This window comes from Acinetobacter sp. YH01019 (assembly GCF_013420285.1).
In the GTDB taxonomy this organism is placed as follows: domain Bacteria; phylum Pseudomonadota; class Gammaproteobacteria; order Pseudomonadales; family Moraxellaceae; genus Acinetobacter; species Acinetobacter gandensis.
On the sequence record NZ_VOYM01000022.1, the window covers coordinates 1 to 43,927 of the forward strand.

Below are 43,927 nucleotides of genomic sequence, written 5' to 3' on the forward strand. Positions count from 1 at the left end.
TCGCACCATGAGGTGTAATATTTTGGTTTTGATACCTGAGTGACAGCCTTGATAACTGAGAGCATGATCACCAATAAATTGACGTCTGCATATTTTACATTGGTAATTTTGCTTACCATCTACTTTTGTGCCATTTTTCTTTATACTGTCACTTAGGCAGGCTGGACACTTGATTTCTAGAGTTATTCGCATTTCTCTATTTTATCAAAATCCAACCTGCTTTTTTTCAGCATACTTTTTGAAACACCACCAAATTTCCAAATCGGTCTAGATGCTCATAAATAGTTTCTCGGCTTGAGGCATACCTCCATTGTCTTAAATATTGTTTATGATGATGATACTCATGAACCTCCGTACCAAAATCAAAAGATCCATAAACATATTTCACCCTCAAAAGAAACTTTTCACCACTGAATACCAGAATAATGATCTCATTGTTTTGACCTATTTCGATCACTAAGTTGAAATCAACATGAAATCTTTTCCCATTAAATTCCCTAATAATAATTTCTTTGTTTCGAGCTATCTCAATCGTTAAATTCAAATCGATATATTGCTGAGCTAAAACATCAAATAGTTCTTTACTAAAATGATCCTCAGAATGCATAATTTTTTCTCTAAATCATTATCTGTATCTATAAAATTTGAGTGTAGGCTGTAATGAAAAAAAATTTATAGTTCAAATATCTTCCATTTGCATACTTCAAATACCATTACATCTTATAATACGAAATTAATATTCTCCCAAATTAATATATCCTTGTGTTTCAATGAAAAAACTCATGAACAACCCTGAAAATCTGGTTGTTGAAATGTGCAAAGGACTTGTACTGGCTCACCCTGAGCTTCAATTTAATGAAGCCTATAAAATCATTTCAAGAAAAGAAAAACATAACAATGTTGCTCTCATCAGTGGTGGTGGTAGCGGTCACGAACCTGCCCATGCAGGCTTTGTAGGCACAGGCATGTTAGACGCTGCTGTGTGCGGCGACGTATTTGCATCTCCGTCGCAAATTCAGGTTTATAAAGCCTTACAGCAAGTCGCAACTGACAAAGGCGTGCTAATGATCATCAAAAACTATTCTGGCGATATGATGAATTTCCAGAATGGCGCAGCCCTTGCGACTGAAGACGGCATTAAAGTTGACTATGTAAAAGTGGCAGATGACATTGCGGTTAAAGACAGCCTATATACAGTCGGTCGTCGTGGTGTTGCAGGCACAGTATTTGTACATAAGATTGCAGGCGCAGCAGCATCAAAAGGCTTAGAACTTGCAGACGTAAAAGCGATTGCTCAAAAAGCTGCGGACAACGTCATTAGCCTTGGTTTTGCTTATAGCTCATGTACTGTTCCAGCCAAAGGCACGCCAACGTTTACTTTGGCTGATGACGAAATGGAATATGGCGTCGGCATTCACGGTGAACCCGGCATCCGTCGTGAAAAAATCTTGCCATCCAAAAAAATGGCACAGCGCATCGTGGATGACCTGTTCCTTGACCGTCCAGACATGAAAGAAGTTGCAGTCTTGGTCAATGGCTTTGGTAGCACACCGCTGCAAGAGTTGTATGTCTTTAACCATGATGTATGCGAACACCTTGCACGTAAAGGCATCAAAATTTACCGCACATTTGTCGGCAACTATATGACCAGTATCGACATGAATGGTGCATCTGTGTCCTTGCTTGCTGTCGATGATGAATTGAAAACTTACCTCGATGCAGCAGCCAACACCCCTGCATTTAAAATGGATGGTTCAGCAGCACAGCCTTTAACTTTTGTGTCCAAAGATTCTTCAGCCGAAGCTGTAGTAAACACCCAAGTTGAAACACAGCCTGAACATGCGGTGATTAGCAATGAGCAATTCACCATCGAAAACATGCGTTATGTGGTGGATGTGATGTCTGCCTGTATCATTAGAAATGAAGTGCTATTCTGTGAGCTGGACGCGCATGCAGGTGATGGCGACTTCGGTATGAGCGTGGCGAAAGGCTTTAAGCAATTAAAACGTGAATGGCAAAGTCTGATTCAAGCGCAGCAGATGGATGAATTCATGCTGAACTGCTCAATGATCATTATGGAACATTGTGGTGGCGCGTCTGGCCCAATCTGGGGTTCAGCATTCCGTGCGGCAGCGAAATCAATTCAAGGCAAATCAGTTTTAACTGTCGCTGATTTTGCCGAGATGCTGCAAGCAGCGGTCAAAGGCATTCAAACTACAGGTGAGCGTTCATTTGGACGCGGCGCAGTGGTGGGTGATAAAACCCTGATTGATGCACTTGTGCCATGCGCAGATTCTTGGTCTGCCCATACAGATAAAACCTTTAAAGAAAACTTTGTACTTGGTGCAAAAGCGGCGGTTCAAGGCGCTGAAAATACCAAAGAGATTGTAGCGCGTATGGGTCGTGCAGGAACTGTGGGCGACCGCAGTCTGGGTTACCCTGATGCTGGCGCACATGGTTTGGGTGTTATCTTTAGCGAGATTGCAACCTTGATTAAATAATTTTGCATCCGATGAAGATGCAATCAAAAAGCACCGTTTATCGGTGCTTTTTTACTTTCAATTTTATCTAAAAACTTAACACAATTAAGCAGATACAAAGTAGAAGGATTTGCTAATTTAACTATATAACAATAAGAGGGATAAGAGATGGATATCACTCAAATTTTCATCCATGACACGACATGGAGCTTTGCTGCTGAAGTTATCTTACGCAGCATCATTATGTTCGTTTTAATTATCGTTTTTTTACGCCTTACAGGGAAACGTGGCGTTCGTCAGTTGTCTATTTTTGAGGTCGCGATCTTACTCGCTTTAGGCTCAATTGCTGGCGATCCGATGTTTGAAGAAGATTTACCCATACTTCAAGCCCTCATCGTGATGTCCGTTGTCATAGGCTTATATCGTGTCATTACGTGGCTCATGATGAAATATCAGCCCTTTGAAGATTTAATTGAGGGTAAGGCCTTATACATTGTTGAAGATGGTGAATTGGTCTTAGAGAAAATCAAACAAGGAAAAATGTCGCATGATGAATTTTTCTCTGAAATGCGTCAGCAAAATGTTGAACATTTAGGGCAAGTCCGCGTCGGTCTATTAGAAAGTGATGGCAAATTTAGCATCTTATTTTATCCACCTGAGCAAGTACGCTATGGACTACCGCTCTTCCCCAAACCTTACAAAGCCGTTGCTGACATAAAAATGCATCATCTCTATGCCTGTACACATTGCGGTAAAACTATGTATATCCATGGCGCACAAGATGTTTGCCCACGATGTGGATGCTGTGATTGGGCGGAGGCAATCAATACTCAACGACTCGCTTAAAACAGTCGTGCGCTCCATGAATCAGATCACATAAAATGGATCTGAGCTGTATTTCAATTATGGCACTCTAAATAAAGTCCTTCGAAATAATTTGTCATGTATTTGCACCACAGAATAACCGTCACTTTGAGCAAAATGACCCATTGATAGGCAAATTTTAAAGCTGTGTTCTTCTCAACATTCATCCCATTTGCACAATAACAACGTGCCAAAAAAAATTGACCGTTCACCGTAATATCAGCGAGTAAACTCAAATACATGCCCACATTTCTCGCATTCCGATGAAAATTCAAAAATATTCGATGCCCTGAATTAATCCCTTTTTGGCGCTATAAAGTTAAAAAGAGTTTCAAACATATTCACTTTTCAGCCTTTTCCATTTAAGAATCATTTAGTTAATTTTCTCTTGTAAATATTGATGCGCATCTTTTTGGTGCACTTTTAAGCTTTAAATGCAAGTCTTTGCTTTATATCGAGTCTTATGTATTTTTAAGTTTTTTTAATCAAAATTTCCCTAGCGCCAATCTCTTTTCCATTTTTTTTCGCTCGATATACTGAAGTTCTTTTCGTGAACTAGCGCACTAAACTGGAACACCTTATGCAAAATATAGATCTCCTCTTTCTCCTTCTTGGTGCAGTCTTGGTTCTTGCCATGCATGCAGGCTTTGCATTTTTAGAATTAGGTACCGTACGACATAAAAATCAGGTCAATGCGCTCAGTAAAATTCTGACTGACTTTTCTATTTCCGCAATTGCATACTTTTTTGTGGGTTATTACATCTCTTATGGGCACCATTTTTTCCATATTGGAGATACGCTTGCAGCCGATCATGGCTATAACTTAATGCGTTGTTTCTTTTTACTAACCTTTGCAGCCGCAATTCCTGCCATCATTTCTGGCGGCATTGCAGAACGTGCCAAAATGCGTTCTCAAGCAATCGCAACGTTATTGTTGGTTGCTTTGGTTTACCCATTTTTTGAAGGCATGGCTTGGAATGGTAATTTCGGACTGCAAGCTTGGTTAGAACATCAATTCGGTGCAGCTTTCCATGACTTTGCCGGCTCTGTAGTGGTTCATGCAATGGGCGGTTGGATCGCTCTTGCTGCAGTACTTTTACTCGGTGCGCGTCATGGTCGTTACAAAAAAGATGGCCGTATCAGTGCGCATCCACCATCAAGTATTCCTTTTTTGGCACTCGGTTCTTGGATTCTCATTGTCGGTTGGTTTGGCTTCAACGTAATGAGTGCTCAACGGCTTGATGCAATTTCAGGATTAGTCGCGATTAACTCTCTCATGGCGATGGTCGGTGGCACATTGGCGGCAAACTTCATGGGTAAAAATGACCCCGGTTTCCTACACAATGGTCCGTTAGCAGGTTTAGTCGCTATTTGTGCAGGTTCTGACGTGGTTCACCCTGTAGGTGCCTTAATCATTGGAGCAATTGCTGGAGTGATCTTTGTAAAATTATTCACTTACACGCATAACAAACTCAAAGTTGATGATGTACTCGGCGTTTGGCCACTACATGGTGTCTGTGGAGCTTTTGGTGGCCTAGCTGTAGGCTTATTTGGGCAAAAATGGTTAGGCGGCTTAGGTGGTATTTCAATGATGTCGCAAATCATTGGTACATTCTTAGCCATTGCGATCGCACTAATTGGTGGATTTATCGTTTACGGTACATTAAAAGCTGTAATGGGTATCCGCCTAGATCAAGAAGAAGAATTCCGTGGCGCTGATTTAAGTATTCACCGTATTTCAGCCAACTCGGATGAAAATATGTTTTAAAAATGACTAAAAACAGCGGCACTGGATGCCGCTTTTTTTATGCTGCCTTTATTTCAAATAGGGCCAAAGCTGATCGAGCTGTTGAATTTTATGCCGAATATTCGTCTGTTGATGATCATTTAAAGGATGAAAACCTTCCAATAAGACAGCCTGCATGCCCGCCTGCTGCGCACCATAAATATCATTTACTGGATGATCACCCACAAATAAACATGCCTCAGGATCTACATTAAGTTGCTGGCTAGTATGTTGAAAAATTTCAGGTTTGGGTTTACTGATCCCGACCAATTCCGAACTAATCACAGCATCAAAATATGGCGCAAAGCCCAGTCCATTTAAAATATTGAGTCGCGTTGCATGCCCCCCATTAGATACCACTGCTAATTTATACTGCTGTTGCTTCAACTGTTTTAACAGCTCTAAAGCCCCGTTCATCACGACAGCAAACTGCCCAAATTTTTGAAACCAAAATTGTGTCAATTCATCAAAATCTACGGGCTGCTGCCATTCCAATTCCTGCTGTAAAGCATCAGCCACAGAAGCACCGATACTTGGGTAAGTAAGTAATTCTTTTTTGGGATAGCCCCCATTATCAATACGATTAATAATGCTTTTAATATGCGCTACGTCAACTGTATTCAAATGCTGCTGATAATAGCTTGCTAAATGCTCTGCGTATGCTGCCACACTTTGGTCACGGTGCGTTAAGGTATTATCAAGGTCAAAAAGCACAGCTCGAATAGTCATAATTTTCAGCATTTAAACGTTTTCGAAACTTTAGCACAGCCCAATTTTCAACTCATGCAACATCTGAGATATGTATATCTCATAGATAGGATTACATTATTAAGACTGATTTAAGCTGAGTTTTATCTAATAGCGCTTATGTAACAATAACAAAGCGATTGCTATGCCCTCATCTCGCCATTTTTTGCTCTACCAAATTATTTTTTTGATTATCAGCTTTTTGTTTTTAAGCTATTTTTTTCCTGTCGCAGGGCAACTCGACCAAACCTTAATCCAACCGTGGATGGATGCTCAGGGTGGCTTTCCATACCGTAATGATTGGTCTCTTGCTGTACTGAATCATAAATACGTGAAAGAGATCCTAATCGCGGTCTATGTATTTTACGTAGCGGCATGGTTGATGAGTTTTAAACATAATGCTTTGAAAGCACGTCATCGTGAATTGGGCTATTTTTTTATCGTGGCCATACTTAGTACAGCACTCATCGGTTTAATCAAATCACATTCACCACATGCTTGCCCATGGAATATGACCAGTGCAACAGCGCAAGGTTTTATCTGGAAATTTAATACAACCAATGGACATTGTTTTCCAGGAGGCCATGCTGCTACGGGCTTTGCCTTAATGACTGGTTATTTTGTCTACCGGCTGTCGCGACCTGCACGAGCTTACTTCTTTTTAATTACAGGCATCATTTTAGGTTTTTGTTTTGGTTGGGCTCAGATGATGCGTGGTGCACATTTTCTCAGTCATAATCTATGGACAGCATGGTTTATTTGGGCCTTTAACACAGTCATTTATACATTTGGCTGTCGTTATCTACCCACAGAAAAAATCAAAACTGCCTATAAACACTTTGAATGGATATAGGCTTTATTAACAAATTGTAAATTAAAAAAATTAGGCGTTTAAAGGTTTTAGCGGAATCTGAATCGTTACTTTCAAGCCACCTAGCGTTTCACTTTTCGCAAAATCTAAATGTGCACCAATATGCGCAGCGGCCTTATCCACAATCGCCAAACCTAAACCACTACCTACTTCTTCATGATTATAAATACGATAAAACCGTTTACGGATTTGTTCATATAAAGCAGGGTCAATACCAGGCCCACTATCTTCAACCACGACTAATGCTAGTTCTGCTTGTTGCATTACCGACACATTAATTATCCCTTGTACAGGCGTGTATTTAATCGCATTATCTATCAAATTAAAAATAATCGAATGCACAGTCGGCTCTAGACTATATAAAGCAATACTCTGCTGCTGCTCCATGCCCAAATCGATATCTTTTTGCATTGCTAGATGAATCAATTGTTCAACACAGTTGGCCGCAACTTGTTTCAAGTCAAATGTCTGTTTACGCTCTAACTCAAACACCGAGGCATCTTGTTTGGCCAAACTTAAAAGTTGGCTAACCAAATGCTGAATCCGAATTAATCCTTTACTTAAATTATGCAAAGCTTCGTCTTGTGGGAACTTTTGCAGCAAAATTTGCATTTGTAAATTTAAAGCTGTAATTGGCGTACGGAGTTCATGTGCAGCATCGGCAATAAATTGACGCTGTTCCTGTTGCGACAACAAAATACGTTCAAATAAATGATTCATCTCGTGAATAGTTGGTGCAATTTCTTCAGGATACTGCTCATGTGAGATGGCAGAGAGTTCAAATGCATCACGCTTTGCCAACTCTTGTTTAAAGTCTTCTAAAGGTTTTAAACTGCGCTGGATTAACCATCCCAATGCCAACAAAGCAAACGGAATAAACACCAAATATGGAATGAACATATTCCCTGCTAATTCCACTGCCAAATGTTGACGAACAGATTCCTGTTGACTCACCTGAATCTGCATATCACCTAAGGGTAAAATATAAGTATGCCATTCGTCCTGTGGGGTGTTATGGGTATAAAAGCCCGCTTCTTCTACAGGCGGTACCAACAGTTTTAAATGATGCGTTTGATGTGCTTTCGACTCATAAGTCCATACATCAACGAATAAATCTTCCTCATGATAGCGCTTATGTTGATCAAACTGACTTTTGGTTGGCTTCGGATCATGTGCAGCGACGCGTTCAGCCAAATTCTGCATTTGCGCATCGAGGATTTCGTTAATCTCTTCAAGTGCCGTTTTATAAGCAGCAAAAACCAGAACACAGCCCAAAAGTAGACTGAAAATAGATACATAAACAATCAGCCTCTTTTTCAGTGAATACGATTGGTGCTGCTGCATGAAAGATTAATCCTGTTTTAACCGAGTCGGTAGCCAAGTCCACGAATGGTACGAATAAAGTCTTTATCCAATTTTGAACGAAGGTGATGTACATAAACTTCAATGGTATTACTACTGATATCACTGTCAAAATCATAAAGTTTATCTTCCAAATTTGCTTTGGAAAAAATTTTATTCGGATGCGTAACCAATGGAATTAAAATTGCCCATTCACGGTTAGACAAATCGACATATTCACCTTTATAACGTGCCAAATGCTGCTCTACATCTAACACTAACTCACCATGCTTTAAAATCTTTTGAGTCGCTTCAGGTGCATTGCCACCCGCGCGTCTTAATAAAGCAAAAATTCGTGCCAACAGCTCATCAAACTCATAAGGCTTAATCAAATAGTCATCTGCACCTTGATTTAAACCATCGACACGGTTTTGTAATTGATCACGTGCAGAAATAATCAGTACTGGCAAATTTGGCAACATTTGACAAATCTGTTTTAACACTTGCATGCCATCCATCATTGGTAAACCTAAATCCAGTAAAACCAGATCGATACCACCTTGTTGGATGCGCTTTAAGCCATCAATTCCATTATTCACCCATTCCACATCAAATTGTTGATATGCCAATAATGTTTTGGTCGATTCGGCAATCATGAAATCATCTTCAATGATTAATATTTTATGCATGGCTTAGATCCTGCTCTGTGCACTTTGCGCACATTGTTGCAACATATCGTTCTTTTCATTTTTCACTTGGGTTTGTACACCAAGCAAACTCAAAAGTGAGGGGAATAAATTATCCTGACTCAATTTTTGGCTTTTTTGTCCTATTAAACAAGCATATTGAGCAGAATTATTTTTCTGCCATTCGGGCGAAAACCACATCAACATCGGTACATGCGTTTGTTGCGAAGGTGCAATCGAATACGGTGAACCATGTAAATATAAACCATGTTCACCTGTTGATTCGCCATGATCAGACAAGTACCACAAACCAGTTTGGTAGTTGGCTGTCCCTTTCAAAGTATTCATCAGTTCACTTAATACATGATCTGTATAAACAATGCTATTGTCATAACTATTCACGAGTTCGGTTGAACTACAGCCTTGAATTGCATTGCTGTCACAGGTCGGCTTAAATTTTTGGAATGCTTTTGGGCTACGTTTGAAATATGCAGGTCCATGACTGCCCATTTGGTGTAGAACAATTAACCGTGGCGACACATCATCCTTTGGAATGCGGGCAATATAATCTTTTAAACCATCAACCAGAATTTCATCAAAACACTCACCATCTGCATCACACCATTTTTGCTTCAATGCCTCTGGAAATTCATATTTTTCCACACGGGTACACGTCCCTTTACAACCTGAATTATTATCCATCCACGTCACTTTATAACCCGCACGTTGTGCAATATCCAACAATCCTTCACGGTGATCAGCCAATTGTTCATCATAATCTGTACGTGGCATACCAGAAAACATACATGGAACCGATATAGCAGTCGCAGTACCACATGAGCTCACTTGATTAAAGTTAATAATTTTTTGTTGGCTCAATTCAGGGTTGGTATTTTTGCTGTAGCCATTTAAAGAAAAGCTTTCCGCACGTGCTGTTTCACCCACAACCAGCACCATTAATTTAGGTAGTTTCCCAGTACTGGTTCGTTCAATCAGATGTGCATCTTCCCCATACAACACCAAAGGTAAATTTTTCTTAGGCGCTTTTTTATGGTAGTACGAAAATGTCGATGCAATGGTATTTTGCGGTGACAACATGCCTTTCAAATCCCGATGCTCACGAAAGATCGCTGCATAATCTACAAAATAGATAAAGAGCAAAGCGCCCATCACTGTAAATGACAGCACGATATTCACAAGTTTTTTTAAAACTTCACGCTTAACAGTTTCTTGTCGAATTGGAATCAACACAATCGCCAAGATCGGTAACAAGACCAGTCCTGTTAACCAAATAAAGAAGTTAGGAGAGATGAGATCGTTGACTTCTTTAATATCCGTTTGCATCATATTTTGTACTTGATCAGAAGTGATGGTTACTCCCAAACTATTGACAAAATAGGCACTAAAACCACCCACCAAGACAAATATACTGGCCAATAATTTTACATTCCAACGCCATTGCAATAATTGCATCAACACATTGTAAAGCGCCACAACCACCACCACGGTTGCCGCAATAAAAAGGCTGGCCTTTAGCCCTGTATATGGGGTCAGAGTTTGCATTTGTTGATAAAAGCCAATGTTCAACACCACACCTAACCATATGGCAAGGATGAAATTGAACTGGCTTAGGCTGATACTCGGAAGTTTTTGCTGGAATCGCTTTATGACATTAGGCATATTGGCATCAATATTGTTCTTTGATGGCTTAATGTAAAAATTGAAACTTAAAAATGACTTAAAACAAGCTGATGCCAACCATAACTGTTGAACTCCATCGTCATAGCAGACTAAATGACCTAGTATTTTGACGATCTTGTTCTTTTCGCTGCATGCTTTGCTTTGTAGATGGAAGATTGTATTTTTTACTGACTCACTCGCCTTGAGTATCGTCAATATTTGCCATGCTGTTTTTTACTGTTTTAGTTGATAAATACAAACTTAGAATAAATCACTATTTAAAGATCATTTTGCTCATGTTTTATGACTTTTCCCCACATCAATATCGGTACTAGGCTGCACGCTGCCAAAGCTGTGATCAAATATAAATACGTGCTATATCCCAGCACATCTGCAAATACGCCACTCACACTATACAATCCACCACTCACCGTCGCCATCAACGCAACTTGAAAAGTAAAATCTGTGCCTGCAACTGCTTTACGACTATATTGCATGACTAAGGTCAGCATCACGACCAAGAGCATGGCTGAAACCATATCTTCAAAAGCATTAATGAAATAAATTATCCAAGCATCTACAAGTCGCTTTAATTCGTATTGCAAACCTAACCATGCATAAGCCATTAGGCTGATGATTTTTAATATCGAAAAACCAATCAAGGCATGTACACGCGAGAGATACTTCAAACTATAACCGGCTAAACCTGCCCCAACGAGTGCAGCAATAGCACCCAACATCGTCACATAGATTCCAATTTGACTAAAACTCAAACCTAAATCCACCATTAACGGTTTGAGCAGCGGCCCAGCAAAACCATCTGCAATTTTAAAAGTCAGCAGCACCAGCAGCCACATACGAAGTGTTTTGGTTTGGGTAAAATAAATCAGATACTGTTTTACAACTTGCCATAACGTTTGTTTGTTTACATGTGAATGCTGAGAGACGATCTGCTCTTTTTTAGGCTCTTGGTAAAACAGAATGGCTAAAGTATTTAAAAATACGATACCTGCTAAGCATAAAAAAGTTGTTTGCCAATGCAACCAATCCAGTGCCCAAAGTACCGCGCCACCACCGACAATAAAACCGAGACGCGATCCAACAACTTGAAATGTATTGCCCCAATGCTGCTGATCAGATTTTAAAATATTCACTGCCAAGCCGTCAGTTGCGATATCTTGCGTGGCACCCACCAAATTCAGGCTGAGCAGTACCACAAAAAACATCAACAGATATACAGGCTCATCTAAACTGGCGATCGGTAAAAAAGATAAAATAATCAGGATGATGACACTTAAAAATTGGGTCGGAATAATCCAACTGCGATAATGCCCATAGCGCTTTGAACCTTGTCGGTCTACCAATGGTGCCCAAAGTATTTTGATTGACCAAGGCAGCATCAATAAGCCAAAACCACCTATATGTGCCAGTGATACCCCCTGAGCTCTTAATATGACAGGCAAGGCATGTGTCATAAACCCAACTGGCAAACCTTGTGCCCAATACAGGGAAAATAATAGAACATAGAGTTGGCGGTTTGAAACCATAAACGTCCCTGTATCAAATAAGCAAAAATATGCAGTAAGCAGCTAAATCTACAGCGATTATGCCAATGAACTCCAATTCACGACAACATATGATATGAATAACCTTATCTCAGTTAATGATTCAGCATTGATCTAAATTTTTTTATTAACCAATCATTTTTAAAAAAATTGTCAATTTAAGGTATCGCTCTAAAACTTTTACAGAATATAAAATGAATAATAAAACACATACTAATTTTCCTGAACTACCACCTCTCGTTCCATCGCGTGGATCTATTTATAGTCGTGCCATTTTTAAGCGTCTATTTTTAGCACAAGGTTGGCGCTTTGTTGGTGAATTTCCTAATTTACCTAAAGCCGTAGCGATCATCTCACCACATACCTCTAATATTGATGCTTGGCACGGCTTTCTCGCTTTACTTGGCATTGGTTTGAAAATCACCATCTTTGGCAAAAATAGCTTGTTTGATACCCCACTCAAACATTTACTTAATTGGGTGGGAGTTATTCCTGTCAATCGTGAAAACCCTAAAGGTCTAACTAATGAAATTGCTAACATTATTCAAGCAAACAAACAAATTTGGATTGGTATGGCACCCGAAGGCACACGGAAAAAAGCCGATAAAATTCGCAGTGGCTTTTATTACATTGCCCATGCATCTCACATTCCAATTGTGATATTTTCTTTTGATTACGCACAGAAGACCATCCGTTGCTTAGGCGTATTTCATACCACTGGTAATTTTGATACCGATCTGAATGACATACTCAACTTATATCAAGGACAGTTTTCTCCTCGCAATCCAGAGTGGTTGGCGCTACCGTTACAAAAGCACTGGAAAAAGCCCTAGTCAAAACCTTCATTTTTTGATGAGATGAGCACTTTGTTTAATTAACAATCAGATTTCCAAAATGAAACTCGCACATTATTTTCTTCCAGGCCTGTTGGTACTTGGTCTTGTCGGTTGTGATTCAGCAACTAAAAAACCAGCTACTCCAACTCCAACCCCAGTAAAAGCTCGTGAACCAGTTATTGCGATTGCACTTGGCGGTGGTGGTGCAAAAGGCTTTGCGCATATTGGCGTTTTAAAAGTCCTTGAATCACATGGCATTAAGCCAAAAATCGTGACCGGTACGAGCGCAGGAAGTTTTGTCGGCAGCCTCTATGCAAGTGGTAAAACCCCTTACCAAATGCAACAAATCGCACTGAACTTTAAAGAATCTGATATTCGTGATCTAACTTTAAATAGCCAAGGCATTATACAGGGGCAAAAATTACAAGACTTTGTGAATAGAAATATTGGCAATAAACCAATTGAACAATTCCCGCGTCGTTTTGCGGCTGTCGCGACACGTTTAGACAACGGTAAGAAAACCGAATTCATTCGAGGGAATGCAGGACAGGCTGTACGTGCCTCGTGCAGTATTCCTAACGTATTTGTTCCAGCCACCATTGCAGGTGTCAAATATGTTGATGGTGGTTTAGTGAGTCCAATTCCTGTAAAAACTGCGCGTGATATGGGTGCAGATATTGTGATTGCCGTTGATATCTCAGCCCGACCTGATGGGACAAAAGCTGTCAGTATGTTCGGTCTACTTGACCAAACCATCAATATTATGGGGCAGCAAAGTATTAATGAAGAATTGAAAAATGCCAATATCGTGATACAGCCTAAAGTCGGTCATATTGGTACACTCGATTTGAAATCCAGCAATGCCACCATTTTAGAAGGTGAAAAAGCTGCACAACTAAAAATTGTCAGCATTGAAAAAGCTATCAGCAACTTTAAACAATCGCCTGCTGCATTTAAACCGGCGCCAAGAGCCAAAATTTAATTCAGCGATTTTTTTAATATTCATTAGCTTATACATCTGCTACATTGATATAGATGCTGGTTCATCTATATCAATTACCCAATATAAGAGTAGATGTATGGAATTTATTATAGAACCTTGGCACTGGTTCGTTCTGGGTGTTGCATTAATCCTGTTCGAATTGATTTTGCCTTCTTTTGCCGCACTCTGGTTTGGTGTATCGGCCATTTTGGTCGGCATTTTATATTGGATTTTTCCTTCAATGGACTTTAATGTCCAAATCATTATTTGGATCGTACTTTCCATCCTATGCACTTTTTCGTGGTTTAAATTTATTAAGCCCTTATCTACCGATAAAACCAAAGCTGGACTTTCTCGTGAAGCCACTATTGGACAAGTCGGCATGGTCATCCAAACCCAGCTAAATCATGGTTCAGTTAAAGTTCGTTTTCCTATGCCTGTACTTGGCTCTGATGAATGGCACTGTCGAACTCAAGATCAGCTCGAAGTGGGCGATCGCGTTCGAGTCATCGACATCTTAGGCAACGATTTAGTGGTTCAGCGCCATAGCAGTAGCCAAAATGACAATCTATAAATAAGAGAGAAATCAAATGTCAGGTGTTTCAATTGTTTTTTTAGCCTTCCTTGTTTTTGTGGCTGTCACCATCTTTAAAGGTGTTCGGATTGTGCCTCAGGGTTTTAAATGGATTGTGCAGCGCTTAGGTAAATACCATACTACCCTCAACCCAGGCCTAAACTTTGTCATTCCTTATATTGATGAAGTGGCTTATAAAGTGACCACCAAAGATATCGTGTTAGATATTCCATCTCAGGAAGTGATTTCACGTGACAATGCCGTACTATTAATGAATGCAGTAGCGTATATCAATCTCACTACGCCTGAAAAAGCGGTGTATGGTATTGAAAACTATACGTGGGCCATTCAAAACTTAGTACAAACCTCTCTACGTTCAATCGTAGGTGAAATGGACTTAGATGATGCGCTGTCATCACGTGATCATATTAAAGCCAAACTCAAAGCTGCAATTTCAGATGATATTTCGGATTGGGGTATTACCCTTAAAACTGTCGAAATTCAAGATATTAAGCCATCTCACACCATGCAAGCAGCCATGGAAGAGCAAGCTGCAGCTGAGCGTCAACGCCGTGCAACAGTGACTAAAGCTGATGGTGAAAAACAAGCGGCTATTTTAGAAGCTGATGGTCGTTTAGAAGCGTCTCGTCGTGATGCTGAAGCACAAGTGGTTTTAGCTGAATCTTCACAACGCGCGATTGAAATGGTGAGCTCAGCCGTCGGTGATCAAGAAATTCCTGTGGCATACCTGTTGGGTGAGCAATATGTCAAAGCCATGCAGGATATGGCGAAATCCAATAATGCGAAAACTGTGGTTCTACCAGCCGATATTCTTAATACCATTCGTGGTGTGATGGGCCGTAACCAATAATTTTTTGATTTCACAAGCTTCAAATGGGCAGCTAGAGACTGCCCATTTTTTGTGGTCACTGCGAAAATTGAAGCAAAAACAGTAAATTTATGTTTAAATTTCCCGTTATTTTTTGACGTATCAGGATCTTAAGCCTCTATTTACCAACATAATCAAGTAAATTCCGCTTAAATCCTCCGTTTTAAAAGCACTTGTCCAACGCCAAAACGGATATCGTATGAGCTCCCTAAATCCCACCCTAATTACTTTCCTCTTTTATATTGTCGCCATGGTCGTGATTGGTTTACTCGCATATCGTGCAACGAGTAACTTTTCTGACTACATTTTGGGTGGCAGACGCTTAGGTAGCTTTGTTACAGCGCTATCTGCCGGTGCATCCGATATGAGTGGCTGGCTACTTATGGGTCTACCCGGAGCAATCTACCTTTCAGGACTTTCTGAAATGTGGATTGCCATTGGCTTAATCATTGGTGCTTGGCTCAACTGGTTACTGGTTGCAGGCCGTCTTCGCGTACATACTGAAGTACAAAATAATGCGTTAACACTCCCCGACTATTTTTCTAATCGTTTTAATGATCAGAAAAAAATTCTGCGTATTGTTTCTGCCGTGATCATTTTGATTTTCTTTGCCATTTATTGTGCTTCAGGCATGGTTGCAGGTGCACGCTTATTCGAAAGTATGTTCGGCATGTCGTATAGCACTGCCCTATGGATCAGCGCAATTGCTACTGTAAGTTATGTCTTTATTGGTGGTTTCCTTGCTGTAAGCTGGACCGACACCATTCAAGCGGGCTTTATGATTTTCGCCTTATTACTCACCCCTATTGTGGTGATGTTATCGTTCTCAGACTTAACACAATTCACCATGGCACTTGAAGCGGCACGCCCTCAAGCCATGGATGTTATTGGTGATCTGAGCTTTGTCGCGATCATGTCACTTTTAGCATGGGGTTTGGGCTACTTTGGTCAACCACATATTCTGGTACGCTTCATGGCAGCCGATTCAGTGAAGTCTATTCCAAATGCGCGCCGCATTGGTATGACTTGGATGACACTGTGCTTAGGTGGTGCTGTAGCTGCTGGTTTCTTTGGTATTGCTTACTTCCAACAACATCCAGAACTTGCGGGTGTGGTAAATGCCAACCCTGAAACGGTGTTTATGGAATTAACTAAAATTCTATTTAACCCTTGGGTTGCAGGTATTGTACTTGCAGCAATCTTAGCTGCCATTATGAGTACACTGAGCTGCCAGTTGCTCGTCTGTTCAAGTACGCTCACTGAAGACTTCTATAAATCGTTCCTTCGTAAATCAGCATCGCAAACAGAGTTGGTTTGGGTTGGCCGTATTATGGTGCTATTGATTTCAATTCTTGCCATCTACATGGCTGGTAATCCTGATTCAAAAGTTTTAGGTCTTGTTGCTTATGCATGGGCAGGATTTGGTGCCGCATTTGGTCCACTCATTATTTTGTCATTGTTTTGGAAACGTATGACGTTGAATGGTGCTTTAGCAGGCATGGTTGTCGGTGCTGTGATGGTGATTTTATGGAAAAATGTTTGGGGCGATACAGGCGTTTATGAAATTATTCCTGGCTTCATCTGCTCACTCATTGCAATTGTCGTTGTCAGCTTAATGGGTAAAGCACCTTCTAACGAAATTACAGATAAATTCGAAGAAGCAGACCGCATCTATAAAGAAAGCATTTAATCGGTTTTATATCGATCAAAAAGGACGCTCAGCGTCCTTTTTTTAATCAGAATTTTTTATTTTGCTGAAAAAAAGCCCATAACATCATGCAATGTTATGGGCAGTTCATCGTGCTTAATTTAGCTTTTTCGATTTAGTAAAAACTGCGTAATCTTCAGCAATTCTGTAGCATCATCACCAAAGTATGCTAAGGCATTAACAGCTTGATTATGTAATGAATCAGCGTATTCTTTTGCTTGTTCTAAACCCAACAATGCAGGATAAGTCGATTTATCAACTTGTTGGTCTTTACCTGCTGTTTTTCCAAGTACTTCTGTATCTGCAATAATATCTAAAATGTCATCTTGAACTTGGAACGCTAAACCAATAGCAAGTCCAAACTCACGTAGTTTTGGAATGGCTTGATCTGTTCCATTAAAAATCGTCACCGCTGCCATCATAATTGCAGCAGAAATAAGTGCGCCAGTTTTATTACGATGAATATTTTCCAGTTGTTCTTGATTTACGTGCTTACCTTCGGCTTGTAAATCCAGCACTTGTCCATTGACCATTTTAGAAGTCGCAGTCGCTAAAATCTGCATTTGCTTTAATACAATTGGAGCGTCTACAGCAGCACCCTGATCAAATAAACGACTACCCAAAACTTCAAATGCCATCGATTGTAAAATATCACCTGCCAATAACGCGGTGTCTTCACCGAATGCCACATGACATGTCGGTTGACCACGACGTAATAAATCATTGTCCATGCATGGCAAATCATCATGTGCCAATGAATAACAATGAATAAACTCAATTGCCACCGCTGCTCGGCGAACTGCCGCAGCATTTTGATTCGGATTTAATGCAGCTGTTGCATAGCAAAGTGCCGGACGAACACGTTTTCCACCCAACATCACAGCATGATACACCGCACCTTTTAACGGTTCTGGAATAGCAAAAGCATCCAGTGCTGTTAGTAAGTCCTGTTGAATACGCTCTTGCGCTTCAGTCAGGGCATAAGTAGAAACATCTGTTAATGAGGACACATTCACCTCGAATATTTAAATCGACTAAAATCTAGTATGTTTAGCAAACCCGTTGCTAAACCTATGGTCATTTTGACTTGTTGCATGATACTTCTTTCTGTACGTATTCTCTATGCTCATTGTCAAATCTGCTTATTAATCATTCACTGGTCTATTTATCTCTTCACATTCGATAATTTTTAAAAAGCACCATTAACATTCGAATAAATTAATACCGTCACCGTCGCTATAACAAGTACAATTTTTAGAGCTATATTTTGCTTGATATAAAGCTTGATCTGCTTTGGCCAAAGTCTCAGCTAAGACACCATCTTGATATTGATGTGCAACGCCGCATGAAATCGAAAGTTTCAGAACCTTATCAGCATAGTTTGCAGACATAGCTGAGACTTGATGACAACATTGCTGTGCTATATGACATGCATCTTTTAATTGCATATCTGGCAACGCAATTACAAATTCTTCACCACCAATTCGAAATACGTAAGCATCCTCCATGCTTTCAATCACACGCATTAAAATTTGAGCAGATTTCACTAAAATTTCATCGCCAAAATCATGTCCATAAATATCATTAATCTGCTTAAAGTTATCTAAATCACACATAATCAAACTCATTTCAAATAAGTCTTGGCGTGCAAGTTTGAGTTGCCATTCTTCTATCTGCAAATCAAAACCACGACGATTCAGCACTTGTGTCAAATGATCGATATAGACTTGCTGCTTCAACAATTGATTGTGTTGCATTAATTTCTGTTCAGATTGTTTTAAATTAGTGATATCTGCACAACACAGCATGACATGCTTTAACTGACCATCATGCAAATAATGCGGTTTTAAAGTCAGCCAATAGTGCCTTTCACTTTCCGAATAAATAAACGGTTCAATATGCTCCATCTCTAAGCAACGCAAACTAAATTCAGATTGATTCGGCTGTACACTCAACATTATTTCGAGTTTATTGGAGATGAGTTGACTTAAGTCTGTTCGAAAACTACGTTGAAAAAGTTGATTCGCACACAATAAGTCAGCAGTTGCGGAAAAAAGCGCAGCAGGCATTGGCAGTGCATCAAGGACTGCTAAATGTTCTACTGAAAGTTCCTGTTTTATTAAGTCATTTTTAAGCATGTTCGAGCCAGTTTTTTCAGGGTATAGCTATGCGGAATGCTATCAAATGAAATGTGACAAATATCACTCTATTCTTCTAATATTAAATGCAGTACATATTATATTTAAATATATACTAAATAATGCTTTATATATTCATTAAAAGAATAAAGGCAAAAAAAAGCCCCTGCTGAGCAGAGGCTTATTAAAATTTTTATGTAAATTAATCGAGTGTATCCGCTGGTATACGCACCCAACCTTCCATCAAAACACGAGCACTGCGACTCATCACTGCTTTTTTAACCACCCACTGGCCATTCTCATTCACCGCTTGAGCACCTACACGTAGCGTCCCAGATGGATGCCCAAAGCGAACAGCTTCACGCTCGCCTCCACCTGCTGCCAAGTTTACCAAAGTACCTGGTATAGCAGCAGCTGTACCAATAGCCACCGCAGCTGTTCCCATCATGGCATGATGCAGTTTACCCATTGAAAGTGCGCGAACTAATAAGTCTGTATCAAGTGCCGTAATTTCTTTAGAACTCGAAGATGTATAGGCTTTAGGTTTCGATACAAATGCAATTTTTGGCGTGTGCTGGCGTTTTTCAGCTTCTGAAATATCTGCAATCAATCCCATTTGTACTGCGCCATACGCACGAATTTTTTCAAAACGTGCTAAAGCTTTTGCATCACTATTAATGGCATCCTGTAATTCAGTGCCTGTATAACCAATCTCTTCGGCATTTAAGAAAATCGTTGGAATACCTGCATTAATGAAAGTTGCAGCAAAACTTCCTTCATCAGGAACCGTTAGTGTGTCCACTAAGTTGCCTGTAGGAAACATTGCACCGCCATCTTCACCGTCATCAGCAGGATCTAAAAACTCAATTTGCACTTCAGCTGCAGGAAATGTCACACCATCTAATTCAAAATCACCAGTTTCTTGCACTTCTCCATTGGCCATTGGTACATGTGCAATAATGGTTTTATGAATATTGGCTTGCCAAATACGAACGATGCATAGACCATTTTCTGGTATACGTGCAGCATCCACTAAGCCATTCGATATTGCAAAAGCCCCAACAGCCGCAGTCAAGTTGCCGCAGTTCCCACTCCAATCAACAAAGGCTTTATCAATCGCTACCTGCCCAAACAAATAATCGACATCGTGATCCGGTTCTGAACTTTTCGCTAAAATTACAGTTTTACTGGTACTTGAGCTTGCGCCGCCCATACCATCAATTTGTTTACCATAAGGGTCTGGACTACCAATGACTCGCAGTAAAATTTGGTCACGCACTTTGCCCGCTTGCTGTGCCGCGACAGGTAAATCTTCAAGCTTAAAAAATACACCTTTACTTGTGCCACCACGCATATAGGTTGCTGCAATTTTAATTTGGGGTGCAAAACTCATTTTTATTGAATCCTTGGATATTTATCATTGTGTTCTAGCAGACCATTCTTTTCTGCGTATTGGCATCATACAATGTTTAACTGAAGTTTTAACAATCACATGACTTAAGTATAAAAAAACAACACTCAATACCTTTTTTATATAAATGAGACATCTACCAATTCATTTAAAATAAAATTAATCTATTGATTGATATAATTTTAATCTAACAATGCAACTTAATTATTAATTATATTATTCATAAATATTTTTCATATATTTTGAGCTACTAGGCTATTCAATCTTGATCTATTACAATTAACAAAATTAAACCATTCTCGGGATGAGTAACTTGACTACCAATTCCTCCGAACTCAAGCGTGGCTTAAAGAATCGTCATATTCAATTGATTGCCATGGGTGGTGCAATTGGTACAGGCTTATTCTTGGGCTCCGCTCATGTGATTCAATCAGCAGGTCCTTCCATTATTTTGGGTTATGCCATTGGTGGTTTGATCGCATTCTTAATTATGCGTCAACTCGGTGAAATGATTGTGCATGAGCCTGTAGCAGGTTCATTCAGCCATTTCGCGTATAAATACTGGGGTAAATTTCCCGGCTTCCTGACCGGTTGGAACTATTGGATCCTCTATATTCTAGTTGCAATGACAGAGCTGACCGCTGTCGCAAAATACATTAACTACTGGTGGCCTCATATTCCTGCTTGGGCATCTGTACTGTTTTTCTTTGTGATCATTACAGCTGTTAACTTAGGCAATGTGAAATTTTATGGTGAATCAGAGTTCTGGCTCTCTATCATTAAAGTAACTGCGGTTATTTCAATGATTGTGTTCGGTTTGTATTTACTATTAACAGCAGACTCAAACTCTACTGCATCATTTAGCAACCTTTGGAATCAAGGTGGTTTCTTCCCAAATGGCTTTGAAGGTTTATTCTTCATGCTTGCCTTCCTAATGTTTGCCTTTGGTGGTATCGAACTGATTGGTATGGCTGCAGCAGAAGCAGAAAATCCAAAAGAAACTATTCCAAAAGCCATTAACCAAGTCGTTTTCCGTATCCTCATTTTCTATGTGGGCTCATTAACGATTCTTTTATCTCTAGTACCTTGGAACCAACTTGACCTTGGTGGTCTAGATAAAAGTCCTTTCGTGATGATCTTCAGTCAATTGGGTATTGATTGGGCGGCACACTTACTTAACTTTATTATCTTAACTGCTGCATTATCTGTATATAACAGTGGTATGTATGCAAACAGCCGTATGCTTTACAGCTTGGCGAAACAAGGAAATGCACCTAAAGTTTTTGCTAAAACCAATAAACAAGGCGTACCAATTCCAGCTGTTTTACTTTCAGCGGTATTAATTTTTGGTTGTGTACTATTAAACTACTTTGTTCCAGAAGATGCACTTGGTCATTTAATGTATGTGGTAGTTGGAGCTTTAGTCTTGAACTGGGCTATGATTACTATGACTCACCTTCAATTTAGACGCGCTAAACGCATTCTAAACTTCAAGACATCGTATGAAGCACTTTGGTCGCCAGTAAGTAACTATATTGTTTTAATTTTCATTGCTTTGGTACTCTTCATCATGTGGACCCAAGGTTTTATGGAATCCGTTTTGATGATTCCAGTATGGATTACAATCATGTTGCTGATGTTCAACTATCTTAATCCTAAAGATTTGAGTGACATCAAAATCGAAGAAGAGAAAAAAGACTAATCAATTTAAAAAGTTATTGTTTCGGCAATAACTTTTTTTTTAACTCAAATTGGAGTAAATTAGCCACCGTCTAGCGCTCTTAGCTTAACTGGATAGAGCAGTTGCCTCCTAAGTGACCGGCGTGGGTTCGAGTCCCGCAGAGCGCACCACCTATTAAAATATGACCTATATCACAACATATAAAGTTTAAATTTCCTTTTTTTAGAATATTTTTTATACAAAAAATCATTTTATCTTCATTATTTTATTGTTTTGTTTATCAATAACTTAATCCTAAACCCTTAAGAATTTTGGTGCAAAAACTCTATTCTGATGCTTTTTTAAACTAAATAGTTTTTTCTAGAGCATTTACTCTTATTTTAATTGTGGTATTTTTGACACATGGAGTAACAAATGATTGCGGTTGAGTAACCGAAGTCTCCAAAAAATTAAATAAGTGCAAACAACAACGCTAGATATAAATTTGTACCTCAAGGAAAGACACAGAATGAAATTAAAAACTCTTAGTACCGCGATTCTTCTTGCAACAGTGCCAATGACAGGTGCATTCGCTGCTGCTTTGGACCGTTCAGGCCAATCTATTGCAGCATTCTTACAACCAGGCAACTATTTTGAAGCAGGCATTTCTGTACTCGACCCTGATGTAGCTGGCAAAGATACTTCCGGTAACGCCACAGGCGATATGGCTGGAGATTATTACTTTCCTCATGCCTCGCTAAAATTGCAATTGAATGATAAGTTTTCATTTGGCCTACTGTACGATCAACCATTTGGCGCAGATGCTGAGTACACTGGTAAAAATAACTTTGTTGCCAGCAATTCTGATGGTGTATTACCTGGAACAGCACTAACAGGCGGTTTACCTGTTGTGACTGGCACTCCAAATGGTACTCTTCCAAACGGGACACCTGTAATTAAGCATCCCGTTACTGGAGCTCCTCTAGCTATTGCATTAGGTACTCCAATTTCTGGCAATACCTCAGTAGAAGTCGACACACAAAATATAAATTTAATTTTTGGTTTCCAGCCAACTGAAAATTGGAATCTTTATGGCGGAGCTGTTTACCAAACTATTAAAGGCAATGTTTCTTTACGCGGTTCAGCTTATAGTCTATACAATGGATATGATGCAAACATCAAAGAAACTGGCGATGCAGGCTGGTTAGCAGGTATCGCATATCAAATCCCTGAAATTGCATTAAAAGCATCTTTAACTTATCGTTCTGAAATTGACCATGATGTAGATGTTAAAGAAAACATGCCTCTTATTAATTCAATGGGAGCTTTGCTTGTTGGCTCTGGCGCCATCAGCCAAGCTCAAATTGATGCAATAAAAAATGCTGATGGTAAAACCACCATTACAACACCACAATCTGTAAATCTAGATTTGCAAACTGGTATCATGGAAAATACTGTTGCGTTTGCTAATATCCGCTGGGTAAATTGGAAAGATTTTGCAATTCAACCAACACAATTTGGCGCATTATCCAAACTTGCCGGTCAAATGCTTCCTGCATTAAATAAACCTAATGGCTTTAATCTAGTTGATTACTCAGATGATCAATGGTCAGTAACCACAGGGGTTGGCCGAAAACTTAACGACAAATGGGCAGGCAATATCTCTGTTGGCTATGATACTGGTGCAGGAAACCCTGTCACAACCTTAGGTCCAACTGAAGGTTACTGGAACCTTGGTTTAGGTGCTCAGTTCAGCCCAACACCACAAACTTTCATTGCTGGTGGCGTAAAATATTTCTGGCTAGGCGATGCTGATGCACAGACTGGAGCGCACTCTGCGGCGGGTACTTTCAATGATAATAATGCTATCGCGTACGGCCTGAAAATGGGCTACAAATTCTAATTTAAGCCATTAAATTTTAAAAAAAGACCATAGTTTGCTATGGTCTTTTTACATTATGCCTATTGTTTTTTAAACTTAGCTTTCTATATGTTTCAAATTTAATCAAAAAGAACCCCTTATATTACTTTCATTTTTTAAAATGATTACTCTATTTTTTTACTTATAAATCATTTACATACTAAATCACTATTAGTACTTTTACTCTATTCAAGTTTATTTTTTGAATTACACAGTTCATTTCCCAATCAGAGCTGAGCATTTACTCTTTTTTTATTTATGTTATTTTCCCGTAACTTTTAAATAACGATTAAGCGGCTCAAGGAAAAGAATTCATGAAGCTTACAGCGATTCATTCAGCAATTTTACTTAGTTTAATTCCAACGACAGCAACATTTGCCGCTGGACTTGATCGTTCAGGACAGTCTATTTCAGCATTTTTACAACCGGGAAACTATGCTGAAGCAGGTCTTTCAGTTTTAGATCCTGATGTTCAAGGTAAAGACAATGCTGGCAATAAAGTCAGCGATATGGGCGAAGACTACTACTTTCCTGCTGCTGCTATAAAAATTCAAGCAACAGATCAAATTTCTTTAGGTTTGCTTTATGATCAGCCATTTGGAGCTGACTCTCAATACGCGCCTGAATCTAATGCTTTTGCCACAGTAAATACCAATAAAGGTACATTGGAAGGTACTTCTGTTGAAGTAAAAACCAATAGCATTACGGCACTGATTGGGTATCAGCCAAATGCAAACTGGAATGTTTATGCAGGACCTGTATATCAAACTGTAAAAGCAAAAGTGTCCCTACGCGGTACAGCGTATAAAGGCCCACAGGTTCTTGGCGGTTATGATATTGATATTAAAGAAGGCGAAGCTTACGGCTGGTTGGCTGGTTTTGCATACTCTATCCCTGAAATTGCCTTAAAAGCCGCTGTGACTTATCGCTCTGAAATTAAACATGAATTAGATACAACAGAAACCTTCCGTTTCGGCACAGATGGCGCATTATATATTCCTGGATTAACAGGTTCTATCCCGACGTATCATAAAGCGGAAATTACTACGCCACAATCAGTCAACATTGACTTACAATCAGGCGTTGCAAAAAATACGTTGGCCTTTGCGAATATTCGTTGGGTACATTGGGATCAGTTTGCAGTAAAACCGGCTTATTTATCTCAGTTGACTGGCGCATTAACTGGAAAACAGCAGAATCTTGTTGATTATTCAGATGATCAATGGTCTGCAACAGTAGGTTTAGGTCATAAGTTTAATGCTAAATGGTCTGGTACAGCTGCTGTTGGCTGGGATTCAGGTGCTGGTAATCCAGTAACGACTTTAGGTCCAGTTGAAGGTTATTGGAGTGTTGGCTTAGGTGGCCAATATAGTCCTGCTGAAAATTATTTCATCCAAGCAGGCGTTAAATACTTCTGGTTAGGCGATGCTGATGCCCAAACTGGTGGAGCTGTTGCTGGTAGCTTTGAAGACAATACTGCTCTTGGCTATGGTATGAAAATCGGTTATCGCTTCTAATTCAAGCGAACCCAATAAAAAAGGCGCATATTGCGCCTTTTTTTATTGCTTAAATTTTAATACTTAAGCTGGAATATCACGCACTGAAGCATTACGAATCGCTTCTTTTAATGCAGCATAGCCATGAATTGGTGGGAATTGTGGAAATTCTGCAATCACATTGTCAGGCGCATCAAATAAGAAACCCGCATCTGCTTCACCAAGCATCGTCGTATCGTTATAAGAATCACCTGCTGCAATCACCCGGAAGTTTAACCCATGCAATGCTTGAACGGCTTTACGCTTTTGATCAGGTTGACGAAGCTTATAAGCTGAGATCATACCATTTTCATCAGTTTCTAACTTGTGACAGAAAATCGTTGGCCAACCAAGTTGCTGCATTAATGGATGTGCAAACTCATAGAAGGTATCTGAAAGAATAATCAATTGAAAATGAGTACGGACCCACTCCACAAACTCTTTTGCACCCTCAAATGGTCCCATGTCCGCAATCACATCTTGGATATCATTTAAACCTAAACCATGCTGCTTAAGAATATTTAAACGCTGAGTCATCAACACATCGTAATCTGGAATGTCACGAGTCGTTGCTTCAAGTTCTTTAATGCCTGTTTTTTTCGCAAAATTAATCCAAATTTCAGGTACTAAAACCCCTTCTAGATCTAAACAAACGACTTCCATGCACTCTACCCTCTGTTAAGTGAAAAAATTTTTTCAATATCATAGCGGAAGAATAAAAAAATGCATTGTTCTTTTTTAAATCTATTTTTTTCATAAGTATTTATTTTTTAGTGATAAGTCAGTTTTAGCATTTCCATTAAAATGCTCGTGAAATAAATTAATATAGGTTTTAAAGTTCCAAGCCTATAGCCAGGACATTCATGACTACAATCCCAACTATTGATATTGTTGATGCGCTCGCATCTGAATATGCAGACGAATCACCTTCTGAAATTATGAAGCTTGCACTGAGCCAACAAGGTGAAATTGCCATTTCCTTTTCTGGTGCAGAAGATGTTGTACTGATTGATCTAGCATCAAATCTCGGTATCCCATTTCGTGTATTTAGTTTAGATACAGGTCGACTCCATCCAGAAACATATCAATTTTTAGATACTGTTCGTAAACACTATAAGATCAATATTGAAATTTGCTTTCCTGAAGTTGAAGCCGTTCAACAGTTGGTTACTGAAAAAGGCTTCTTTAGCTTTTATCAAGATGACCACAAAGAATGTTGTGGTATCCGAAAAGTTCAACCTTTACGTAAAAAATTAGCAACACTTGATGGCTGGATTACTGGTCAACGTAAAGATCAAAGCCCCGGTACACGTAATGAAATTCCTGTTGTACAAGCAGACCCTGGTTTTTCAGGCCCGGGCAAGCAATTGATTAAATATAATCCTTTGGCAAACTGGTCTAGCGCTGATGTATGGAACTATATCCGTCTCATGGAAATTCCATATAATCCACTACACGAACGTGGCTTTATCTCGATTGGCTGTGAACCATGTACACGCCCTGTTTTACCAAATCAACACGAACGTGAAGGTCGTTGGTGGTGGGAAGATGCAACCCATAAAGAATGTGGTTTGCACGCCGGCAATATGAAAAAATAATCAAGAAAAAACCACTGATAAAGCAGTGGTTTTTTTCAACCTATTGATACACATAATTCCATATCTTTCTGATCTAAAAACGCTATACTGCAATTATCAATTTTATAATTCGAACAATGCTACTCAGATAAGAGCAGCTGTAGAAATTGCAGTGAGGCAATCAACGCTATGCGTCCATTACATCCTATTGATTTCATCTTCTTAAATTTAGAGAAACGACAACAGCCAATGCATGTTGGTGGTTTATTTTTATTCCAAATTCCTGAAAATGCACCCGCTACCTTTATTCAAGACTTAGTTGCAGATATTCGTGATTCCAAATCAATCCCAATCCCACCTTTTAACAATAAACTCAATGGCTTCTTTTGGGATGAAGATGAAGAATTCGATCTAGATCACCATTTCCGCCACATTGCTCTGCCTCATCCTGGTCGTATCCGTGAACTTTTGACATATATTTCTCAAGAACACAGCGCTTTAATCGACCGTGCCAAACCGCTTTGGACCTGTCATATTATTGAGGGTATCGAAGGCAATCGATTTGCGATGTATTTTAAAATTCATCATGCAATGGTTGATGGTATTGCGGGTATGCGTTTGGTTGAAAAATCTTTGTCGCATGATCCACATGCAAAAAGTATTGTCCCACCTTGGTGTGTTGAAGGCCCACGTGCTAAACGCTTAAAACAACCAAAAGTAAGTCGTGTTAAAGGTATCATGGCTACTTTAAAAGGTCAGCTAGATTCTACACCGCGTGTACTTTATGAGTTATCACAAACCGTGCTAAAAGATATGGGACGTAATCCAGATTATGTTTCAAGTTTCCAAGCGCCAAGTTCAATATTAAACCAACGTGTAAGCTCCTCTCGCCGTTTCGCAGCCCAATCATTCGAATTTTCGCGTTTGTCACATATTGCCAAGTCTTTGGGTGTAACGATTAACGATATTGTCTTAGCAATTTGTTCAGGTGCATTACGTGAATACTTACTTGTACACAATGCACTACCGAAAAAGCCATTAATTGCAATGGTACCTGCTTCAGTACGTTCAGATGATTCTGATATGTCAAACCGAATCACCATGATACTTGCGAATCTAGGTACACATAAAGAAGACCCTTTAGAACGCCTCAAAATTGTTCGTCGTAGCGTATTAAATGCGAAAGAACGTTTCAAACGCATGAATTCAAATCAAATTTTAAATTACAGTGCATTTGTTTATGGTGCTGCAGGTTTAAATATTGCATCTGGTTTTATGCCAAAGCGCCAAGCCTTCAATTTGGTTATTTCTAATGTCCCAGGCCCGCAAGAGCCTTTATATTGGAATGGTGCACGTTTAGAAGCACTTTACCCAGCTTCAATTGTATTAGATGGTCAAGCATTAAATATCACCATGACCAGTTATTTAGATAAACTTGAAGTTGGTCTGACTGCATGTCGTAATGCACTGCCTAAAATGCAGAATCTGTTGACGCATTTGGAAGACGAAATTCAACGTTTTGAAGCAATAGTGAATCAAGATGCCCCAAAGTTGCAGGCGGTTAGCTAACCGCCTCTTTTCAAATTTCTAAACTTCTCAATAAAAGAAATTCTCAACAAAAAAGCCTTATACATGTATAAGGCTTTTTATAATTTTTCTTATAAAAATAAAATCGTTATGTCTTAATTTCTTGAATTAACTCTTTTCAATTTAAAACTTCTCTGAGTTATTTGTGTAGTAATTATCAAACATCACTTTAAATAGATCACTCTTCTATTTTTCTTTTCTAAGTGTTCATTAAGCTCCACTATTCAAGTTTAATACATATCTTTAAAGGATGCAGCACACTGCAATATAGCCTTTGAAAATATATTTAAGCTTTAATTGAGCGACATTTTTTCAAAAGCTGATGGCAAGCTGCACGAATCATGCTTGCAGTAATCTGAACTTCGTTACCGCGATCATCAACGATATAACCTGAATGAATTGCTTTCGCCTCAACCACTGTTTTAAGACTGCTGTTCATTACTGCTTTGCTCATACCCATTATACACCTCATTTTGCTAAGCCATTTTTCGTCATTAATATCTAAAAAATGGCTTTGGCTATTCGATGTGTCTAGTATTGAAAATTACAGTTGAAAAGTAAAATCTCAGATGTAACAAGTGTTTAACGACATTCTGTTACAATTTCAGCTCAGAATGATATCGTATTGCTCTTGCGTATATAGATTTTCCACTTGGAACTTAATCGTTCTGCTTATAAAGTGCTCTAAATCCGCAACTGCAGGTGCTTCAGCCGTTAACAATCGGTCAATCACAGAAGGATGTGCAACAACGGTAAAGCCACTTTGTGACTCATAAGCACGTGCATATCTTAAAATTTCTCGAAATATTTCGTAGCAAACTGTCTCGGCAGTTTTGACATAACCACGCCCCTGACAAGTTGGACATGAATCACATAATAAATGTTCCAATGATTCACGTGTACGCTTACGGGTCATTTCCACCAAGCCTAATTCAGAGACTTGAGTAATTTTCGTTTTAGCATGATCACGTTCGAGCATTTTCTCAAATTGATTCATCACTTCTTCACGATGTAGCGCTTCTTGCATATCTATGAAGTCAATGATAATGATCCCGCCGAGATTACGTAAACGTAATTGGCGAGCAATAACCTGAGTCGCTTCCATATTGGTTTTAAACACAGTGTCTTCTAGAGATCGGCCACCAACATAAGAACCTGTATTCACGTCAATCGTGGTCATCGCTTCAGTTTGGTCAATCATCAGGTAACCACCTGACTTCAATGCAACACGTGTTTGTAATGCCTTTTGAATATCTTCTTCAACATTGTATAGATCGAAGATTGGACGCTCCCCTGGATAATGCAATAAACGATTCTGCATACTCGGAACGAACTCTTGCACAAACTCACTTAACTTGCCATGAACTTCACGCGAATCGACCTGAATTTTAGACGTATCTTCATTGGCCAAATCACGAATGACGCGTTGTGGTAACGGCAATTCTTCAAATATCAATGATGGCACGACGATACTGCGCTGCTTGCGCTGTATGTATTCCCACAGTTTGGCAAGGTATGCCATATCTTGTGCAATTTCCTCTTCAGGAATGCCTTCCGCCGCGGTACGGACAATGACAGAACCTGGAAGATTATGTTGTTTTTGAATACGCTCAATCATGCTCCGTAAACGGTCACGCTCTTCTTCAGACTCAATGCGCTGCGAGACACCTGTATGACTACCATACGGCATGAGAACCAAATAACGCGAAGGAATAGAAAGATCAGTAGAAAGTCGTGCGCCTTTCGTTCCGAGCATATCTTTCATCACTTGAACAGTGAGTACCTGCCCCGGTTGTAGCAAGTCAAATACATTAGGTGTCGGTTGATTACGCTGCCATACCATATCATTGATATGTAAAAAAGCAGTTCTTGAAAGTCCAATATCAATAAAAGCTGCTTGCATACCTGGCAGTACGCGAACCACTTTTCCCTTATAAATATTTCCCACTAACCCACGCTTCACCGTACGTTCAACAAATAATTCATTGACCGTGCCGTTTTGAATCAACGCCACACGACATTCCATCGGTGTGACATTAATCAACAACTCGTCAGACATAACAAAACTCAAAACATTATAAAAATTCTGGTGTTTCAGCAGTTAATTTAGTGCCTTAACTGTCTGTAATAACTGTACGGTTTCATATAAAGGTAGCCCAACCACATTGCTGTAGCTCCCTTCAATACAAGGAATATAGCGCGCAGCTATTCCCTGAATCGCATAGGCTCCCGCTTTGCCTATCGGTTCGCCCGTTGCCCAATAGCTTTCCATATCATCTAGGCTAAGCGATTGAAATTCAACCTGTGTACGCACTACTATACTGCAAATTTGTTGTTTTGTACGTACGCAAACACCTGAATACACATCATGTTTGCGACCAGAAATGAGTTGCCACATTTCAAATGCGTGTTGTTTTGATTCAGGTTTACCTAAAATATGATGATCGACACTGAGACTTGTGTCGGCTGCAATGACAATTGCATCGGGATATTCATCTTGTACCGCTTGAGCTTTTGCACGAGCTAGACGCTCGACATAATCTGCAACTGACTCACCCACATGTACCGACTCATCAATATCGGGACTGAAAATATCAAAGTTTAGCCCCAACTGTTGGAGCAATTCACGACGACGGGGTGAGCTAGAAGCGAGAATTAAATGCGCCATTTTCTGAGTACATAATACAAAATTGGCCAAAGTAAAATGCTAGTCAATAAAGGTTGCCAATGACGTGCAAAACTAAACTGTAGCCCACCCATGACTTGTGCAATCCAGACAAAGAATAGATGTGCCACAATTGAAAGTGCTGCAATTATCCATAGATTTGCAAAGGTAAGTATGCGGCGCTCACGGGTTAAAAACCGCGTAACAAAGGCAATCACGACAAAACTCAAAGCATTCATGCCAAATGGTGCATCGAGTAGTAAGTCTGCAAATAGGCCCGTCCCGAAAGCAAACCAAATACCACACCATGTCGGCTGACACAGCACCCAAAACAACATGACCATCAACATAAACAGTGGACGCCATCCCGAAATATCATAAGACAAGGGATAAACCATCAACAAAGATGCCATCACAATTGAGATGATGATTGGAAATAATGGATCACGCTGTGTATGACGGCTCAGCTTAGCGAGTGACATGTGGTTGCTCCATCGCTAACGAATCTGAAAATAAAACCACAACATGATGACCACCTGCGAGTTGCGCCGCTGGTTTTAAATCAATTTGTGCGAATTCACCCGAATTGTGTCGGCTGACTTTTGACACTGTACCGACTAAATAACCTGCTGGGAAATGTGCCCCCAAACCTGAGCTATAAACTTTTTCACCCACTTTGATGTTGGCGCTGGTTGGTACATATTCCATCTTTAAACGACCTAAATCACCTGTACCCGTTACGATGGCGCGCATACCGGTATGCTCCATACGTACTGATAAAGAATGTTCTTTGTCTGACAGCAACATGACACGGCTACTATGTGGATAGACGTTAATAATCTGCCCCATAATCCCTTTGTCATCGAGTACTGTCTGCCCCACTTTTAACTGGCTGCTTGCACCACGATTAATCACGATAATATGGCGCAGTGGGTCGGCATCTGTACCGATCACTTCTGCAATTTCCATACGACCATCAATGATTAAAGGTGTATCAAGTAAACCGCGTAAACGGGTGTTTTCAGCAGATAATTCAGAAAGTTTTTGTAAGCGGACTTGAGCCTGTAATAACTCAGCTTGCATCGCAGTATTTTCACGGCGCAATTGAGCTTCAGACTTGGTTTGTTGATTCAGCCATTCTCGCGATAACACTGGATAGCTTGCAAGGGCGTATATTGGATTATATGCCGCATACAAGACGTCTCTTGCCGGTTGAATTACATGTGGCATGCGCCAGTCGAAAAACAGCACAACCAAACATGTAATCACCGCAATGATAAATGAGCGAAAAGATGGCGGTTGTCTTGAAAACAGTTGCGTTTGCACCCGCCGAGTCCTTTTCTTAGCCTACAAATAACATGTCATGATTAGGGTTATCGAAGAATTCGAGAACCTTACCACCACCACGCGTCACACAAGATAGAGGATCTTCTGCAACCACAACAGGAAGGCCTGTTTCTTTCGCTAGAAGCTTATCTAAGTTACGAAGTAATGCACCACCACCAGTCAGCACAATACCGCGCTCTGCGATGTCAGAAGACAATTCAGGCGGTGTTTGTTCGAGTGCTGATTTCACCGCAGATACGATGTTTTGTAACGGATCAGAAATGGCTTGAGTTACTTCATCAGACGTAACTGTAATGGCACGCGGTACACCTTCAGCCAAGTTACGACCACGGACTTCAATTTCCAGTGCTTTCGCACCTTCATCAGGAAGCGCCATACCCACTTCTTTCTTGATGGTTTCTGCAGTGGTTTCACCAATCACACAGCCATGTGCTTTGCGTACATAGTTAATGATTTGTTCGTCAAATACATCGCCACCAATACGCAGTGAATCTGCGTAGACACAGCCTTGTAATGAAATAATTGCGATTTCGGTTGTACCACCACCCACATCGACAACCATCGAACCACATGCTTGCTCAACAGGCATGCCTGCACCAATTGCAGCAGCCATTGGCTCTTCAATTAAGCGAACTTCACGTGCGCCAGCGTTATAAACCGCTTCGCGAATTGCACGACGTTCTACCAATGTTGATTTGCAAGGTACGCATACCACAACACGTGGCGCTGGTGGAAATAGACGTTTTTCGTGCACTTTGCCAATAAACTGATTCAACATGGTTTCAGTTACTTCAAAATCTGCAATCACACCATCTTTCATTGGGCGAATCGCAGAAATATTTGCAGGTGTACGACCTAGCATTTGTTTCGCGTCAAGACCTACTGCGGCAACGATTTTTTGTGAACCACTGTGGCGAATTGCCACCACCGTCGGTTCATTTAATATAATGCCTCGTCCTGGCGCATAAATAAGTGTATTTGCAGTGCCTAAATCAATGGCAAGATCCGGCGAAAACAAGCCAATTAGTCGTTTTAGAATCACGGGGACGTTCTCAGTTAAACTTTTATATGGACGCAAGGTGGCAACTTTAACTAAATGTGATGATTTGAACAAGTCAATCGCTTATTATAAGCCACTATATTTTGATTTTTTTTAATACTGATTAGGTAATGTTATGTCTACATCGGATGCACAGCATTCTGCAGATCTAAATGCACAAACAGTTTCAGGGATTGCACATCTCGCACGTTTATCGCTGAATGAGACGCAATCTGCTGAATATGCTCAAAGTTTAAATAAAATTTTAGGCATGATGGAAACCCTGAAAGGCATCAATACCGACGGTGTTGAACCACTCAAAAGCCCATTCGACAATCCACAGCCTTTACGTGAAGACCGCGTATCTGAAAGCAATCATCGTGAAGAATATCAAGCAGTTGCTCCTGCAACTCAGGACGGCTTATACCTTGTTCCTCGTGTGATTGAATAATTTTCATTCAGATAACCCATTTATTCAAATTAAACGTAAAGAAATATTTCTTATGACTGATTTACATCGCTTATCTATTCGTGAGCTGTCTGAAGGTTTGGCTAGTGCTAAATTTTCTTCACGCGAATTGACTGAACACTATTTAAAACGCATTGAAAAAATCGATGCTCAAGTAAAATCGTATGTGACCGTGACTGCTGAACAAGCATTGGCTCAGGCTGATGCGGCTGACGCGGCACTAAAAGCCGGTAATGCAACTGCTTTAACGGGTGTGCCGATTGCACATAAAGACATTTTTTGTACCCAAGGTATTAAGACCACTGCTGGTTCTAAAATACTGGACAATTTTATCTCTCCTTACGACGCGACCGTTGTAGCGAAAGGTAAAGCTGCGGGCCTTGTCACTTTAGGTAAAGTGAACATGGACGAATTCGCCATGGGTTCAACAAGTGAAAACTCATTCTACGGCGCGACTGCGAACCCGTGGAACTTAAGTCATGTACCGGGTGGTTCTTCAGGTGGTTCTGCGGCGGCTGTCGCGGCTGATCTTGCGCCATTTGCAACAGGTACAGATACAGGCGGTTCGATTCGTCAGCCTGCGTCATTCTGCGGCTTGACTGGCCTTAAACCGACTTATGGTCGTGTATCTCGCTTCGGTATGATCGCGTATGCATCATCTTTAGACCAAGGTGGCCCAATGGCGCGCTCGGCTGAAGACTGCGCTTACCTCATGAATGTGATGGCAGGTCATGATGCGAAAGATTCAACTTCAGTTGAAAAAGACGTCGACAACTACGTTGCTAACTTAAATGATACTTCGGTAAAAGGTTTACGTATTGGTATTCCTAAGCAGTACTTTAATGTTGCTGGTTTAGATGCAGACGTAAAAGCACGTGTTGAAGAATCACTTAAAAAGTTAGAAGAAATGGGCGCGATATTGGTTGAGATTGATCTCACCATGACGGATGCTTATGTTCCAACTTACTACTTGATTGCCCCTGCTGAAGCATCTTCAAACTTACAACGTTTTGATGGCGTGCGTTATGGCTACCGCTGTGAAAACCCAGTGGACCTCATGGACTTGTACAAACGTTCACGCTCTGAAGGTTTTGGTAAAGAAGTTCAGCAACGTATCTTGATTGGTACTTACGCGCTTTCTGCGGGTTACTACGATGCGTACTATGTGAAAGCACAAAAAGTACGTCGTTTAATTCAACAAGACTTCTTAAAAGCATTTGAGTCTGTAGACGTGATTGCTGCCCCTGCTGCACCGACAACTGCTTATAAGATTGGAGCAAACCTTTCTCCAGTTGAAATGTACTTGGGTGACATCTACACCATCGCGGTAAACTTGGCAGGTCTACCTGCAATTAACGCGCCTGTTGGTTTTGACAAAGACAACTTGCCTGTTGGCTTACAGCTGATTGGTAACTACTGGTCAGAATCTCAATTGTTGTCTGTGGTACATCAGTATCAACAAGCGACGGATTGGCATACACAACGCGCTGCTATTGCTGAGGAGAACGCATAATGGCTAAAAACAACTCTACAAAAGCGGCTAAACCAAAATCTAACCTGATTGATGGTTGGGAAGTGGTGATTGGTATCGAGATTCACACTCAGCTTGCAACCAATACCAAAATTTTCTCAGGTTCATCGACTGTGTTTGGTCAAGACCCAAATACTCAAGCGAGCCTTGTAGATTTAGCAATGCCGGGCGTATTGCCAGTACTGAACAAAGAAGTGGTTGATCTTGCGATTCGCTTTGGTTTGGGTATTGATGCTTATATCGACCAAGCTTCTGTGTTTGCACGTAAAAACTATTTCTACCCTGACTCTCCAAAAGGCTACCAAATTAGCCAAATGGACAACCCGATTGTGGGCTTGGGTCATATCGACATTCAACTTGAAGATGGTACGGTGAAACGCATTGGCGTAACTCGTGCGCACCTTGAGGAAGATGCAGGTAAATCAATCCATGACCAATTTGAAGGCATGTCAGGTATCGATTTAAACCGTGCAGGCACACCACTGCTTGAAATCGTATCTGAGCCGGATATGCGTTCGGTTGAAGAAGCTGTTGCTTATATTAAAGCGATTCACACGTTAGTGCGTTGGTTAGGTATTTCTGACGGTAACATGGCGGAAGGTTCGTTCCGTGCGGACTGTAACGTGTCACTGCGTCGTCCTGGTCAACCGTTTGGTACGCGTTGTGAGCTTAAAAACCTCAACTCATTCCGTTTCATTGAGCAAGCGATCAATGTTGAAATTGAACGCCAAATGGAAATCTTGGATTGGGACGGTACAATCGACCAAGAAACTCGTTTGTTTGACCCTGTGAAGATGGAAACGCGTTCAATGCGTTCGAAAGAAGAAGCGAACGATTATCGCTACTTCCCAGATCCTGACTTGTTGCCTGTGATCATTGCAGATGAGCAAATTGAAGCGGCACGTGCTGCACTTCCTGAGCTGCCTGCTGCACGTCGTGCTCGTTTTGTGGCTGACTTTGGTGTAACTGAATACGATGCTCACGTTTTAACACTGACTCGTGAAATGTCAGAGTTTTATGAAGAAGTGGTGAAAGCTGCGGGCGGTGCTGCACAAGGTAAAGTGTCTGCAAACTGGGTGATGGGTGAATTCTCAGGGGCGCTAAACAAAGCGAGCCTAGAGCTTCATGACTCTCCTGTATCAGCGGAAAAACTTGGCGGCATGATCGCACGTATTGTCGATAACACCATTAGCGGTAAGATCGCGAAACAAGTGTTCGGCTTTATGTGGGATGAAGGCAAAACTGCGGACGAAATTATTGCTGAGAAAGGCTTGAAACAGGAAACTGATACAGGCGCGATTGAAGCAATTATTAAGGAAGTGCTTGCCGCCAACGAGAAGATGGTTGAAGAGTACAAATCTGGTAAAGAAAAAGCTTTCAACGGTCTGGTTGGTCAAGTGATGAAAGCGTCTAAGGGTAAAGCCAACCCTGCTCAAGTGAATGAATTGATGAAGAAATTGATTGGTTGATCTGATCTTTCTTTAAAAGAAAACCCGCTTTAGAGCGGGTTTTCTTTTTATTTATCACTTATAATTAAGGTAATAATTTTTTCGAGAACTAAAATAATGCAAAGAGGTATTATTATTCCTCCAGCCTTAATGAAATGTGATGTAGAAAAAAATAGTGTCTTTATTGAAAGGTCATATAACACTCAAGAATTACAATACTTTTCTTTGTATTGGGACAAAATAGCGATACCTGAACAACGAGCTATAAAATTAGGACTTCCTTTCGAACAGGATTATGTTGAAGCAGGGATTTTAGAGCTTGTTAAGTCCCCATTTAACTCAGGCGAAATGGCAAATATACTTCAAAAATCTCATACATATGTGGCTAATATAAAACTTCAAGATCCTGAAAATGATTGGACTCTCGTAAATATGCTCGACTCCAAAGACAATGATCCAATTCAATATAGTAATAAAGATGTTTTAAAAGTTGAGCTAAGAAAATTATTACCTGTTCCGCGAAAAGATATAGCTATTCACGATTTATTAGATTTCAAAACACAAAGAAATGCTGAATTGATAGCATTACATAATTCTTTAGATGAGATATATGAAAAAATATTAAATAGCGAAGATAAAGACTTAAGAAGGAAAAAAGAATTTTATGATCTAAAAGTAGCAATTCATAACTTAGACAGAACTCTCACTGAACGTTTTCGCTTTACCTCTCGAGTCGATCATTCAGTAAGTTTAGAATTTAATGAAAGTGTATTAGCTGAAATGATAAAAACTGGGATTATTGATATTGCTTCAACTACATTTCCTGTTTTAACTATTGCTAATACATTAAGATCAATGCTCAAGTTTAAATTTTCAAAAGAATGGACTTTAAAATCTGCTGAAGGCAATTTAAAACTCGATTACTTAGTTAGAGCTAAGCAAAATAATATTATTTGAGTTGGGTAATTTTTATGGCCATCAAAAAAGTAACCTCAATCGCCAAACTCGAAGACTTAGGACGCATTCAGCTGTCTAAATCCTTTTTCATGCGTGATTTCCTTTATAGCGAAATCGCCAATTGGTACGGTGTACCCAACTTCCCAGATCATCCTGACATCGCCATTCGTACAGGAACAGAACTCTGCCAACAACTGCTCGAGCCACTACAACAAAAGTTTGGACGTATTGCCATTCGTTCAGCTTATCGCTCACCAAGCGTGAATCAACTCGGCAAGGCTTTGTTGCATAAATATGTAAGCATCTGATTTAAATAAATTTAATTTTGGATCAAAAAACAATCAAAACTTTTAAAATCATATAGTTATGAAATCTTTGTGCAACAAAGCCACTCGGCAATGAAAAAGGACATAACTGCGCAACTAATGAGAAAAACTTTGCCAGTCATATTTGGGACTATCCTGATGTAAAAGGCTATGGTGCGACGGCGTGTATCGTTATTCCATCATTCTTAGAATTGTATGAAAAAGACCAAAGTAATTGGCAACAACTTGCTTATTGGATTCATAACAATTTGAACTATAGCCATCTACAATTTTTCCCAAAACTCTGTGCATTTAACATTGGTTGGCATGAACAGTCTGCACGGGACATTTATAGTTATATCCAGCCAAAAGGCTATTTATTACGGGGTGACGCAGTGAATAAAGAGTTTGAGAAGTTTTATCCTGATTTGATTTAACTTTTTTGAACTGTCCCTCACCCCAACCCTCTCCCAAAGGGAGAAGGAGAAATCATTACCAATTAAATACTTTTATAAAATTAATATTGGAAGTTCCCTCTCCTTCTAGGAGAGGGCTAGGGAGAGGTTTTAGAAAATTATTAATGTGAGCGAGTTTTAAATTCCTATCCCGCAAAGGAGAGCTAATCATTAATACTTTAAAAAATTCTCCAACTCATTCGCCCTTTCCGTTGTCATATCCATGAAACAGCCAGCACTCGTTACACGTACAATTGAACCGCCATTCGGATCATAATAAAAGTTACAGTTCGCATCCCGATACTTCATCCATAAACGCTGTGTATTTTGCAGTTCTTTTTTACGTGTTGCGCTTAAGGTGTTCATCAAATTTTTATAAGCTTCATTTAAACGTATATCCTGACGTTTTGTTTCCGCTGCTGTGCACTCCACCATGCTTGCAGTCACACCGCCAGCTTTGTCCATACACGCTGTAAAATGCTTACTCAACGAACGATCATCTGCCTGTGCCATTTGTATAAAACCCAAAACAACCATCAGCGCGCATATAAATTGCTTAATCATAACTATCCCTTTATAAATTTATAGATACAAATGTCTTTACTAGGAATACCATTTTTATTTTTCCATTCATTTCCACACTAAAATAAAATAACAAAAACAGTGCGCATATCCATACTAATTTTAAGCACTGTTCTATTTATAGAAAAATCTAATGCAAATTTCGCTCTGTAATCCATAAACACCGCCTGCCTATAATTCAACCAAGATTTAAAAAACTAAATGTAATAGGCACAAAAATGAAATCAACCATCTTAGCAGCACACCAATACGGCCAACCTGAAGTCCTCGAATTTGCACAATACGAACTCCCACCATTAGCCGCAGGCATGGCGCGCATTCAGGTTAAAGCCTCTGGTATAAACCCCATTGACGCACGTCGCATGACAGGTGAATTTAAACATGCAGCCCTACCGCAAACCTTTGGTACAGAATATGCAGGTATCATTGCAGAAGTTGACGGCTCTCAAAATGAATGGACTGTTGGCGATGAAGTGCTCGGTTCAGGCGGTGCCTTTACCCATGCAACCGTGATTGATGTACCACTAGCAAATTTGATCCGCAAGCCGAAAAATATCGATTGGCCTATTGCTGGAACAATTGCAGGCGCAGCACAAACAGCCATGACCATTTTAGATGAAACGGGCCCTGCTCAATCTTTACTGGTACATGGCGGCTCAGGCGGAGTCGGCTCTATTGTGGTACAGCTCGCAGTAGAAAAAGGCATTGAGGTTGTCGCAACGGCATCAGCAGCCAATCAAGACTATATTCGCAAACTAGGCGCTACACCTGTCACTTATGGAGAAGGTTTAGTTGAACGTCTAAAAGCAGTGCATCCAACACCTTTTGATGTCTCTATTGATATGATCGGCTCGGAAGAAGCAACTCAAACCTCTCTTGCTGTGGTCAAAGTTGGCGGATTTATGGGAAGTATTGCTGGTAGAAAATTATCTTCAAATAAAATTCAGCCAGTATGGGTTAAACGTAACACTAAAAACTTACAACATGTCGTTGATGGTATTGCTGAAGGTCGTTTCACATGGACAGTCAGCCGTGAATATGCATTTAAGGATGCGCAGCAAGCCTATAGTGATATTTTAGAAGGTCATACCAAAGGTAAAAGTGTACTGGTTTTTGAATAATTATTAGCTAATCCATAATGTAAATGAGCGCTAAACAGCGCTCATTTACATCATTATTTAACTTAAAAATATGTATTTCAAATTTAAAAACCTTATCGGGTAATACCCAATTTATTCCAAATTTCTGGGGTTAAAAATTTAGTCACCAATTTATTCAAATCGACATAACGCAGTACGCCTTGTAATTGTTGTTTAATTTCAGGCGTCTTTAAAATTTCATCCCCTGTGATACTACCAAGCTCTTGAAAACTATCACCCACAGCCTGTAGACCATCAGCTTTAATCACGGCCTGCGTTTGTGTAGAACATTGCTCCACCAAAATTCGCTGCATCACTTGCGCTAAATTTTTATCGAGTTGCGTTTTTTGCGCATCACTGACATTACTGTATTGTTTTAAATCTGGATGCGCTGCCAAGGCAGAAAAGGTCCATTGCAAAACCGTGGTTTTATCTGCGGCAGTGGTCGATTTCACTAAACATTGACTAAGCTGATCGACCGTCGGACTTGCTAAACTCACCTGAGTTGACCCGAGCATGATGAGTGTCAATAAAGCTAAACCTGCAGGTCGTGAAAAACGTAGATGTAATTTTTTAGATAAACCGTAAGCCATAGACCAAACTCCCAAAACTTGAGTCACCTTTGTATCATGAAGTGCTGTATTTGCTGTTTGGTCTATGTAACTCAACTATTCATTTTTGCTAGTCGGTGCGATAAGAGGATGAATCGTTGGCCTTCTATTCCAATACCAGTAAAAATATCCATGGGCATCGAGCAAACTATGGGTGGTCAATGTCGATTTATTGCTATCACCTCGCCAACATGCAAGTGCTGCATTACGGTTATTATGTAGGTCAATAAACTCAGGATTCGAATATTTGGGTTTCGCAGGAATGTATAAAGCATCTCCCGGATTGACCCATAAATCTGCCAAGTAAATCTTGCCTAGATTTGGGAAATAGCGTCCTACTGAGATGACTAGTGGCAAATGATCCTGATCTGTCGCGCTAAAAATATGAGGAAAGTCATGGTGTTCTAAATCTGTAGCTACAAAAGGAAATAGGGTTTTTCCACTACAATCAGGCTTCCCACCATCCAGATAGGCAAAACAATGACCTGCCATCATGCCGTATTCATAATGAATTTCTGACAGTAGTTTTTGATTTGAATGAATCTGAATCGCTTCACCTGCCTGAACTAAGGTGATACCAAAAGCTGCTGCGGTTTCTTTGCTTGCCACCAATGGCATAAACTCGAAGTGTTGCCCTTCAAATTCAAGCTCCGTTTGCTCCCCCCAATTGGTAATTTTAGTCGAAATCTCGGAAGGTACATCGTAGGGACTTCCCATCGTCATTTTCGCATTGGTCGCTGACTCGGTAATTAAATCAATCCCCGCCCCAAGTGACGCTAAATATGTTGGATCCCCTCGATCATTCAAAAAGAAAGGTGTTTGCTCGATATTGACTGCAATCTCTGTCAATTCTCGGTCAAATAATGGTGCATTAAAATAAGTTTCATTTACTGAACTCATGGTTTTTCCTTATTATTTTTAAAACTTTATCTGAGTACATGATTGGATCAGGATAAAAGCTTATTTCCCCAAATGGCTTTTATCCTGTTGAGGTTTATTTCATACGATTCAACATATTTTTTGCCCCTGCATGGTTATAGTTGGTCGCTAAGTTTTGTAGGATGCCTTTTGCTCTTGCATTGGCGTTTGGATAACTTTTGCTATAAGCAGGCACTGATGTTAAGCATTTTGCAACGAGCATGCCTGATTCAGCATAGGCTCTATTGGCATTTGCACCATTTAATTTGCCATAGCTATAAGCGCGCTGTGCATTATTACAAGCGGTGACTTGGTTTTTACCCGCATTTAAGTCACGTCGTGCATTCACATACAGGCGCATTTGTATCTGTTGCGATGTTTCTGCAACTGGCTTCGCCGCTGGTTTATTTTCAAGCTCTTTGGCTTTAGCTTCTTTTTTAGTCTCTACTTCTTTTTTTGCTTCATCTTTCGCATTGCTTTTTGTTGTCGTTTGTTTTGCTTTGCTTGATGTGGCTTTTTTAGCTACAGTTTCTTCTTGTTTATTATAATTTTTGCGACGTTCTTCGGGTCCAATGATAGCTGTATACAAACTGACTAAGCGGGTTTCAGAACGGTCATTTGATTTACGCTCTGAAACAGGTTCAATAGCAACCATCCAGCGCTGTCCATCTGCCTGACTACACTGAAATACACCTGTACCCTGTTTTATGCTGCTATAGGTCGCTAATAATTTACGACTCCATGCATTTTTGACTTGGTTCAAATTGCTTTTATTCAGTTGAATAAATTTGCCATTTTTGGCTTGGCAGTAACTGCTCATATTTTGCTTGGGTATGAGTGATTCTGCTTCCATATTTTTCTTTTGTGGCCCCCAATCATAGACGTATTCTTTCGCCTTTCCATTTGCGCTATTTAGCCCTTTTTGATTGATCACTTCTTGTGGTGATGCATAATGATTAAATGAATTTGGGTTTAAACTCTGCATGGTTGTACAACCATGTAATGCAAATCCAATACTCCCCACCCATAAAATTGCCTTTAAATTCACAGCAAAAATCTCAAAAAATTCACCCTTAAAAAATAGCGTAATTTAGTGCCTTCCACAATTTTATAATCTTGATTTTATTTATTATTTTTATAATTTTAATCACTAAAATCGCATGCATTTGAGATGTATACACATTTTATTCATTTTAATTTGATGAGTTTCACATTTTATTTGGATCTAGCGGTGTTTATGAAGAAAATAAAAAAGAGCCTCCGAGGAGGCTCTTTTCTGATTGCTTAAATTCTATTTAATTAGAATAAAAGCTGGTTATTATCGGCTTTGTTGCACAAACCTATCTGTAAAGGCTTTTTCAGCGATATAATTTTCAAATGAAGAAGCCTGCACACAAAATCTACCGCACAACCAATTGGCCCGCATATAACCGAGCACTCATTAATCGCGGAAATATTGCCATTTGGTTTGATCCTGCTACGCAATGGTATGCGCCATCAAAAGGCAAACAAGGGCGAAATCAAACCTACTCCGACGCAGCTATCCAATGCTGCTTAATGATTAAATCCTTATTCCGTCTATCTTTACGTATGGTCACTGGCTTTGTGCAAAGTCTGATTAAA

42 protein-coding genes and 1 tRNA gene are annotated in these 43,927 nt (G+C 40.0%); 22 read left to right on the forward strand and 21 right to left on the reverse strand.

Annotated features, from left to right (window positions below; translation table 11 throughout):
- Both FTT84_RS07370 and FTT84_RS07375 read right to left on the reverse strand, forming a co-directional pair.
- Window positions 1-192, reverse strand: a 192-nt coding sequence (locus FTT84_RS07370; protein WP_180080672.1) for an IS1 family transposase, incomplete at its 3' end; no start/stop codon positions are given.
- 34 nt (window positions 193-226) lie between these two features.
- Window positions 227-607, reverse strand: coding sequence for a hypothetical protein (locus FTT84_RS07375; protein WP_180080674.1), 381 nt, complete (start codon window positions 605-607; stop codon window positions 227-229).
- Window positions 608-770: 163 nt separating this feature from the next.
- Between FTT84_RS07375 and dhaK the strand changes: the two genes are divergently transcribed.
- From dhaK to FTT84_RS07390, 3 genes are all read left to right on the forward strand, one after another.
- On the forward strand, window positions 771-2,501 hold the full coding sequence (gene dhaK, locus FTT84_RS07380; RefSeq protein ID WP_180058161.1) for a dihydroxyacetone kinase subunit DhaK: 1,731 nt from the start codon (window positions 771-773) through the stop codon (window positions 2,499-2,501).
- 147 nt (window positions 2,502-2,648) lie between these two features.
- On the forward strand, window positions 2,649-3,326 hold the full coding sequence (locus FTT84_RS07385; protein ID WP_180058160.1) for a DUF421 domain-containing protein: 678 nt from the start codon (window positions 2,649-2,651) through the stop codon (window positions 3,324-3,326).
- Window positions 3,327-3,924: 598 nt separating this feature from the next.
- A complete protein-coding gene (locus FTT84_RS07390) occupies window positions 3,925-5,112 on the forward strand; it encodes an ammonium transporter (RefSeq protein WP_180058159.1) in 1,188 nt (395 codons plus the stop codon).
- 48 nt (window positions 5,113-5,160) lie between these two features.
- On the opposite strand, the gene FTT84_RS07395 is transcribed toward FTT84_RS07390, so the two are convergent.
- Window positions 5,161-5,859, reverse strand: a complete 699-nt coding sequence (locus FTT84_RS07395) for an HAD family hydrolase (RefSeq protein WP_180058158.1) — start codon at window positions 5,857-5,859, stop codon at window positions 5,161-5,163.
- A gap of 163 nt (window positions 5,860-6,022) precedes the next feature.
- Here FTT84_RS07395 and FTT84_RS07400 point away from each other — a divergent pair, with 163 nt between their 5' ends.
- Window positions 6,023-6,730, forward strand: a complete 708-nt coding sequence (locus FTT84_RS07400) for a phosphatase PAP2 family protein (protein WP_180058157.1) — start codon at window positions 6,023-6,025, stop codon at window positions 6,728-6,730.
- Window positions 6,731-6,760: 30 nt separating this feature from the next.
- Here FTT84_RS07400 and FTT84_RS07405 read toward each other — a convergent pair whose 3' ends face one another.
- The 4 genes from FTT84_RS07405 to FTT84_RS07420 form a co-directional block, all read right to left on the reverse strand.
- Entirely contained in the window at window positions 6,761-8,092 is a 1,332-nt protein-coding gene (locus FTT84_RS07405) for an ATP-binding protein (RefSeq protein WP_180058156.1), read from the reverse strand.
- 17 nt (window positions 8,093-8,109) lie between these two features.
- Complete coding sequence (locus FTT84_RS07410) at window positions 8,110-8,778, reverse strand: response regulator transcription factor (protein WP_180058155.1); 669 nt, start codon at window positions 8,776-8,778, stop codon at window positions 8,110-8,112.
- Between the two features lie 3 nt (window positions 8,779-8,781).
- The gene (locus tag FTT84_RS07415; RefSeq protein WP_180058154.1) at window positions 8,782-10,455 is read right to left on the reverse strand and encodes a phosphoethanolamine transferase; all 1,674 of its coding nucleotides are present in this window, start codon (window positions 10,453-10,455) and stop codon (window positions 8,782-8,784) included.
- A gap of 278 nt (window positions 10,456-10,733) precedes the next feature.
- Window positions 10,734-12,002, reverse strand: a complete 1,269-nt coding sequence (locus FTT84_RS07420) for an MFS transporter (RefSeq protein WP_180058153.1) — start codon at window positions 12,000-12,002, stop codon at window positions 10,734-10,736.
- Window positions 12,003-12,214: 212 nt separating this feature from the next.
- Between FTT84_RS07420 and FTT84_RS07425 the strand changes: the two genes are divergently transcribed.
- From FTT84_RS07425 to putP, 5 genes are all read left to right on the forward strand, one after another.
- Entirely contained in the window at window positions 12,215-12,853 is a 639-nt protein-coding gene (locus FTT84_RS07425) for a 1-acyl-sn-glycerol-3-phosphate acyltransferase (RefSeq protein WP_180058152.1), read from the forward strand.
- A 61-nt stretch (window positions 12,854-12,914) separates the two neighbouring features.
- A complete protein-coding gene (locus FTT84_RS07430; protein WP_067762680.1) occupies window positions 12,915-13,838 on the forward strand; it encodes a patatin-like phospholipase family protein in 924 nt (307 codons plus the stop codon).
- Window positions 13,839-13,935: 97 nt separating this feature from the next.
- Complete coding sequence (locus FTT84_RS07435) at window positions 13,936-14,412, forward strand: NfeD family protein (protein ID WP_067762681.1); 477 nt, start codon at window positions 13,936-13,938, stop codon at window positions 14,410-14,412.
- Window positions 14,413-14,428: 16 nt separating this feature from the next.
- Entirely contained in the window at window positions 14,429-15,283 is an 855-nt protein-coding gene (locus FTT84_RS07440) for an SPFH domain-containing protein (RefSeq protein WP_067762682.1), read from the forward strand.
- Between the two features lie 217 nt (window positions 15,284-15,500).
- Window positions 15,501-16,991 carry a sodium/proline symporter PutP gene (gene putP / locus FTT84_RS07445; protein ID WP_180080676.1) on the forward strand — a complete coding sequence of 497 codons (1,491 nt, stop codon included), beginning with the start codon at window positions 15,501-15,503 and terminating at the stop codon, window positions 16,989-16,991.
- A gap of 119 nt (window positions 16,992-17,110) precedes the next feature.
- Here putP and FTT84_RS07450 read toward each other — a convergent pair whose 3' ends face one another.
- The 3 genes from FTT84_RS07450 to prpF form a co-directional block, all read right to left on the reverse strand.
- Window positions 17,111-18,019: a polyprenyl synthetase family protein gene (locus FTT84_RS07450; RefSeq protein WP_180080678.1), complete on the reverse strand. Its 909-nt coding sequence runs from the start codon at window positions 18,017-18,019 to the stop codon at window positions 17,111-17,113.
- Between the two features lie 192 nt (window positions 18,020-18,211).
- On the reverse strand, window positions 18,212-19,147 hold the full coding sequence (locus FTT84_RS07455) for a sensor domain-containing diguanylate cyclase (RefSeq protein WP_180080680.1): 936 nt from the start codon (window positions 19,145-19,147) through the stop codon (window positions 18,212-18,214).
- Between the two features lie 202 nt (window positions 19,148-19,349).
- Window positions 19,350-20,540: a 2-methylaconitate cis-trans isomerase PrpF gene (prpF, locus tag FTT84_RS07460; protein ID WP_180080682.1), complete on the reverse strand. Its 1,191-nt coding sequence runs from the start codon at window positions 20,538-20,540 to the stop codon at window positions 19,350-19,352.
- A 331-nt stretch (window positions 20,541-20,871) separates the two neighbouring features.
- Between prpF and FTT84_RS07465 the strand changes: the two genes are divergently transcribed.
- The 4 genes from FTT84_RS07465 to FTT84_RS07480 all read left to right on the forward strand — a co-directional run bounded on the left by FTT84_RS07465 (window position 20,872) and on the right by FTT84_RS07480 (window position 25,656).
- Entirely contained in the window at window positions 20,872-22,260 is a 1,389-nt protein-coding gene (locus FTT84_RS07465) for an amino acid permease (protein WP_180058148.1), read from the forward strand.
- 73 nt (window positions 22,261-22,333) lie between these two features.
- A tRNA-Arg gene (locus FTT84_RS07470) sits at window positions 22,334-22,409 on the forward strand.
- Window positions 22,410-22,747: 338 nt separating this feature from the next.
- Window positions 22,748-24,121 carry an OmpP1/FadL family transporter gene (locus FTT84_RS07475; protein ID WP_180080684.1) on the forward strand — a complete coding sequence of 458 codons (1,374 nt, stop codon included), beginning with the start codon at window positions 22,748-22,750 and terminating at the stop codon, window positions 24,119-24,121.
- Window positions 24,122-24,453: 332 nt separating this feature from the next.
- Window positions 24,454-25,656: an OmpP1/FadL family transporter gene (locus tag FTT84_RS07480; RefSeq protein ID WP_180080686.1), complete on the forward strand. Its 1,203-nt coding sequence runs from the start codon at window positions 24,454-24,456 to the stop codon at window positions 25,654-25,656.
- 63 nt (window positions 25,657-25,719) lie between these two features.
- On the opposite strand, the gene thrH is transcribed toward FTT84_RS07480, so the two are convergent.
- Window positions 25,720-26,337 (reverse strand): bifunctional phosphoserine phosphatase/homoserine phosphotransferase ThrH, encoded by a 618-nt coding sequence (gene thrH, locus FTT84_RS07485; protein WP_078189978.1) that lies wholly within the window; start codon window positions 26,335-26,337, stop codon window positions 25,720-25,722.
- A 200-nt stretch (window positions 26,338-26,537) separates the two neighbouring features.
- Between thrH and FTT84_RS07490 the strand changes: the two genes are divergently transcribed.
- Together FTT84_RS07490 and FTT84_RS07495 are read left to right on the forward strand one after the other, a co-directional pair.
- The gene (locus tag FTT84_RS07490; RefSeq protein ID WP_180080688.1) at window positions 26,538-27,272 is read left to right on the forward strand and encodes a phosphoadenylyl-sulfate reductase; all 735 of its coding nucleotides are present in this window, start codon (window positions 26,538-26,540) and stop codon (window positions 27,270-27,272) included.
- A 168-nt stretch (window positions 27,273-27,440) separates the two neighbouring features.
- A complete protein-coding gene (locus FTT84_RS07495) occupies window positions 27,441-28,820 on the forward strand; it encodes a wax ester/triacylglycerol synthase family O-acyltransferase (RefSeq protein ID WP_067762693.1) in 1,380 nt (459 codons plus the stop codon).
- Between the two features lie 304 nt (window positions 28,821-29,124).
- On the opposite strand, the gene FTT84_RS07500 is transcribed toward FTT84_RS07495, so the two are convergent.
- From FTT84_RS07500 to FTT84_RS07525, 6 genes are all read right to left on the reverse strand, one after another.
- Entirely contained in the window at window positions 29,125-29,298 is a 174-nt protein-coding gene (locus FTT84_RS07500) for a PA1571 family protein (RefSeq protein WP_342669161.1), read from the reverse strand.
- 144 nt (window positions 29,299-29,442) lie between these two features.
- Window positions 29,443-30,897, reverse strand: a complete 1,455-nt coding sequence (gene rng, locus FTT84_RS07505) for a ribonuclease G (protein WP_067762694.1) — start codon at window positions 30,895-30,897, stop codon at window positions 29,443-29,445.
- Window positions 30,898-30,939: 42 nt separating this feature from the next.
- Window positions 30,940-31,506 (reverse strand): Maf-like protein, encoded by a 567-nt coding sequence (locus FTT84_RS07510; RefSeq protein WP_180080690.1) that lies wholly within the window; start codon window positions 31,504-31,506, stop codon window positions 30,940-30,942.
- Window positions 31,494-31,985 carry a rod shape-determining protein MreD gene (mreD, locus tag FTT84_RS07515; RefSeq protein ID WP_180080693.1) on the reverse strand — a complete coding sequence of 164 codons (492 nt, stop codon included), beginning with the start codon at window positions 31,983-31,985 and terminating at the stop codon, window positions 31,494-31,496. Before mreD ends, FTT84_RS07510 begins: the two co-directional genes overlap by 13 nt.
- Window positions 31,972-32,829, reverse strand: a complete 858-nt coding sequence (gene mreC / locus FTT84_RS07520) for a rod shape-determining protein MreC (protein ID WP_067762697.1) — start codon at window positions 32,827-32,829, stop codon at window positions 31,972-31,974. The genes mreD and mreC overlap by 14 nt, the downstream gene beginning before the upstream one ends.
- A gap of 16 nt (window positions 32,830-32,845) precedes the next feature.
- Complete coding sequence (locus FTT84_RS07525; RefSeq protein ID WP_067762711.1) at window positions 32,846-33,892, reverse strand: rod shape-determining protein; 1,047 nt, start codon at window positions 33,890-33,892, stop codon at window positions 32,846-32,848.
- Between the two features lie 133 nt (window positions 33,893-34,025).
- Here FTT84_RS07525 and gatC point away from each other — a divergent pair, with 133 nt between their 5' ends.
- The 5 genes from gatC (at window position 34,026) to FTT84_RS07550 (ending at window position 38,602) form a co-directional block, all read left to right on the forward strand.
- Window positions 34,026-34,340 carry an Asp-tRNA(Asn)/Glu-tRNA(Gln) amidotransferase subunit GatC gene (gene gatC, locus FTT84_RS07530; protein ID WP_067762698.1) on the forward strand — a complete coding sequence of 105 codons (315 nt, stop codon included), beginning with the start codon at window positions 34,026-34,028 and terminating at the stop codon, window positions 34,338-34,340.
- 52 nt (window positions 34,341-34,392) lie between these two features.
- Window positions 34,393-35,871 (forward strand): Asp-tRNA(Asn)/Glu-tRNA(Gln) amidotransferase subunit GatA, encoded by a 1,479-nt coding sequence (gene gatA, locus FTT84_RS07535; RefSeq protein ID WP_180080695.1) that lies wholly within the window; start codon window positions 34,393-34,395, stop codon window positions 35,869-35,871.
- Complete coding sequence (gene gatB, locus FTT84_RS07540; RefSeq protein WP_180080697.1) at window positions 35,871-37,358, forward strand: Asp-tRNA(Asn)/Glu-tRNA(Gln) amidotransferase subunit GatB; 1,488 nt, start codon at window positions 35,871-35,873, stop codon at window positions 37,356-37,358. The genes gatA and gatB overlap by 1 nt, the downstream gene beginning before the upstream one ends.
- A gap of 96 nt (window positions 37,359-37,454) precedes the next feature.
- On the forward strand, window positions 37,455-38,294 hold the full coding sequence (locus FTT84_RS07545) for a DUF6236 family protein (protein ID WP_100357576.1): 840 nt from the start codon (window positions 37,455-37,457) through the stop codon (window positions 38,292-38,294).
- 14 nt (window positions 38,295-38,308) lie between these two features.
- Window positions 38,309-38,602: a hypothetical protein gene (locus tag FTT84_RS07550; protein WP_257223375.1), complete on the forward strand. Its 294-nt coding sequence runs from the start codon at window positions 38,309-38,311 to the stop codon at window positions 38,600-38,602.
- 623 nt (window positions 38,603-39,225) lie between these two features.
- Here the strand turns inward: FTT84_RS07550 and FTT84_RS07555 are convergent.
- Complete coding sequence (locus tag FTT84_RS07555) at window positions 39,226-39,618, reverse strand: lysozyme inhibitor LprI family protein (RefSeq protein WP_180080698.1); 393 nt, start codon at window positions 39,616-39,618, stop codon at window positions 39,226-39,228.
- A 236-nt stretch (window positions 39,619-39,854) separates the two neighbouring features.
- Between FTT84_RS07555 and FTT84_RS07560 the strand changes: the two genes are divergently transcribed.
- Entirely contained in the window at window positions 39,855-40,757 is a 903-nt protein-coding gene (locus tag FTT84_RS07560) for an NADP-dependent oxidoreductase (RefSeq protein WP_180080700.1), read from the forward strand.
- A 92-nt stretch (window positions 40,758-40,849) separates the two neighbouring features.
- Here the strand turns inward: FTT84_RS07560 and FTT84_RS07565 are convergent, their stop codons facing one another.
- The 3 genes from FTT84_RS07565 to FTT84_RS07575 form a co-directional block, all read right to left on the reverse strand.
- Complete coding sequence (locus tag FTT84_RS07565) at window positions 40,850-41,293, reverse strand: hypothetical protein (protein ID WP_180080706.1); 444 nt, start codon at window positions 41,291-41,293, stop codon at window positions 40,850-40,852.
- 150 nt (window positions 41,294-41,443) lie between these two features.
- Window positions 41,444-42,286: a hypothetical protein gene (locus FTT84_RS07570; protein WP_180080702.1), complete on the reverse strand. Its 843-nt coding sequence runs from the start codon at window positions 42,284-42,286 to the stop codon at window positions 41,444-41,446.
- 94 nt (window positions 42,287-42,380) lie between these two features.
- Entirely contained in the window at window positions 42,381-43,352 is a 972-nt protein-coding gene (locus tag FTT84_RS07575) for a hypothetical protein (protein ID WP_180080704.1), read from the reverse strand.
- Between the two features lie 329 nt (window positions 43,353-43,681).
- Here FTT84_RS07575 and FTT84_RS07580 point away from each other — a divergent pair.
- Window positions 43,682-43,927 (forward strand): transposase (locus FTT84_RS07580; protein ID WP_180191838.1); only part of this gene is annotated, 246 nt, incomplete at its 3' end.

Bases quoted from the DNA above. Each gene is read 5' to 3' on its own strand.
- putP (WP_180080676.1), top strand. From the start codon at position 15,501: ATGAGCTCCCTAAATCCCACCCTAATTACTTTCCTCTTTTATATTGTC.
- FTT84_RS07385 (WP_180058160.1), top strand. From the start codon at position 2,649: ATGGATATCACTCAAATTTTCATCCATGACACGACATGGAGCTTTGCT.
- FTT84_RS07560 (WP_180080700.1), top strand. From the start codon at position 39,855: ATGAAATCAACCATCTTAGCAGCACACCAATACGGCCAACCTGAAGTC.
- FTT84_RS07375 (WP_180080674.1), bottom strand. From the start codon at position 607: ATGCATTCTGAGGATCATTTTAGTAAAGAACTATTTGATGTTTTAGCT.
- FTT84_RS07415 (WP_180058154.1), bottom strand. From the start codon at position 10,455: ATGCCTAATGTCATAAAGCGATTCCAGCAAAAACTTCCGAGTATCAGC.
- FTT84_RS07395 (WP_180058158.1), bottom strand. From the start codon at position 5,859: ATGACTATTCGAGCTGTGCTTTTTGACCTTGATAATACCTTAACGCAC.
- FTT84_RS07570 (WP_180080702.1), bottom strand. From the start codon at position 42,286: ATGAGTTCAGTAAATGAAACTTATTTTAATGCACCATTATTTGACCGA.
- dhaK (WP_180058161.1), top strand. From the start codon at position 771: ATGAAAAAACTCATGAACAACCCTGAAAATCTGGTTGTTGAAATGTGC.
- FTT84_RS07390 (WP_180058159.1), top strand. From the start codon at position 3,925: ATGCAAAATATAGATCTCCTCTTTCTCCTTCTTGGTGCAGTCTTGGTT.
- FTT84_RS07475 (WP_180080684.1), top strand. From the start codon at position 22,748: ATGAAATTAAAAACTCTTAGTACCGCGATTCTTCTTGCAACAGTGCCA.
- FTT84_RS07490 (WP_180080688.1), top strand. From the start codon at position 26,538: ATGACTACAATCCCAACTATTGATATTGTTGATGCGCTCGCATCTGAA.
- FTT84_RS07480 (WP_180080686.1), top strand. From the start codon at position 24,454: ATGAAGCTTACAGCGATTCATTCAGCAATTTTACTTAGTTTAATTCCA.
- FTT84_RS07455 (WP_180080680.1), bottom strand. From the start codon at position 19,147: ATGCTTAAAAATGACTTAATAAAACAGGAACTTTCAGTAGAACATTTA.
- gatB (WP_180080697.1), top strand. From the start codon at position 35,871: ATGGCTAAAAACAACTCTACAAAAGCGGCTAAACCAAAATCTAACCTG.
- FTT84_RS07430 (WP_067762680.1), top strand. From the start codon at position 12,915: ATGAAACTCGCACATTATTTTCTTCCAGGCCTGTTGGTACTTGGTCTT.
- FTT84_RS07545 (WP_100357576.1), top strand. From the start codon at position 37,455: ATGCAAAGAGGTATTATTATTCCTCCAGCCTTAATGAAATGTGATGTA.
- gatA (WP_180080695.1), top strand. From the start codon at position 34,393: ATGACTGATTTACATCGCTTATCTATTCGTGAGCTGTCTGAAGGTTTG.
- FTT84_RS07420 (WP_180058153.1), bottom strand. From the start codon at position 12,002: ATGGTTTCAAACCGCCAACTCTATGTTCTATTATTTTCCCTGTATTGG.
- FTT84_RS07565 (WP_180080706.1), bottom strand. From the start codon at position 41,293: ATGCTCGGGTCAACTCAGGTGAGTTTAGCAAGTCCGACGGTCGATCAG.
- FTT84_RS07440 (WP_067762682.1), top strand. From the start codon at position 14,429: ATGTCAGGTGTTTCAATTGTTTTTTTAGCCTTCCTTGTTTTTGTGGCT.
- FTT84_RS07425 (WP_180058152.1), top strand. From the start codon at position 12,215: ATGAATAATAAAACACATACTAATTTTCCTGAACTACCACCTCTCGTT.
- FTT84_RS07435 (WP_067762681.1), top strand. From the start codon at position 13,936: ATGGAATTTATTATAGAACCTTGGCACTGGTTCGTTCTGGGTGTTGCA.
- thrH (WP_078189978.1), bottom strand. From the start codon at position 26,337: ATGGAAGTCGTTTGTTTAGATCTAGAAGGGGTTTTAGTACCTGAAATT.
- rng (WP_067762694.1), bottom strand. From the start codon at position 30,897: ATGTCTGACGAGTTGTTGATTAATGTCACACCGATGGAATGTCGTGTG.
- FTT84_RS07555 (WP_180080698.1), bottom strand. From the start codon at position 39,618: ATGATTAAGCAATTTATATGCGCGCTGATGGTTGTTTTGGGTTTTATA.
- FTT84_RS07550 (WP_257223375.1), top strand. From the start codon at position 38,309: ATGGCCATCAAAAAAGTAACCTCAATCGCCAAACTCGAAGACTTAGGA.
- FTT84_RS07500 (WP_342669161.1), bottom strand. From the start codon at position 29,298: ATGGGTATGAGCAAAGCAGTAATGAACAGCAGTCTTAAAACAGTGGTT.
- FTT84_RS07410 (WP_180058155.1), bottom strand. From the start codon at position 8,778: ATGCATAAAATATTAATCATTGAAGATGATTTCATGATTGCCGAATCG.
- gatC (WP_067762698.1), top strand. From the start codon at position 34,026: ATGTCTACATCGGATGCACAGCATTCTGCAGATCTAAATGCACAAACA.
- FTT84_RS07510 (WP_180080690.1), bottom strand. From the start codon at position 31,506: ATGGCGCATTTAATTCTCGCTTCTAGCTCACCCCGTCGTCGTGAATTG.
- FTT84_RS07495 (WP_067762693.1), top strand. From the start codon at position 27,441: ATGCGTCCATTACATCCTATTGATTTCATCTTCTTAAATTTAGAGAAA.
- FTT84_RS07400 (WP_180058157.1), top strand. From the start codon at position 6,023: ATGCCCTCATCTCGCCATTTTTTGCTCTACCAAATTATTTTTTTGATT.
- FTT84_RS07405 (WP_180058156.1), bottom strand. From the start codon at position 8,092: ATGCAGCAGCACCAATCGTATTCACTGAAAAAGAGGCTGATTGTTTAT.
- prpF (WP_180080682.1), bottom strand. From the start codon at position 20,540: ATGAGTTTTGCACCCCAAATTAAAATTGCAGCAACCTATATGCGTGGT.
- mreD (WP_180080693.1), bottom strand. From the start codon at position 31,985: ATGTCACTCGCTAAGCTGAGCCGTCATACACAGCGTGATCCATTATTT.